51 protein-coding genes and 1 pseudogene (2 of these 52 cut by a window edge) are annotated in these 57326 nt (G+C 68.0%); 28 read left to right on the plus strand and 24 right to left on the minus strand.

Translation table 11 applies throughout. From position 1 onward, the window contains the following. From metE to AC1RIF_RS09865, 4 genes are all read right to left on the minus strand, one after another. Positions 1-1266, minus strand: the 5' portion of a protein-coding gene (gene metE, locus AC1RIF_RS09850) for a 5-methyltetrahydropteroyltriglutamate--homocysteine S-methyltransferase (RefSeq protein ID WP_492601166.1). 1023 nt of this gene lie to the left of the window's left edge; the window shows 1266 of its 2289 coding nt (coding positions 1-1266); its start codon is at positions 1264-1266; the stop codon falls past the left edge of the window. A 115-nt stretch (positions 1267-1381) separates the two neighbouring features. Beyond that, positions 1382-2278 (minus strand): 3-hydroxybutyryl-CoA dehydrogenase, encoded by an 897-nt coding sequence (locus AC1RIF_RS09855; RefSeq protein ID WP_492601167.1) that lies wholly within the window; start codon positions 2276-2278, stop codon positions 1382-1384. Positions 2279-2369: 91 nt separating this feature from the next. After that, positions 2370-3659 carry an isocitrate lyase gene (aceA, locus tag AC1RIF_RS09860; protein ID WP_225018995.1) on the minus strand — a complete coding sequence of 430 codons (1290 nt, stop codon included), beginning with the start codon at positions 3657-3659 and terminating at the stop codon, positions 2370-2372. Between the two features lie 439 nt (positions 3660-4098). After that, a complete protein-coding gene (locus AC1RIF_RS09865) occupies positions 4099-4944 on the minus strand; it encodes a hypothetical protein (protein WP_492601168.1) in 846 nt (281 codons plus the stop codon). A 611-nt stretch (positions 4945-5555) separates the two neighbouring features. Between AC1RIF_RS09865 and ramB the strand changes: the two genes are divergently transcribed. From ramB to uca, 7 genes are all read left to right on the plus strand, one after another. Continuing rightward, positions 5556-6965: an acetate metabolism transcriptional regulator RamB gene (gene ramB, locus AC1RIF_RS09870; protein WP_492601169.1), complete on the plus strand. Its 1410-nt coding sequence runs from the start codon at positions 5556-5558 to the stop codon at positions 6963-6965. Positions 6966-7175: 210 nt separating this feature from the next. Next, positions 7176-8444, plus strand: coding sequence for an urea ABC transporter substrate-binding protein (gene urtA / locus AC1RIF_RS09875; protein ID WP_492601170.1), 1269 nt, complete (start codon positions 7176-7178; stop codon positions 8442-8444). A 39-nt stretch (positions 8445-8483) separates the two neighbouring features. Further along, positions 8484-9368: an urea ABC transporter permease subunit UrtB gene (gene urtB, locus AC1RIF_RS09880; protein ID WP_492601171.1), complete on the plus strand. Its 885-nt coding sequence runs from the start codon at positions 8484-8486 to the stop codon at positions 9366-9368. Next, positions 9365-10462: an urea ABC transporter permease subunit UrtC gene (gene urtC, locus AC1RIF_RS09885; protein ID WP_492601172.1), complete on the plus strand. Its 1098-nt coding sequence runs from the start codon at positions 9365-9367 to the stop codon at positions 10460-10462. Before urtB ends, urtC begins: the two co-directional genes overlap by 4 nt. Next, complete coding sequence (urtD, locus tag AC1RIF_RS09890; protein WP_492601173.1) at positions 10459-11262, plus strand: urea ABC transporter ATP-binding protein UrtD; 804 nt, start codon at positions 10459-10461, stop codon at positions 11260-11262. Before urtC ends, urtD begins: the two co-directional genes overlap by 4 nt. A 2-nt stretch (positions 11263-11264) precedes the next feature. Then, positions 11265-11957 carry an urea ABC transporter ATP-binding subunit UrtE gene (urtE, locus tag AC1RIF_RS09895; protein ID WP_492601174.1) on the plus strand — a complete coding sequence of 231 codons (693 nt, stop codon included), beginning with the start codon at positions 11265-11267 and terminating at the stop codon, positions 11955-11957. Positions 11958-12016: 59 nt separating this feature from the next. Next, positions 12017-15604 (plus strand): urea carboxylase, encoded by a 3588-nt coding sequence (gene uca, locus AC1RIF_RS09900; RefSeq protein WP_492601175.1) that lies wholly within the window; start codon positions 12017-12019, stop codon positions 15602-15604. On the opposite strand, the gene AC1RIF_RS09905 is transcribed toward uca, so the two are convergent. The 7 genes from AC1RIF_RS09905 to AC1RIF_RS09935 all read right to left on the minus strand — a co-directional run bounded on the left by AC1RIF_RS09905 (position 15594) and on the right by AC1RIF_RS09935 (position 22800). Beyond that, a complete protein-coding gene (locus AC1RIF_RS09905) occupies positions 15594-17240 on the minus strand; it encodes a class I adenylate-forming enzyme family protein (protein WP_492601176.1) in 1647 nt (548 codons plus the stop codon). The genes uca and AC1RIF_RS09905 overlap by 11 nt on opposite strands. 5 nt (positions 17241-17245) lie before the next feature. Then, positions 17246-17959, minus strand: a complete 714-nt coding sequence (locus tag AC1RIF_RS09910) for an ABC transporter ATP-binding protein (protein WP_492601177.1) — start codon at positions 17957-17959, stop codon at positions 17246-17248. Then, positions 17956-18732 carry an ABC transporter ATP-binding protein gene (locus AC1RIF_RS09915; protein ID WP_492601178.1) on the minus strand — a complete coding sequence of 259 codons (777 nt, stop codon included), beginning with the start codon at positions 18730-18732 and terminating at the stop codon, positions 17956-17958. Before AC1RIF_RS09915 ends, AC1RIF_RS09910 begins: the two co-directional genes overlap by 4 nt. Further along, positions 18729-19724 carry a branched-chain amino acid ABC transporter permease gene (locus AC1RIF_RS09920; RefSeq protein ID WP_492601179.1) on the minus strand — a complete coding sequence of 332 codons (996 nt, stop codon included), beginning with the start codon at positions 19722-19724 and terminating at the stop codon, positions 18729-18731. The genes AC1RIF_RS09915 and AC1RIF_RS09920 overlap by 4 nt, the downstream gene beginning before the upstream one ends. A 50-nt stretch (positions 19725-19774) precedes the next feature. Then, positions 19775-20650, minus strand: a complete 876-nt coding sequence (locus tag AC1RIF_RS09925) for a branched-chain amino acid ABC transporter permease (protein WP_492601180.1) — start codon at positions 20648-20650, stop codon at positions 19775-19777. A gap of 16 nt (positions 20651-20666) precedes the next feature. Beyond that, positions 20667-21860 carry an ABC transporter substrate-binding protein gene (locus AC1RIF_RS09930; RefSeq protein ID WP_492601181.1) on the minus strand — a complete coding sequence of 398 codons (1194 nt, stop codon included), beginning with the start codon at positions 21858-21860 and terminating at the stop codon, positions 20667-20669. A gap of 139 nt (positions 21861-21999) precedes the next feature. Further along, positions 22000-22800: a TetR/AcrR family transcriptional regulator gene (locus AC1RIF_RS09935; RefSeq protein WP_492601182.1), complete on the minus strand. Its 801-nt coding sequence runs from the start codon at positions 22798-22800 to the stop codon at positions 22000-22002. Between the two features lie 172 nt (positions 22801-22972). On the opposite strand from AC1RIF_RS09935, the gene AC1RIF_RS09940 reads away from it, so the two are divergent. Genes AC1RIF_RS09940 through AC1RIF_RS09950 form a run of 3 tightly spaced genes read left to right on the plus strand, consistent with a single transcriptional unit; the run spans position 22973 to position 25160 of the window. Further along, positions 22973-23854, plus strand: a complete 882-nt coding sequence (locus tag AC1RIF_RS09940; protein WP_492601355.1) for an SDR family NAD(P)-dependent oxidoreductase — start codon at positions 22973-22975, stop codon at positions 23852-23854. After that, on the plus strand, positions 23851-24420 hold the full coding sequence (locus AC1RIF_RS09945) for a carboxymuconolactone decarboxylase family protein (protein WP_492601183.1): 570 nt from the start codon (positions 23851-23853) through the stop codon (positions 24418-24420). The genes AC1RIF_RS09940 and AC1RIF_RS09945 overlap by 4 nt, the downstream gene beginning before the upstream one ends. Before the next feature lie 38 nt (positions 24421-24458). Next, a complete protein-coding gene (locus tag AC1RIF_RS09950; RefSeq protein WP_492601184.1) occupies positions 24459-25160 on the plus strand; it encodes a GTP pyrophosphokinase in 702 nt (233 codons plus the stop codon). Between the two features lie 83 nt (positions 25161-25243). Here AC1RIF_RS09950 and AC1RIF_RS09955 read toward each other — a convergent pair whose 3' ends face one another. Then, on the minus strand, positions 25244-26362 hold the full coding sequence (locus tag AC1RIF_RS09955; RefSeq protein ID WP_492601185.1) for an Ig-like domain-containing protein: 1119 nt from the start codon (positions 26360-26362) through the stop codon (positions 25244-25246). Positions 26363-26390: 28 nt separating this feature from the next. After that, on the minus strand, positions 26391-27584 hold the full coding sequence (locus AC1RIF_RS09960) for an Ig-like domain-containing protein (RefSeq protein ID WP_492601186.1): 1194 nt from the start codon (positions 27582-27584) through the stop codon (positions 26391-26393). Positions 27585-28104: 520 nt separating this feature from the next. Between AC1RIF_RS09960 and AC1RIF_RS09965 the strand changes: the two genes are divergently transcribed. Beyond that, positions 28105-29712, plus strand: a complete 1608-nt coding sequence (locus AC1RIF_RS09965; RefSeq protein ID WP_492601187.1) for an MFS transporter — start codon at positions 28105-28107, stop codon at positions 29710-29712. Between the two features lie 87 nt (positions 29713-29799). Here AC1RIF_RS09965 and AC1RIF_RS09970 read toward each other — a convergent pair whose 3' ends face one another. Continuing rightward, positions 29800-30657, minus strand: a complete 858-nt coding sequence (locus AC1RIF_RS09970; RefSeq protein WP_492601188.1) for an SDR family oxidoreductase — start codon at positions 30655-30657, stop codon at positions 29800-29802. 119 nt (positions 30658-30776) lie between these two features. Here AC1RIF_RS09970 and AC1RIF_RS09975 point away from each other — a divergent pair, with 119 nt between their 5' ends. Together AC1RIF_RS09975 and AC1RIF_RS09980 are read left to right on the plus strand one after the other, a co-directional pair. Next, on the plus strand, positions 30777-31166 hold the full coding sequence (locus AC1RIF_RS09975) for a winged helix-turn-helix transcriptional regulator (RefSeq protein WP_492601189.1): 390 nt from the start codon (positions 30777-30779) through the stop codon (positions 31164-31166). A 23-nt stretch (positions 31167-31189) separates the two neighbouring features. Continuing rightward, complete coding sequence (locus AC1RIF_RS09980) at positions 31190-32074, plus strand: alpha/beta hydrolase fold domain-containing protein (RefSeq protein ID WP_492601190.1); 885 nt, start codon at positions 31190-31192, stop codon at positions 32072-32074. Positions 32075-32094: 20 nt separating this feature from the next. On the opposite strand, the gene lpdA is transcribed toward AC1RIF_RS09980, so the two are convergent. Beyond that, positions 32095-33501, minus strand: a complete 1407-nt coding sequence (lpdA, locus tag AC1RIF_RS09985) for a dihydrolipoyl dehydrogenase (RefSeq protein ID WP_492601191.1) — start codon at positions 33499-33501, stop codon at positions 32095-32097. Between the two features lie 140 nt (positions 33502-33641). Beyond that, the gene (locus AC1RIF_RS09990; RefSeq protein WP_492601192.1) at positions 33642-33794 is read right to left on the minus strand and encodes a hypothetical protein; all 153 of its coding nucleotides are present in this window, start codon (positions 33792-33794) and stop codon (positions 33642-33644) included. A 761-nt stretch (positions 33795-34555) separates the two neighbouring features. Between AC1RIF_RS09990 and AC1RIF_RS09995 the strand changes: the two genes are divergently transcribed. Both AC1RIF_RS09995 and AC1RIF_RS10000 read left to right on the plus strand, forming a co-directional pair. After that, positions 34556-36601, plus strand: a complete 2046-nt coding sequence (locus AC1RIF_RS09995) for a prolyl oligopeptidase family serine peptidase (protein WP_492601193.1) — start codon at positions 34556-34558, stop codon at positions 36599-36601. Positions 36602-36668: 67 nt separating this feature from the next. Continuing rightward, on the plus strand, positions 36669-37721 hold the full coding sequence (locus AC1RIF_RS10000) for an alpha/beta hydrolase (RefSeq protein ID WP_492601194.1): 1053 nt from the start codon (positions 36669-36671) through the stop codon (positions 37719-37721). Positions 37722-37803: 82 nt separating this feature from the next. Here the strand turns inward: AC1RIF_RS10000 and AC1RIF_RS10005 are convergent, their stop codons facing one another. The 4 genes from AC1RIF_RS10005 to AC1RIF_RS10020 form a co-directional block, all read right to left on the minus strand. Continuing rightward, positions 37804-37947, minus strand: coding sequence for a hypothetical protein (locus tag AC1RIF_RS10005; RefSeq protein WP_174912773.1), 144 nt, complete (start codon positions 37945-37947; stop codon positions 37804-37806). Positions 37948-38072: 125 nt separating this feature from the next. Next, on the minus strand, positions 38073-38906 hold the full coding sequence (locus AC1RIF_RS10010) for an alpha/beta hydrolase family protein (RefSeq protein ID WP_492601356.1): 834 nt from the start codon (positions 38904-38906) through the stop codon (positions 38073-38075). A gap of 145 nt (positions 38907-39051) precedes the next feature. Further along, on the minus strand, positions 39052-39900 hold the full coding sequence (locus tag AC1RIF_RS10015; protein WP_492601195.1) for a trypsin-like peptidase domain-containing protein: 849 nt from the start codon (positions 39898-39900) through the stop codon (positions 39052-39054). 55 nt (positions 39901-39955) lie between these two features. Continuing rightward, complete coding sequence (locus tag AC1RIF_RS10020) at positions 39956-40354, minus strand: alpha/beta hydrolase (RefSeq protein WP_492601196.1); 399 nt, start codon at positions 40352-40354, stop codon at positions 39956-39958. A 17-nt stretch (positions 40355-40371) separates the two neighbouring features. Here AC1RIF_RS10020 and AC1RIF_RS10025 point away from each other — a divergent pair. The 3 genes and pseudogenes from AC1RIF_RS10025 to AC1RIF_RS10035 form a co-directional block, all read left to right on the plus strand. Beyond that, positions 40372-40899, plus strand: a pseudogene (locus AC1RIF_RS10025) (LLM class flavin-dependent oxidoreductase); the annotation flags it as partial. A 157-nt stretch (positions 40900-41056) separates the two neighbouring features. Next, a complete protein-coding gene (locus AC1RIF_RS10030; protein WP_492601360.1) occupies positions 41057-41233 on the plus strand; it encodes a hypothetical protein in 177 nt (58 codons plus the stop codon). Positions 41234-41312: 79 nt separating this feature from the next. Then, a complete protein-coding gene (locus AC1RIF_RS10035; RefSeq protein ID WP_492601197.1) occupies positions 41313-41513 on the plus strand; it encodes a PspC domain-containing protein in 201 nt (66 codons plus the stop codon). 111 nt (positions 41514-41624) lie between these two features. Here AC1RIF_RS10035 and groL read toward each other — a convergent pair whose 3' ends face one another. The 3 genes from groL to AC1RIF_RS10050 form a co-directional block, all read right to left on the minus strand. Continuing rightward, the gene (gene groL, locus AC1RIF_RS10040) at positions 41625-43250 is read right to left on the minus strand and encodes a chaperonin GroEL (RefSeq protein WP_492601198.1); all 1626 of its coding nucleotides are present in this window, start codon (positions 43248-43250) and stop codon (positions 41625-41627) included. Between the two features lie 245 nt (positions 43251-43495). After that, complete coding sequence (locus AC1RIF_RS10045; protein ID WP_492601199.1) at positions 43496-44017, minus strand: DUF6764 family protein; 522 nt, start codon at positions 44015-44017, stop codon at positions 43496-43498. Between the two features lie 133 nt (positions 44018-44150). After that, a complete protein-coding gene (locus AC1RIF_RS10050; protein ID WP_492601200.1) occupies positions 44151-44930 on the minus strand; it encodes an HAD-IIA family hydrolase in 780 nt (259 codons plus the stop codon). A gap of 155 nt (positions 44931-45085) precedes the next feature. Between AC1RIF_RS10050 and AC1RIF_RS10055 the strand changes: the two genes are divergently transcribed. The 5 genes from AC1RIF_RS10055 to AC1RIF_RS10075 all read left to right on the plus strand — a co-directional run bounded on the left by AC1RIF_RS10055 (position 45086) and on the right by AC1RIF_RS10075 (position 50823). Continuing rightward, complete coding sequence (locus AC1RIF_RS10055; RefSeq protein ID WP_492601201.1) at positions 45086-45553, plus strand: SRPBCC family protein; 468 nt, start codon at positions 45086-45088, stop codon at positions 45551-45553. 91 nt (positions 45554-45644) lie between these two features. After that, positions 45645-46358 carry a phosphatidylserine decarboxylase gene (locus AC1RIF_RS10060; protein WP_492601202.1) on the plus strand — a complete coding sequence of 238 codons (714 nt, stop codon included), beginning with the start codon at positions 45645-45647 and terminating at the stop codon, positions 46356-46358. Positions 46359-46405: 47 nt separating this feature from the next. Continuing rightward, positions 46406-47194, plus strand: a complete 789-nt coding sequence (locus AC1RIF_RS10065) for a CDP-alcohol phosphatidyltransferase family protein (RefSeq protein WP_492601203.1) — start codon at positions 46406-46408, stop codon at positions 47192-47194. 111 nt (positions 47195-47305) lie between these two features. Beyond that, on the plus strand, positions 47306-49480 hold the full coding sequence (locus AC1RIF_RS10070; protein ID WP_492601204.1) for an AAA family ATPase: 2175 nt from the start codon (positions 47306-47308) through the stop codon (positions 49478-49480). Beyond that, complete coding sequence (locus AC1RIF_RS10075) at positions 49477-50823, plus strand: hypothetical protein (RefSeq protein ID WP_492601205.1); 1347 nt, start codon at positions 49477-49479, stop codon at positions 50821-50823. Before AC1RIF_RS10070 ends, AC1RIF_RS10075 begins: the two co-directional genes overlap by 4 nt. Before the next feature lie 69 nt (positions 50824-50892). Here the strand turns inward: AC1RIF_RS10075 and AC1RIF_RS10080 are convergent, their stop codons facing one another. Then, on the minus strand, positions 50893-51315 hold the full coding sequence (locus AC1RIF_RS10080; RefSeq protein ID WP_492601206.1) for an NUDIX hydrolase: 423 nt from the start codon (positions 51313-51315) through the stop codon (positions 50893-50895). A gap of 197 nt (positions 51316-51512) precedes the next feature. On the opposite strand from AC1RIF_RS10080, the gene AC1RIF_RS10085 reads away from it, so the two are divergent. The 5 genes in view from AC1RIF_RS10085 to AC1RIF_RS10105 are tightly spaced (each overlapping or abutting the next) and all read left to right on the plus strand, a layout consistent with a single transcriptional unit that may run on beyond the window. Then, positions 51513-54350, plus strand: a complete 2838-nt coding sequence (locus AC1RIF_RS10085) for a Na+/H+ antiporter subunit A (RefSeq protein WP_492601207.1) — start codon at positions 51513-51515, stop codon at positions 54348-54350. Further along, a complete protein-coding gene (locus AC1RIF_RS10090; protein ID WP_492601208.1) occupies positions 54347-54913 on the plus strand; it encodes a Na(+)/H(+) antiporter subunit C in 567 nt (188 codons plus the stop codon). Before AC1RIF_RS10085 ends, AC1RIF_RS10090 begins: the two co-directional genes overlap by 4 nt. Next, positions 54910-56511, plus strand: coding sequence for a Na+/H+ antiporter subunit D (locus AC1RIF_RS10095; protein WP_492601209.1), 1602 nt, complete (start codon positions 54910-54912; stop codon positions 56509-56511). Before AC1RIF_RS10090 ends, AC1RIF_RS10095 begins: the two co-directional genes overlap by 4 nt. Further along, the gene (locus AC1RIF_RS10100) at positions 56508-57080 is read left to right on the plus strand and encodes a Na+/H+ antiporter subunit E (RefSeq protein WP_492601210.1); all 573 of its coding nucleotides are present in this window, start codon (positions 56508-56510) and stop codon (positions 57078-57080) included. The genes AC1RIF_RS10095 and AC1RIF_RS10100 overlap by 4 nt, the downstream gene beginning before the upstream one ends. Then, positions 57077-57326, plus strand: partial view of a monovalent cation/H+ antiporter complex subunit F gene (locus AC1RIF_RS10105; RefSeq protein ID WP_492601211.1) — the 5' portion only. 11 nt of this gene lie beyond the right edge of the window; only the first 250 of its 261 coding nucleotides appear in the window; its start codon is at positions 57077-57079; its stop codon lies off the right edge, out of view. Before AC1RIF_RS10100 ends, AC1RIF_RS10105 begins: the two co-directional genes overlap by 4 nt.

The following is a 57326-nucleotide window of genomic DNA, read 5'->3' on the forward strand; positions in this document are numbered from 1 at the left end:
CTGCGCGACGCGGCGCTCCTCGTACGGTGCGCGGACCCGGTGCGCCGGTGTGATCGCATTGACCCGCGCGCGGACCTCGTGCTTCTGCTTGAAGTGCACCGACGTCGGCTTCTTGCGCCAGCGGTCCGACGGCCCCTCGGTGAGCGCCTTGGCGAGCGAAACCACCTCGCCGACCTTCTGCTTCGCGAACGCGAGGCGGTCGGCGACGTCACCGGGCATGTCGTACTCCATGAGCACGTCGTACGGGACGTGCAACAGCGAGCAAGACGTCGACACGACGAGATCCGGGACGATGTCCTTGATCTGATTCAGGTAGGTCAGGGTGTTGAACCGGTCGACACGCCACACGTTGCGGCCGTCGACGATGCCGGCGTAGATCCGCTTGCGCCTGATTCCGGGAATCTTCGCGAGTTCCTCGGCGGTGATGCGGCCGTTGATCAGGTCCAGACCCAGTGCCTCGACGGGAGTGGCGGCCAGGATCGGCAGCGCGTCGCCGAGGTGTCCGTACGGTCCGGTGACGAGGATGCGGGGACGCAGCGGGGCGTGCGCGAGACTCTCGTAGGCGCGGCCGAGCGCCGCCAGCTCCTCGGGGCTGCGGTCCTCGGTGAAGCACGGCTCGTCCAACTGGACGCACGTCGCGCCGGCCTTGGCCAACTGAGCGAACAGCTTCTCGTATTCCGGGAGCAGCTTGTCGAGTAGATCGAGGGTGGTGAACCCGTCCTCGGTGGATCCGGGCGCGATCTTCGACAGCAGCAGCAGCGAAACGGGCCCGAGCACCACAGGTCGCAGCTCGATACCGAGCGCCTTGGCCCGCTCGAACTCGTCGAGCAGTGTCTCCGAATGCAATTCGAACGTGGTGCGCTCGTCCAGCTCGGGCTGGCGGTAGTGGTAGTTGGTGCCGAAGAACCGGACCAGCTCGAGCGGCGGGAAGTCGGGCCGGCCGCGAGCCATCGTGAAGTAGAAGTCGAGTGGGTCGAGCTCACCCTGCAGCGGGGTGAAACGCTCGGGGACCGCGCCGAACAGCAGCGCGTTGTCGAGCACGTGGTCGTAGTACGAGAACGTGTTGCCGGGGACCTGTGTGAGTCCGGTGGCGGCCAGCTCGCTCCAGGTCTGCTCCTGCAGTTCCCGTGCGACGGAGACGAGTTCGTCCTTGGTTCCGGTGCCGTGCCAGTAGGCCTCGAGGGCCCGCTTGAGTTCGCGACGGGGCCCGATGCGGGGGTATCCGAGGACGCTGGATCCGTACCCGGCGGTGTTTGCGGCGGACATGCGGATCGACCTTTCCCTTCAAGCGCCTCGAGCCCGTGCGCCTTGTCCGTTACCGAGAGTGCGGACAAGGCGCACGGGCGCCGAGGAGCGGGCTGGTGTTGCCGTAAAGTGCTGTCTAGCTTGCCTTTTTGGTGACACGGCCGTTGTCGGCGTATTCGTAGAAGCCGGCACCCGACTTCTTGCCGACGAGCCCTGCCTCGACCATCCGCAGCAGCAGTGGCGGGGCCGAGTACAGCGGCTCCTTGAACTCCTCGTACATCGAGTCGGCGATCGACTTGACGGTGTCAAGTCCCACCAGATCGGTCAGCGCGAGCGGACCCATCGGGTGCGCACATCCGAGCACCATCGCCTTGTCGACGTCTTCCTTGGTGGCGAAGCCCGACTCCACCATGCGGATCGCGGAGAGCAGGTACGGCACCAGCAGGGCGTTGACGACGAAACCGGAACGATCCGCCGAACGCACGACCTGCTTGCCGAGCACCTCGCTCGCGAAGGCCTCCGCCCGCTCCGACACCGCGGGGCTGGTCTTGAGCGTGGTGACCAGTTCGACGAGCGGAAGGACAGGCACCGGGTTGAAGAAGTGCATGCCGATGACACGCTCCGGCGCCTTGGTGGCGATGCCCAGCTTCATGATCGGGATGGACGAGGTGTTCGACGCGAGCACCGCGTCCGGGTCCGTCACGATCGAGTCGAGTTCGGTGAAGATCTCGCTCTTGATCTTCTCGTCCTCGACGACGGCCTCCACTACGAGCTGCCGGTCGGCGAAGTCGCCGAGGTCGGACGTGAAGCGCAGCCGCCACGCGGCCTGCTCCCGCTCCCGCTCGGTGATCTTGCCACTGCTCACTCCGCGATCGAGCGAGCGCAGGATGCGCGAGCGTCCTGCCGCCGCGAGTTCGCGGGTCTGCTCGAACACCAGCACGTCGACGTGTGCACGGGCGCACACCTCGGCGATTCCGGAACCCATGATGCCGGCGCCGATCACGCCGACGCGCTGAATCTTTTCGCTGGTCACGTCAGCTCCTTTTCGGATAGTGGAGGTCGGGTCCCTCGGGAGGGATCGGCGTGGAGGACACCCCACCGATCCCTCCCTCGGGGTGAGGGGCCTAGTGGAACTGGCCCTCTTCGGTGGAGCCCTTCAGGGCAGCCGTGGAGGTGTTCGGGTCGACCGTGGTGGCGATGCTGTCGAAGTAGCCGGCGCCGACCTCACGCTGGTGCTTGATGGCGGTGAAGCCGCGCTCCTCGGCAGCCTTGAACTCGCGCTCCTGCAGGTCGACGAAGGCGGTCATGCCCTCGCGGGCGTAGCCGTGCGCCAGGTCGAACATGCCGTAGTTGAGCGAGTGGAAGCCGGCGAGGGTGATGAACTGGAACTTGAAGCCCATCGCGCCGAGCTCCTTCTGGAACTTCGCGATGGTCGCGTCGTCCAGGTGCGCCTTCCAGTTGAAGGACGGGGAGCAGTTGTAGGCCAGCAGCTGGTCCGGGAACTCGCTGCGGACGGCCTCGGCGAACTTCTTGGCGACCTCGAGGTCCGGCACACCGGTCTCCATCCAGATGAGGTCGGAGTACGGGGCGTAGGCCTTGGCGCGGGCGATGCAGGGCTCGATGCCGTTCTTGACGCCGTAGAAGCCCTCGGCGGTGCGGGTGCCGTCCAGGAACTCACGGTCGCGCTCGTCGACATCGGAGGTCAGCAGCGTGGCGGCCTCGGCGTCGGTGCGGGCGATGACGACCGTCGGGACGTCGGCGACGTCGGCCGCGAGGCGAGCCGAGGTCAGGGTGCGGATGTGCTGCTGGGTCGGGATGAGCACCTTGCCACCGAGGTGGCCGCACTTCTTCTCCGACGCGAGCTGGTCCTCCCAGTGCGAACCGGCGACACCGGCCGCGATCATGGCCTTCTGCAGCTCGTAGACGTTGAGCGCGCCACCGAATCCGGCCTCGCCGTCCGCGACGATCGGGGCGAGCCAGTTGTCGACCGAGGTGTCACCCTCGACCTTGGCGATCTCGTCGGCGCGCAGCAGCGCGTTGTTGATGCGACGGACGACCTGCGGCACCGAGTTGGCCGGGTACAGGCTCTGGTCCGGGTAGGTGTGGCCGGAGAGGTTGGCGTCACCGGCGACCTGCCAGCCGGAGAGGTAGATGGCCTTGAGGCCGGCGCGGACCTGCTGGACGGCCTGGTTGCCGGTGAGGGCGCCCAGCGAGTTGATGTAGTCCTCGTTGTTGACGAGATCCCAGAGGATCTCCGAGCCGCGGCGAGCGAGCGTGGCCTCCTCGACCACGGTGCCCTGGAGCTTGACGACCTGCTCCGCGGTGTAGTTGCGCGTGACGCCCTTCCAGCGGGGGTTGGTGTCCCAGTCCTGCTGGATCTGCTCTGCGGTCCTCGGGGTGCCGGTGGTCGACATCGAAAGCTCCACTTCTTCTCTGCTGCTTCGACCGGTACGGATGTACTGCTTCACATCGTTGCCAGGTCGTTCGGATGTACAAACCGACAATGGCACAGACGAAAACCGCCGTCTACCTGTTGCTAATGCCAATCTTCGCTAGCTTTTCAATTCAATCTGCAAAGCTTGCTAATTTTTACGGCGCCAAGCACTTGCTTGGGTTACCGCCGAGTAGGTCGTCGAAGTTACCCGCAAGTAGGCATCTACCTCGGGCTTCGCCGCCGGATCCGGGCAACTGGGGAGACGTGAAATCGGACACGTGAAGGTCGGCCCCGCCGAGTGACCCTCACCGCGATGGCGCGAATCCTGTGAGGGCAATCACAGGATTGCGAAGGTGTTCCGTACGACGGAACGAACGGATCGGAGGGTTACAGACACTTCCGAAGGGGTCGGGCGGTCGCTACCGACCCGGTTCACCGACCACGATCGAAACTCTTGCGAAGCCGTAGCGGGCGTCCAGCGGCCTGGCCGACGGCGTCATCTCGTAGGCGTGGGGGCCGAACTCGGCGCATTCGACGACGGCCGACCCCGACACGATCGGTGACAGCCGGGTCACCTTCCACCGGGTATGCACGAGGCCGCCGGAATCAGCGGAACCCGCGTCGGGGCCGGCGTCCGCGCCGTTCCGCAGAATCAACTGTTCGTTCCAGCTCTGGTGGGCGAGCCAGTCGGGCGTCAACTGCGTCCGCTGCGATCCACAGTCGGCGAGGTCGACGGTGCCGACGATTCCTCGACCGGCGCCGTCCGCCGGGGCGATCGCGAAGCTCATGCCGCCCACACCGTTGACGAGTTCGAGCTGTGCCTGCGGAATGGACGGCAGCCGGAAGATGTCCTGGCCCGCCTGATCCTCGATCGGTGTACCGACCAGGATGTCGGACGTGTAGGCGCTCTCCAGCCCGCTCCCGGGGTGCAGACAGCTGCACGACAGCCCGGCGAACAGACGACCGAACGGGTCCTCGACCTCGTTCGAATCCGTGGACAGCGGATCGACGATCCACACTGCGATCCGAGGTTGCTCGGGAACCGCCAACGACTCGGGCAGCAGCGCCCGCGCAAACCGTGGGTGGACGTCGGTGGTGAGAACGAGCCAGCGGGCCGTCACCGACGCCGCGCTCAGCTCCGCCGCGTCGTCGCCCGCTCCCGCCGCGGCGTCGGTCGACGGAATGCCGTCCTCGGAGAACTGCGGGGAGAGCAGCGACGGCTGCGCGAGCCCGCTCGGCGAGCGGCGCTTCGACGTAAAGATCATCGTGACCTCAGACGAACCTGGTCGAGTGGCGGCCCCGCACCCGCGGAACCTCGGCCTCCGGACAGGGAGCAGCACACGCCCTGTTCAACGGGGGCGGACGTGAGCCGTCGACGCCCATCGTGCGGCAGGCGTCCACATCGTTCCGCTCAGGACGTGCAGGCCCTCGCCGCCCGACCCAAACTGCCTCGCAACCAATGCTTTACGAAAACGTGCATTTGGCTGCCGCCCAGCATTTTCCAGGATCACCGAGATGTCAAGACTTGTTCCTGAAACGTCATGTTCGGTCGGTATACCGCCTGGTCGGAAGTTCGTCGCGTATGTACCAAACCACCCACGTCACCGGGAACAGCACGCCGGCGACCGCGGCTGGAACGCGCCCCTGTCCACGGCGGCGGGCGCCCACAGACGTCAGACCCGCGAACACCGACCACACCGCAAACCCGACGCCGACACCCAGCACCGCTGCTCCCACCCCACTCATGACGTCAGCCTCCCCCGATTACGCCTGCCGGCCAACCACCGGCCGAACCCGCGCCGTGTCCGCAACGAAATCCCATCGATTGCTAACTCGACCCTTTGCACGGTTAGCATCTCGCTCGTACCCTGGCCACATGTCCAAGACCTTCGTCGGCGCCCGTCTGCGACAGCTCCGTACCGAGCGCGGCCTCAGCCAGGCCGCGCTCGCGAAGACGCTGGACATCTCGGCGAGCTACCTCAACCAGATCGAGCACGACGTCCGCCCGCTCACGGTGCCGGTGCTGTTGCGGATCAGCGAGGTGTTCGGTGTCGACACCACGTTCTTCTCGTCGCAGGACGACACCCGGCTGATCGCCGAGCTGCGGGAGGTGGCTCTCGACGACGACATGGGCATCGACGCGGACGCCCAGGAGATCGCAGAGATGGTGTCGTCGCATCCCGGGCTGGCGAAGGCGATGGTGAACATGCATCGCCGGTACCGCAACACCACCGCGCAGCTGGCCGCCGCCACCGAGGACCGCTACAGCGACGGCAGCGGCAGCGGCTCGATCACGATGCCGCACGAGGAGGTACGCGACTACTTCTATCAGCGGCAGAACTACATCCACGACCTCGACACCGCGGCCGAGGACCTGACCGCACGCATGCGGTTCCACCGCGGCGACATCGCCGAGGGCATCGCCCGCCGGCTCGAGAACATGCACGACGTCCAGATCGTGCGCCGCATCGATCTCGGCGAGAACGTGCTGCACCGGTACGACCCCGAGACGAGGCTGCTCGAGATCTCCCCCGCGCTGTCGGGCGGCCAGCAGGTGTTCAAGTTCGCGACCGAACTGGCGTATCTCGAGTGCGGAGACCTGCTGCGCAAGCTGGTGGACGAGGGGAACTTCACCTCCGACGAGGCTCGCTCGCTCGCGATGCTGGGTCTGGCCAACTACTTCGCGGCCGCGACGGTACTGCCGTACGGCCAGTTCCACGAGATCGCGGAGGACTTCCGCTACGACATCGAGCGGCTGTCCGCGTTCTACGCGATCAGCTACGAGACGATCTGCCACCGGCTGTCGACGCTGCAGCGCCCCAAGCAACGCGGGGTACCGTGGTCGTTCGTCCGGGTGGATCGCGCCGGGAACATGTCGAAGCGGCAGTCCGCCACCGGTTTCCACTTCTCGTCCAGCGGTGGCACGTGTCCGCTGTGGAACGTGTACGAGACCTTCGCGTATCCCGGCAAGATCATGACGCAGATCGCGCAGATGCCCGACGGCCGAAACTACCTCTGGGTGGCCCGCACGGTCGAGCGTCGCGCGTCGCGCTACGGCCAGCCGGGCAAGACGTTCGCGATCGGCCTCGGCTGCGAGCTACGGCACGCGCCGCGCGTCGTCTACGCGGACGGCCTCGATCTCGGTGGCGACACCGCGACACCGATCGGCGCGGGCTGCCGCGTGTGCGAGCGGATGAACTGCCCACAGCGTGCGTTCCCCCCGCTCGGCAAGGAACTCGACATCAACGAGCACCGCAGCTCGGTGTCTCCGTACACGATTCGCTGATCTACCAGCGCACTTCCCACTCGCACGGCCGTTTCCGTCAGGCCGTGTGAGCAGCTGTTCATGCGGGCGTAACACCCGACACGAACTCGTCACCGACAGACATTCCGGCGCAACAACTTCCGCCTACCGTGTGCGATCACGGATACCGCGCGGTATTCGCACCTCTTCGGGACAGCTCGGCGTCACCTCTTTCGACGGAAAGGCTCGTTCATGCCTACGTTCTCCAAGCGCACCCTCGCCGCCCCCGCTGCGCTCGCGGCGTTCGGTCTGGTTCTGACCGGCTGCGGCAGCAAGGCGTCGGACACGTCCGCCGGCGGCAGCACCTCCGCGGCCTCCTGTGTCGACACCTCCGGTGACACGGTCAAGGTCGGTTCACTCAATTCGCTGTCCGGCACGATGGCGATCAGCGAGGTCACCGTCCGCGATTCGATCGCACTCGCGGTCGAGGAGATCAACAACGCCGGCGGCGTACTGGGCAAGAAGATCCAGATCGTCGCCGAGGACGGTGCGTCGGAGCCGACCGTGTTCGCGGAGAAGGCCGAGAAGCTCATCAGCAGTGACTGTGTCGCAGCCGTTTTCGGCGGCTGGACGTCGTCGAGCCGCAAGGCGATGCTGCCGGTGTTCGAGGACAACAACTCCCTGCTCTACTACCCCGTCCAGTACGAGGGCCTCGAGGATTCGCCCAACATCTTCTACACGGGCGCGACCACGAACCAGCAGATCGTGCCGGCGCTGGACTATCTGAAGGAGAAGGGCGTCACGTCGCTCTACCTGGTGGGCAGCGACTATGTGTTCCCGCAGACCGCGAACCGCATCATCAAGGCGTACGCCGCGGCCAACGGTATCGAGATCAAGGGCGAGGACTACACGCCGCTCGGGTCCACCGACTTCTCCACCATCGTCAACAAGGTCCGCACCGCCGACGCCGACGCGGTGTTCAACACCCTCAACGGCGACTCCAACGTCGCCTTCTTCCGCGAGTACTCCAACGTCGGGCTCGAAGCCGCTGACATGCCGGTGATCTCGGTCTCGATCGCCGAGGAGGAGGTAGGCGGCATCGGCGCCCAGAACATCGCCGGCCAGCTCACTGCCTGGAACTACTACCAGACCGTCGACACCCCGGAGAACAAGAAGTTCGTCGACGCCTACAAGGCGAAGTACGGAGCGAACAAGCCGACGTCCGACCCGATGGAGGCCACCTACACGTCGGTGTACCTGTGGAAGAACACTGTGGAGAAGGCGAATTCGTTCGCGGTGGCCGACATCCAGTCCGCCGCCGACGGCGTCACCTTCGCGGCCCCCGAGGGGCCGGTCACCATCGACGGCGACAACCACCACATCACCAAGACCGCCCGCATCGGCGAGATCCGCGACGACGGCCTGATCTACACCGTCTGGGAGTCCGACGGCCCGATCCAGCCGGACCCCTACCTCGAGAGCTACGACTGGGCGAAGGGTCTGTCCGGCTCCGGTAGCTAGCTCGCGAATCACAACGACGACGAGGGAGGGCGAGCACCGATGGATGTCGTGATCGGGCAGCTGTTCACAGGCCTGAGTATCGGGTCGATCCTGCTGTTGGCGGCACTGGGGCTGTCGCTGACGTTCGGACAGATGGGCGTGATCAACATGGCCCACGGCGAGTTCATCATGGCCGGTTCCTACACGGCATACGTGGTGCAGCAGGTCATTTCGAGCGCCGGAGCCTCACTGCTGATCTCACTGGTGGTCGGCTTCGTGGTGGGCGGCCTGATGGGTGTGGTGCTCGAGGCCACCCTGATCAGGCGGATGTACCACCGACCGCTGGACACACTGCTCGTGACGTTCGGCGTCGGCCTGGTGCTGCAGCAGCTCGCGCGCGACATCTTCGGTGCCCCCGCCGTCAACGTCGTCGCACCGTCGTGGCTCTCGGGCGGCATCGAGATCCTCGGGGCGGTGGTACCCAAGACCCGCATCTTCATACTGGTGCTCGCGATCGTCGCGGTCGCGGTGCTGTCGTTCGCGTTGGCGAAGACGTCGACGGGGCGTCGGATCCGCGCGGTGGTCCAGAACCGCGACCTCGCGGAGACCAGTGGAATCTCTTCGCGCCGTACCGATGTCACGACATTCTTCATCGGATCCGGACTGGCCGGCGTCGCCGGGGTGGCATTGACGCTGATCGGATCCACCAGCCCGACGATCGGGCAATCGTATCTGATCGATGCGTTCCTCGTCGTCGTGATCGGCGGTCTGGGCCGCCTGTCCGGCGCGGTGGTCGCGGCCTTCGCACTGGGGATCCTCAACTCGTTCATCGAGTACTCCACCACCGCGTCGATCGCGAAGGTGATCGTGTTCGTGCTCATCGTCGTCTTCCTGCAGATTCGCCCGCAGGGGCTGTTCGTCGCCAGGACAAGGAGCCTCGTATGACCGTGCTCAGTCGCTACCGGGCCTGGGTAGGATTCGCCGTCGCGGCGGTCACGCTGTTCGCCGGCGCGCCGGCGCTGCTCTCCGATTTCCGCCTCAACCTGCTGGCCAAGTTCCTGTGCTTCGCGATCGTCGCGGTCGGCATCGGATTGGCCTGGGGCCGTGGCGGAATGCTCACGCTGGGGCAGGGTGTGTTCTTCGGTCTCGGCGCGTACATCATGGCGATGCACCTCGAGATCGCCGACGCCGAACTGCGCGGTGATGCGGTGCCGGACTTCATGCAGATCGCCGGTATCGGTGAACTGCCCGGCTACTGGTTGCCCTTCACCTCGCCGTTCACCACCATTGCCGCGATCCTCGTCGTGCCGGCCCTGGTCGCGTTCCTGCTGGGGATCGGGGTGTTCAAGCGGCGGGTCAAGGGCGCGTACTTCGCGATCCTGTCGCAGGCCCTCGCGGCGGCATTCGCGATCCTGCTGATCGGCCAGCTGTCGATCGGAGGATCGAACGGACTCAACCGCTTCCGCACCTTCTTCGGCTTCAACCTGTCCGATCCGGCGAACAAGCGGATGCTGTTCTTCATCGCGGCCGCGGTGCTGCTGGTGGTGGTCGCCCTCACCCGGCAGCTGATGAACTCGCGCTACGGCGAATTGCTGGTCGCGGTCCGCGACCAGGAGGAGCGGGTCCGGTTCCTCGGCTACGACCCCGCGAACATCAAGGTTGTCGCCTACACGGTCGCCGCGTCCTTCGCGGGCATCGCGGGCGCGCTGTTCGTGCCGATCGTCGGCATCATCTCACCCGCCGACGTCGGCATCGTTCCCTCGATCGCGTTCCTGATCGGTGTCGCGATCGGCGGCCGCACCACGCTGTTGGGCCCGGTGCTCGGCGCGATCGGTGTCGCGTGGGCGCAGACCACCCTGTCCGAGAACTTCCCGTCCGCCTGGACGTACGCGCAGGGCCTGCTGTTCATCGTCGTGATCGGCTTCTTCCCCGCCGGTATCGCCGGTGTCGCGACGTTGCTGCGGCGTCGCACCCTCGTCACCACGCCCCCGCCGGATCCCGAATCCGAACCCGCCCGCGAGATGGAGGCCGCGCGATGAACCTCACCCGTCACCAACCGGAACTCGGCGGCAACGCCGGGATGTCCAGCCAGTACCTCGAGATCCGAGACCTGCAGGTCACGTTCGACGGGTTCACCGCCGTCGACGGCGTGGATCTCACCCTCATGCAGGGGGATCTGCGGTTCCTCATCGGCCCCAACGGCGCCGGCAAGACCACCCTCGTCGACGCCGTCACCGGCCTGGTTCCGGCCACCGGTTCGGTCGTCAAGTCCGGCGTCGAGTTGCTCGGACAGAAGGTGCACAGGATCGCCCGGCTGGGCGTGGGCCGCACCTTCCAGACGGCGTCGGTGTTCGAGGAGCTCACGGTGCTGCAGAACCTCGACATCGCGGCGGGAGCAGGACGATCGGCGCTGACGCTGCTGCGTCGCCGCAGGGCTGTCCTGCCGCAGATCGAGGAGGCCCTCGAGACGATCGGCCTGACCCACCTGCGGGACCGCAAGGCCGGGATCCTCGCACACGGCCAGAAGCAGTGGCTCGAGATAGGCATGCTGCTGGTGCAGGACGCCGACGTGCTGCTGCTCGACGAGCCGGTGGCCGGGATGAGCCACGACGAGCGCGAGGAGACCGGAAACCTGCTGCGCCGCATCGGCGGTGAACGCACCGTCGTCGTGGTCGAGCACGACATGGACTTCATGCGGGCGTTCGCGACATCGGTGACGGTGCTGGCCCGCGGAAAGGTGATCGCCGACGGCAGCGTCGAGGAGATCCAGGCCGATCCGATGGTGCAGCAGGTGTACCTGGGTACCACCGCGGCCGTCGACGTTCTCGAGGAGGCCTGATCATGCTGGAGCTCATCGACATCCGGACCGGATACGGCCGCACCGAGATCATTCACGGCGCGTCGGTGTCCGTGCCCGCCGACGGGGTCGCGGCCGTGATGGGCCACAACGGCGCCGGCAAGACGACGTTGTTGCGAGCCGCCGTCGGGCTCGCGAAGACCACGTCGGGCAAGGTCCTGCTGGACGGCGAGGACATCACGCGGCTGCGTCCCAGCGCCCGGGTCGCCCGCGGACTCGCCTACGTCCCGCAGGGGCAGCAGTCGTTCGGGCAGCTCACGTGCGCCGAGAACCTGCAGGTGGTGGCCGACGGGCGCAAGCGCGGCAAGGCCCTGATCGAGCAGCAGCTCGCCCTGTTCCCCGCGCTCGAATCGCTGCTGGGCCGCCGGGCCGGGTTGCTGTCCGGCGGCCAGCGGCAGCAGCTCGCGATCGCCCGGGCCCTCATCACCGAGCCACGCGTACTGGTGCTCGACGAGCCCACCGAAGGTATCCAGCCGTCGGTGGTCGCCGAGATCGAGGCCGCGATCGTCGAACTCACCCGACGGGGCGATCTCGGAGTCCTGCTGGTGGAGCAGCACATCGGTTTCGCACTGCAGTCGGCCGAGCGCTACTACATTCTCGAGTCCGGTCGCGTCACCTCCACCGGGGCGGGTGGCGCCGGCGCCGAATCCGTCGTGCGCACCGCGATGGCCATCTGACCGGCCGTCCGACGACCCGCCCGAGCCACTTCCCCGAACCCGATCGAAGGAGCCCTCCCGTGTCACACGGCTTCGACACCCTCCTCGTCGCCAACCGCGGCGAGATCGCCTGCCGCATCATGCGATCCGCACGCACGCTCGGACTCAAGACCGTCGCCGTGTACTCCGACGCCGACGCGTCCGCGAGGCACGTCGAGATGGCCGACGCCGCCGTCCGGCTCGGCCCGGCACCCGCCGCCGAGTCGTACCTGCGCACCGATCTGGTGATCGCCGCAGCCCTGGCGAGCGGCGCGGGCGCCATCCATCCCGGCTACGGGTTCCTCTCGGAGGACGCCGAATTCGCGGCTGCAGCCGAGCAGGCCGGTGTCGTGTTCGTGGGCCCCACCCCGGACCAGCTGCGGGTGTTCGGCAACAAGCACACCGCCCGGGAGGCAGCACGGGCCGTCGGAGTGCCCCTCGTTCGGGGCAGCGGGCTGCTCGCGACGATGGACGACGCGCTGGCCGAGGCCGAGCGCATCGGCTACCCGGTGATGCTCAAGGCAGTCGGCGGGGGCGGCGGCATCGGCATGCAGGCGTGCTTCACCCCGGCTGCGCTTCGCGGGGCCTACGAGACGGTGCAACGCGTCGCGGCAGCGAACTTCTCGTCGTCGGGCGTGTTCCTGGAGCGTTTCGTCGCCCGCGCCCGGCACATCGAGGTCCAGGTGTTCGGTGACGGCAGCGGCCGGACACTGAGCCTCGGCACCCGCGACTGCTCGCTCCAGCGACGCAACCAGAAGGTGATCGAGGAGGCGCCGGCATCGGGCCTTCCCGACCACGTGGTGGACCGCCTGCTGCGGTCGTCGCGCGAACTCGCGTCGTCGGTGCGCTACCGCTCCGCAGGCACCGTCGAGTTCGTGTACGACGTGGACCTCGGCGAGGCCTCGTTCCTGGAGATGAACACCCGCCTGCAGGTGGAACATCCGGTCACCGAGGAGGTCACCGGCGTCGACCTGGTGGAGTGGATGCTGCGGCTGGCAGCCGGCGACACGCAGATGCTCGACGGGCTGCCCGACTCGGGCCCGGCGATCAGCGGGCACGCCGTCGAGGCCCGCGTGTACGCCGAGGATCCCGGCCACGACTACCGCCCGAGCGCCGGCACTCTCACCGCGGTCGAGTTCCCCGGCGCCGCCAGGATCGAGACGTGGGTCGACACCGGCAGCGAAGTGAGCACCCACTACGACCCGATGCTCGCGAAGATCGTCACCCGGGGCACCACGCGCGAGGACGCGTTCGAGTCGCTCGGCGCGGCCCTCGCCGCGACACACCTGTACGGCGTGCAGACCAATCTGCCGCAGCTGCGCCACGTCTGCGCCGCGCCGATCACCGAGTACACCACCGCGTCCCTCGCGGACGTGCCTTCGACCGGGCCCCGCATCGACGTGCAGCGCGCCGGGACGATGACCACGGTGCAGGACCTCCCGGGCCGGATCGGGCTGTGGGAGGTGGGTATTCCGCCGTCGGGACCGATGGACGACCTGTCCTTCGCGCTCGCCAACACCGCGGTCGGCAATCCGGTCGGCGCGCCCGGACTCGAGTGCACGCTGCAGGGCCCGCGGCTCGTGTTCTCCGTGCCGGCGACCGTGTGCATCACCGGCGCCGACGTTCCGGTGACCGTCGATGGGCTTGCCGTGCCGATGTGGGAACCCGTGACGATCACAGCGGGCGCGACCCTCGACATCGGCTCGCCCGCCGACACCGGCCTGCGCACGTACCTCGCGGTGCGCGGTGGACTGGACGCCCCGCTGTTCCACTGCAGCGCGTCGACGTTCACGCTCGGCGGCTTCGGCGGCGTCACAGGCAAGGCCGTCGCGGCCGGGGACGTGCTGGGCATCCTGGACGCCAACGATGCCCACACCGACCCGGCGCCCGTACCGCCGGGATCCCGCCCCGAGTTCACCCACACCTGGCATCTCGCGGTCACCGAGGGGCCGCAGCCCTCACCGTCGTACTTCACCGACGCGGACATGACGGAGTTCTACGGCACCGCCTGGACCGTTGCGAGTCACGCGAACCGCACCGGCATCCGACTCGACGGGCCCAAGCCCACGTGGTCACGCCCCGACGGCGGCGAGGCCGGGTTGCATCCGTCGAATCTGCACGACAACCCGTACAGCGTAGGTGCCCTCAACGTCTCCGGCGACACCCCGATCCTGCTGGGTCCGGACGGGCCCAGCCTCGGCGGGTTCGCGTGTCCGCTCACGGTGGTGAGCGCGCACCGGTGGAAGATGGGGCAGGTCCGGCCCGGCGACGCGGTGCGCTTCGTGCCGGTTCCGGACGCGGATGCCGACACGCTGCGACGGTCGGATGCGGAGCGGTCGAAGGATGTTCCGGCCGTCCGGATCTCGCGTGGCGACGGCGGCGTCCTGGCCCGCGCCGGTGAGGGCGACGACCGTCCGGCCGTGGCGTATCTGCGCGGTGGCGACGACAACATCCTCGTCGAGTACGGCCCGATGGCGCTCGACCTGGGCCTGCGGATGCGGGTGCATGCGCTGTCGGAGGCGCTGGCGCAACTGCACGTGGCGGGCCTGATCGACGTCACCCCGGGCGTGCGGTCGCTGCACCTGCACTTCGACCCCGAGGTGTTGCCGCAGTACCGGATCCTCGGGCTGCTCCGGGAGCTCGAGGAGCAGCTACCCGCGACCCACGACCTGGTGGTCCCGAGCCGAACCGTGCGACTTCCGCTTTCGTTCGACGATCCCTCCATCGCCGAGGCCCTCGACCGCTACCGCAGCGGGGTGCGTGAGAGCGCACCGTGGCTGCCGTCGAACACCGAGTTCATCCGTCGCATCAACGGACTCGACAGCGTCGACGACGTTCGCGACGCCGTGTTCGACGCCGAGTACCTGGTACTCGGCCTCGGCGACGTGTATCTCGGTGCCCCGCTGGCGGTCCCGCTCGATCCGCGGCACCGCCTGGTGACCACCAAGTACAACCCGGCCCGCACGTGGACGCCGTCGGACGCAGTGGGCATCGGCGGCAAGTACCTGTGCGTGTACGGCATGGAGTCGCCCGGCGGCTACCAGTTGATCGGCCGGACGGTGCCGATCTGGTCGGGCTACCGGCAGCGTGCACCGTTCGAGCCCGGCACGCCGTGGCTGTTCCGGTTCTTCGACCGGATCGTGTGGGAGCCGGCGACCCCCGAGCAGCTCACGGAGGCCCGGGCCGAGTCACGGGCGGGCCGGTTCGACGCCGACATCAGCGAGGGCACGTTCGCGTTGGCCGACCATCTGCGATTCCTGGAGGCGAACGCCGACTCGATCGCACGGTTCGAGGCGCGCCAGAACGCTGCCTTCGAGACGGAGAAGCAGGTGTGGCACGCGGCCGGTGAGTTCGACCGGACCGAGACCCCGCCGGCGCCCGAACCGGCACCGACCACCCTCGACCTCCCGCCGGGAGCGGTCGTGGTGGAGGCGCCGATGGTGGGCAACGTGTGGCGAGTGGAACTGTCACCGGGACAGGAGGTCTCGGCCGGTCAGCCGGCGGTGATCCTCGAGGCGATGAAGCTGGAGATGCCTGTGCCCTGCCCCGGGGCGGGCACCGTCCTGCAGGTGCTCGCGGAGCCGGGCGACAAGGTGGCGCCCGGCACTCCGCTGGCCGTCATCGGCTGAGCTGCTCCTCGGCGAGGACCTTGACCGCTCCCTTGGCGACCTTCCCACCGGGTGCCAGGGGGAGCTGGTCGACGGTGACGACGTGCTCGGGGATGTACTCGCGGGTCACGCCCTGGCCGGCGAGCCACGCCGACAGCTCGGCCGCGGTGAGCTCGGCACCGTCGGCGGTGACCACCACCGCACACACCTTCTCGCCGAACAGCGCGTCGTGCACACCGACCACGGCCACCATCGCGATCGCCGGGTGGGCGCGCACGAACTCCTCGACCTCGACCGCCGAGATGTTCTTGCCGCCGCGGATGATGATGTCCGCCTTGCGGCCGACGACCCGGACGCGTCCCGCGGCATCGATCTCGACGATGTCGCCCAGCAGCATCCAGCCGTCGTCGGTGTAGAGCTCGGCGTTGGCCGCGTCGTCGTCCCAGTAGCCGTGGCACATGAGCGGGCCGTTCACCCCGGGCTGGCCGCGGCGCTCGTGGCCGAGCACCTCGATGCCCGCGTCGTCGAACACCCGCACCCGCATGTCGTCGAGCACGTACCCACAGGTGCGCAGGCGGGTGTCGGCGTCGTCGTCGACGGTGGTGACGCTCACCGCGCCCGTCTCGTTGGAGCCGTAGAACTGCAGCACCGCCGCCCCGGTGCGCTCCTCGAACGCAAGGGCCTCCGAGTACGGCACCGCCTCACCACCGGTGAACATCGCCCGCAGCGTACCCAGGTCCGCCTCGCGACCGCGGTCGGAGCGCAGCAGCATCTTGAACTGCGTACTGACACAGTTCAAGACGGTCACCCGTTCCCGCTCGAGCAGGTCGATCATCGTGTCCGCACTGAATCGCTCGAGCACCACATTGGGTGCGCCGAGCAGCGCCGGCAGGAAGTGCGACGTCCACAGGCCGAACCCGAACGGTGCCGGGACCGCGCCGAAGAAGACGTCGTCGCCGGTGATCTTGCCCGCGCGCCGCGCCACCTCCGAGAAGGCGATCCAGCGGTGCTCGGTCTGGGTCACCAGCTTCGGCAGCCCGGTGGTGCCGGACGTGGAGTTGAGCATCGACACGTCCCGGATACCGAAACGCGGACTGGTCGCATCGAACCGCCGGTCGGTCACCGCGATCGGCGTCCCGGTGGCGTCCTCGACCTCGACGGACCCCAGGTCGTCGACGTAGACCACGTACTCGGGGCCGCCGGTGCGCGCACGCAGTTCGGCGACCAGCGGGGCGGTGTCCTGGCCGCGCATCGTGCGCGCGGTGATCAGGACCCGGCAGTCGGCACGCGTCGTCAGGTGCGCCACCTCCTTGATCCCCGAACGCGATCCGATGCCGACGGCGATTCGGCCGGTCCGGGATGCGGCGCACAGTGCGGCGTGGAAGACCATGGTGTCGGGCAGGTACAGCGCGACCGCGCCGGGTTCGCCCTCGCCGTCGCGCTCGGCCAGCGCCGACAACGCGGACGCGATCCGGTCGGCGGTCGCGTCGTAAACGGCCCACGAGACGCGGGCGTCGGGTGTGATGAACGCGAGGTGGTCCGGGATGGTGAGCGCCCAGTGCCGCACGAGCTCACTGATGCCGAGGTCGGCGAACTTCTCGGGCGCGGTGGCGAAGTCGCCGACCGCGATGTCGAGTGTCGTGGTGCTGTTCCCCATCGAGCTCACTTTCCCACCGTCGTTTCCAGGACGCCCATCGACTGCTTGTAGGCGGCGTCGAGCGAGCCGGCATCGGACCGGGTGTCGATGATCCGGCCGCGCTGCATGACGTAGCCGCGCTGCACCACCGACTCGAGCGCCGCGAGCGCGGGCTCGGCCACCAGCACCGTGACGCCCGCCGCGGCGAGATCACCCACGAGCGCACGCAGTTCGGCGACGATCTTCGGAGCGAGACCGGTCATCATCTCGTCGAGCAGCAGGACCTTCGGCGTCGACAGCAGTGCCCGGCCGAGCACCAGCATCTGCTGCTCGCCGCCGCTCAGCACACCCGCGTAGCTGCGCGCACGTTCACGCAAGACCGGGAACCGCTCGAACGCCGACTCGATCGCATCCTTCTTCAGGCCCTGCAGATCGGCGCCCACCTGAAGGTTCTCCAGCACCGACATCTTCATGAACAGCTGCCGGCCCTGCGGGACGTAGGCGAAACCCTCCCGCACCCGCTGCAGCGCCGACATCGAGTCGACACGACGACCGTCCACCGACACCTCGCCGGTCCCCCGCACCGAGCCGTAGACGGCCCCGAACAGACTGGACTTGCCCGCACCGTTGGGGCCGACGATCGCGGTCACCGTGCCCGGAGGGGCCGTGAACGAGACGCCGTCGACCGCGACGGCCGAGCCGTACCGGACCCGCAGGTCCTTCACGTCGAGCGTGGTCATGAGTTTTCCTCTCCTGCCCCGAAGTACACCTCACGCATCGCGTCGCTCGCGAGACATTCGGCGGGTGCGCCGTGGAAGGCGACCGCGCCGAAGTCCAGCAGCACGACGGTCGTCGCGAGCTCGGCGATGAGGTCGACGTTGTGGTCGACCAGCACCACGCCGCGACCCTGCGCCTGGATCTTGCGCACCGCGCCGGCGATCGCCGCGATGCCGGTGTGGTCCGCACCCGCGAACGGCTCGTCCAGCAGCAGCACCTGCGGGTCGGTCGCCATCGCGCGCGCCACCTCGACCAGACGTTGCCCACCCAGGCTCAGTTCGCCGCACTCGCTGGTGGTGTCGTCGATCGCGTACTCGTGCGCAACCGCCCGGGCCCGGTCGGCGGTGGCGTCCCAGTTCTCGAACGGCCCCTTGAGCGCCCACCACAGCGAGTGCAGCGGCGAGCTCATCCGCCGTCCGTACAGCGCGGGGACGATGTTCTCGACCGCACTGAGCTCCAGTGCCAGCTGCGGGTGCTGGAAGGTGCGTGACAGCCCCTGCCGCGCCCGCTTCTCACTGGCGCCGGTCAGCGTCCGACCGGCCAGCGTGACCGTGCCGGCGTCGGCCCTCTGCGTGCCGAAGATGCAGTCCACCAGCGTGGTCTTCCCGGCACCGTTGGGGCCGACGAGCCCGACGACCTCGCCGGGCGCGACGGTGAACGAGACGTTGTCGACGGCGCGGACGCCACCGTAGTTCTTGGTGAGCCCGGAGACCTCGAGCAACGTGCTGCCGGTCATGAACGATCACTTCCTTCCCCGACCGAGCCGGACTTCGTCGAACCGGTGAGCCGACCGAATGCGGCAGAGATCCAACCGATCACACCACCCGGGGCGATGACCAGGATCAGCAGCACCGCGATCGCCAGCAGCAACTCACCGCTGCCCTGGTAGCCGGGCATGTTGAGGGTCACGATCACCACGATCAGTGCACCGAGCGGAGCGCCCCACGCGCTGTTGCGACCACCGATGATCGGCATGAAGATCGCCAGGAACACGATGCTCAGCGTGAAGGTCTCGGGCGTGACGGCCTGCACCGAGACGGTGAACAGCGAACCACCGGTAGACGCGATCGCAGCACCGATGGCCAGCGCGACCACCGTCAGGTGTGCGGGGTTCACCCCGGACGACCGGGCGGCGTTCTTGTTGTCGCGGGCCGCGCGCAGCGTCAGACCCCACACCGACTTGCGGAGCCGGTCGACGATCACCGCGATCGCGCAGACGAACAGGATCGCGAGCACGACGAGCGTGTACCGCGGCGGCTGCCGGCCGAACAGGGTGAGTGCCTCGACGCCCGAGATGCCTGCCGAACCGCCGGTGAACGTGGGACCGTCGATCAGCCAGTGCTCGAACGCGATTCCGAACAGCAGCGTCACCGCGGCAAGGTAGAAGCCGGACAGCTTCTGCGTCGCGAGCGCCAGGATCACCGCGACCACCGCGGCCACGAGGGAGCCGATCACCCAGCCCCACCACATCGACAACCCGGTCTCGACCGAGATCAGGGCGACTGCGTACGCGCCGATCGCGGCGTACGCGCTGTAGGCCATCGACAGCGACCCGGCCATCACGAACGGGATGTACATGCCGAGCGCGATCAGGGAGTACGTGGCCGCGAGGAACACCAGGTCCTGTCGGTACAGGCTCGGGCCCATCCACAGCAGCACCCCGGCGACCACCGCGATGGTGATCCCCACCTCGACGGCGATGTTCTTCAGTGAGCGGTTGGTCCGCACGGATCGAGCCGGTGCGCTCGATTCCGATTTCTGTGACGTGGCGGTCGACATCAGACGCGCACCTTCCTCGAGAGCATGCCCTCCGGCCGGAAGGCGAAGAACACCAACGCGATCAGCAGGATCGCGGTCTGCGCGGCGCTGGCACCGAAGTAGTACGGCGCGAACACCTGGACGAAGCCCAGCAACAGGCCGCCGATCAGCGGCGCCCAGCTGCGTCCCGTGCCGCCGATGACGAGGGCGATGAACGCCGTCAGCGTCCACGACAGACCGCTGGTGAACTGCACACCGGACTTCGACGCGAACAGCAGACCGGCGATCGCCGCGATCAGACCCGCGAGGGTGAACGCCACGAGGCGTACCCGGTTCACCGGGAGACCCAGAACGCGGGCAGCCTCGGGGTTGTCGCCCACCGCGCGCAGCAGCCGTCCGGTCTGCGAGACCTGCAGCCACACACCGACCGCGACGAACACGATCGCGGTGCCGGCGATCAAGACGATCGACGAGCTGTCGACCGTGGCACCGGCGACGGTGACGGGCCGGAAGTCGAAGAGCTTCTGCCCCGGCAGCGGGGTGCGGCCGAAGATGGTGCCGGCCAGCTGCTGTACCGCGAACAGCACCGCGGTGACCGCGACCAGCGCGGGCAGTTCGCCTCGGCCGGAACGCTTCTGGACCTGCTGTACCACGAGCTTCTCGGTGATCACCGACAACGCCATGCCGACCGCGAGGCCGAGCAGCAACGCGAGCCACAGCGGGACACCGTAGTCGACCACGACGAAGCTGCATGCCATGGCGGCGGCCATCGCGTACGGTCCCATCGCGAAGTTGAAGAAGTCCGCTCCCACCACGACGAGGTACATGCCCAGTGCGATGAGGGAGAAGAAGGCGCCGATCTCGAGAGCGGCAAGCCAGAGTTGTGCGTCGGTCATGCTTGTGTCTCCTTCGTCAGCCGCACGGAGGCTGGTAGGACGCCCACGGCCCGTCGGGCTTGTTGTCGGGCCCGAACTCGACGAGCACCAGGCCGCACAGGCTGTCGGGCGCGAGGTGGTCGCCGGGGCCGTACGACAGCGTCAGGCCCTCCTGCCCGAACGTCGCGGGGATCCCGGACACCTGCTGCAGCGCGTCGCGCACCTTGTTGCGGTCGGTGTGGTCGCCGGCGATCTCGAACGCGCGCTCGAGCATCATCACGGCGTCGTAGGCCTGCGCGTCGTAGGCGGTGAGCTGGTAGTCGGCACCCTTGACCTTGCGCACCTTCTCGATGAACGCGGCTGTGCGCGTGTTGTTCTCACTGAGGCTGCCCATGTAGACCATGCCGGTGAGTGCACCTGGGTCGGCCAGCGCCCACGACTTGGGCTGGTTGCCGATCGACGCGAGCGAGAAGCGTTGCGCCTCCGGGTAGATCTTCGCGAGCGTGTTGTGCGCGAGGATCTCGAAGTGCCCGCCGATGCTGGCGACGAGGATTGCGTCGGGCTTGGTTCCGGTCACTCGCGAGGCCTGCGCGGTGAGGTCGGCGGCGTCGACGGGCGCCTTCTCGACGGCGGTGACGTCGGCACACTCCTCCAGCGCAGGCCGGAGCGTCTTGATGATGCCGTCGATCGAGGCGCTGGCATCGCCCAGGATGCCGAGCGTCTTGTATCCCATCTTCTCGAACGCGCCGCAGTACACCTCGGCGTACTGCTTGAGAGAGTTCGGGATCATGAACGCGTAGCCGTTGTCCGGCGGGTTCGCGAACGCGTCGGACAGCACGACGGGCGCGATCGCGGGGATCTCGGACTGCTGCAGCACCGACTTCGCCTGGATCACCGAGCCGGAGCCGGTGGCGAGGAGCACGGCACTCGAGCCGTGGTCGACCAGCTTGCGGATGATCGACGGCGTCTTGGTGGGGCTGGACTCGTCGTTCTCGACCACCAGCCGCACCGGCTTGCCGTTGATGCCGCCGTCGGCGTTGATGAGGTCGACGGTGAGCCGGACCGTGCTGCCGGCGATGGTGCTGTACGACGCACCCGGTCCCGTCGAATCCTCGTCGAGGCCGATCACGATCTCGTCGGGTGACATCTCACCCGCGGACGCGCACCCCGCCACGCCCAGCGTTCCCACTGCGGCGGCCACCGCCAACGCAGCGGCCCTCCCGATTCTCACAACAGACTCCCGTCTCCACGCCGGACTCTCAAGCGTTTGGTCAATCAAGCAATTGCTTGATTGACGATTCGGGGCAGAAGTATGCCCCGGGTCACATTCGGAAGTCAATGCGGGGCGCCGACCCCGACGGGGACCGAGGTCAGTTGTCCCGGAGCAGACGCAGTTCGCGGATCGCTTCCTTGAGTTCGCGCACGTCGCGCTGCAGGTCGGCAAGCTCCACCGCGTCCACCGTGTCGGCGGCTCCGGCGGTCTCGACGGTTACCGCGTCGCCGACCCGTCCCGCAGACACCATCGCGGCCCGCTCGGCCACCTCCGACGACCGCACCGGCCCCGGAGCAGCCTTGGCCGACGCCGAACCGGCCGGCCCGCCGGCGGCGAAGCCGTCGAGGAACACCGCGATGAGGTCGTGGCGCAACCGCTCGGCATCCTGCGCGAGCGAGGCGCGGTTGAACCGCACCGTGGACCACACGGATTCACGGAGCATGCGATGAAAATGCCGAGGGTCGATGTCGGTGCGGAACTCCCCCGCCTCCACGCCGAGCGCAATGGCCCCAGCCCAGTAGTGGTGGGCACGGCGCACCGCGGCGGAGATGGGGCTGTCCGCCGGCTGCGAGGACAGCGCGCTCTCGTTCTGGTAGATCTCCGTCGCGAACGGGTGGTCGGCGGCGGCCTCGAACGAGACCGCGACCATGTGATCGAGCCGCTCACGCCCGGTTTCGCCGGGAACCATCGCGGCCTCGTAACGCTCGTTGAGGTCGTCGACGAAGGCGATCACGATCTCGAAGACGATCGCGTCCTTGGAGCCGAAGTAGTGATAGAGGCTGCCGGAGAGGATGCCGACCTCGTCGGCGATGTCCCGTACGGTGGTACCCGCGACGCCACGCTCGCTGAACAACTTCGCCGCGTGGAACAGAATTTCTTCCCGCCGGGTCGATGCCACCTGACGCCTCCCCTCTTCGCGGTGCAGATGCGGTCTACATCCGCCACCGATCGAACGCTTGCTTGACGCCGGTATGCTACACGGCCGGTCGTATTGCCCGACAGATCCGACCGGCGGTGTTAGCTTTTCCCTACCGAGCGGTAACCGAGGGTGGGGTTGGGCAGTCACGATGATGAGTGCAGGTGAGCGGCGGGGTCTCGAGGAGCAGTTGACGGGTCGCCGCGTGCTCGTCACCGGCGCGGCCCGGGGCATCGGGGCGTCCCTGGCACGGCGATTGCACGGGCGCGGTGCCCGCGTCGCCCTCCTGGGCCTCGAACCCGAACTCCTCGAACAGGTCGCGACCATGTGCGGCGGGGCGCCGTGGCGGGTGTGCGACGTGCGCGATCGCGAGCAGACGGCGGTGTCCGTCGCCGCGCTCGTCGACGAACTGGGCGGGTTGGACGTCGTCGTGGTCAATGCCGGTGTCGCGGCGCAACTCCCCCTGCTCGGCGGCGATCCCACCGTCATGGACCGGACCGTCGAGGTAAATCTGATCGGCGCCTACAACACGGTGCGCGCGGCCGGCCCGCACGTCGCGCATCCGGGCGGGTACACCCTGCTGGTGGCGTCCGCGGCCGCCGGCGTGCAACTGCCGATGATGGGCGCGTACGCGGCCTCGAAAGCGGCGGTGGAGGCGATCGGCAACACTCTGCGGATCGAGACACGCCACCTCGGGATGCACGTCGGCGTCGCGTATCTCGCCGAGATCGACACCGACATGACGGCGATCGGGTTCGGCACCGAGGCCGCCCGCAGCGTCCGGCAACTGGGCCCGTTCACCCGGTTGGCGCCGCTGTCGGTGGCGGTCGACGCGCTCGAGCACGGCATCGCCCGACGCCGCCGCCGCGTCTACGCGCCGCGTTGGGTCGCAACGACGATGCGACTTCGTATGCTCGTCCAGAGACTGATCGAACTGCGCCCGCAGCCGCGGCTCGCACAGGCCCTGGACGTGGCCCGCGCCGAGCACGCCCGGCTGACCACCGAACTGCCGGACCGAGCCGGGGAGGCCGAGTGACCGCATACGACGAGAAGACGGGCAACCACACCACACCACGAGTCCCGCCCGGACGGTTCCGGGAACTCGGGCCGGTCAACTGGGCGACATGGCGGGTCCTGTCGCTCGGCTCCGGAACCAAGGACGCGAAGCTGTTCAGCACCCTCGGCCGGACCGGCGGGCTGTTCCGCGGCTGGCTGCACTACTCGGGTGTCCTGATGCTGCTGCCCGGCACCAAGCTGTCGCGCTTCGAGATCGAATTGGTGGTGCTGCGCGTCGCACACCTACGGAAGTCCCGCTACGAGATGGATCACCACATCCGGCTCGGCCGCAAGGCCGGGATCACCCCGCAGATCCTCGACCGCATCCTGGTCGGCCCCACCGACCCCGACTGGTCTCCGCGGGTCCGCGCGATGCTCGCCGCCACAGATCAGCTACTGACCAGCAAGAATCTGGACGAGCCGACCTGGTCGGCGCTGGCCGCGCACCTCGACGACCGGCGGCTGGTCGAGTTCTGTCTCCTCGTGACGCAATACGACGGTCTGGCTACCACGATCGACGCCCTGCGGATCCAACCGGACTTCTGACCTCTACCGACTCCTCGACCGGTGGCACACTGGTCTCCGTGGACCCTGAGCAACTACGGACCGATTTCTCCCGCTTCATGATGTCGTACCGGTTCGGTATCGCTCAGCTGATGACGAGGGTCAAGGTCCTCGAGGACGAGTTCACCCACATCAATCGGTACAACCCCATCGAACACGTGACCTCCCGCGTCAAGACGCCGGAGAGCATCATCCGCAAGGCGCAGCGCATCGACTGCCCACTCACCCTCGACGACGTCCGCGCGAACATCCTCGACATCGCGGGGGTGCGGATCACGTGCAGCTTCATCTCCGACACCTACCGCATCGCCGACATGATCACGAGTCAGCCGGACATCGAGGTGCGCGAGGTCGAGGACTACATCGCGAACCCCAAGCCCAACGGCTACAAGAGCCTGCATCTGATCGTCGAGGTGCCGGTGTATCTGAGCGATCGGGTGCAGACGGTCCCGATCGAGCTCCAGATCCGCACCATCGCGATGGACTTCTGGGCCAGCCTCGAGCACAAGATCTACTACAAGTTCAACCGCGAGGTACCGCCCGAACTGCTGGCCGAGCTCACCGAGGCCGCCGAGACCGCGCATCGGCTCGACGTGAAGATGGAACGCCTCAACGACGAGTTCGCCAACCTCCGAGCCCAGCAGGGCGTCACCGACGAGCCGCCGGAGCTGACCGTGCCGCCGCAGTTGCTCGACGCGTTGCAGACCCGCCTGCATCCCTAGCCGCCCGACTGGCACCGACAGGAACGCGACGGCCACGGCCGGGCGGGCGGATCCCGAGGATCACGCCCGCCCGGCCGCCCCGGTCACCGGCCTCCGGCGGAACCGCTCATGAGGCCGGGCAGCAGGGTCGCGAGCGATCCGGCTCCGCCCGGGTCGGTGGGCCCCGTCGGCTCGGTGGGCTCGACCACGACCACACCGGGCACGGTGACGGTGACGGTCTTGTCGTCCGACGTGGACGACCCGAACCGCGAGGTGCCGACGAAGCGTGCGGTGATCGCATGCTCACCCGGATCCCGGAACGGCCACACCATTTCGGCGTGCCCGTCGGCGTTCACCGGAACACTCCCGATCAGGTCGGCACCGTCGTAGAACTCGACGACACCCTCACCCGGGTTGGGCGTGACGTCGGCCGCGATCTTCACGTCCTCACCGGTGAGCGCCTCGAGCGCCACGGCGACCGCGGTCTGCGTCTGGTTCACCGAGAACACCTCGGTGGTGGACAGCGCCGCGCGGCCGGGCCCGGATGCGACGCAGTAGCCGGCGGCGTTGATCCAGCGGGACTCACCGAAGCTCATGCTGGTGTCCTTGATCTTGACGACCGGGGTGGCCGCGCCCGCGCGGACGGCGGTTGTCACCGAGGTGTTCTCGGCACCGGCCCGCAGCGTGAGTTCGACTGCCGGGAGACGGAAGTCGGTGTTCGCCTTGACCTGTAGCCCTTCCTTCGGCTTGTTGTCGCTGGCGCTCGGACCGTCGGAGACCGTCTTGTTGCTCGCCCCGGTGATCCGCAGAAACTCGCCCGCCGGATCGGCGTTGCCGTCGACCCCGACGCGCAGCAGCGCCGCCGTCTCGCCCGTCAGGTTGCTCGACGTCCCGTCCACGAGGGAGTACCTGAGCAGTTCGGCACCCTGAGGTACGGCGAAGTCGTACTTGAGCCGCCCGGTGTCGGAGTCGGACGTGCGCATGGTGCCGGGATGCAGCGTCACCGTGAACTCGGCGCCGGGACGGACCGCCCGAGGCGCGGTCACTTCGAGGTTGTCCGAGAACGAGAAGTCCCAGTCGGATGCGCCGTCGACGCGGCACTTGTGTTCGAACGAAACGGTTTCGGTGACGGTGTCGGCCGACGCGGTGGGCGCACCCACGGTGAGCAGTCCGGCCGCCATCGCCGAGGTGGCCACGACTGTGGCCACGTTGGAGATCTTCATCGAGCGCCTTTCAGAGCAGGGAGGGTGGTCAGCGTCCGCCGAGCGAGCCGAGGTCGAACCCGGGCAGGACGGTCGCGAGGCTGCCGAGGCCCGGGTTCCCCGGCTCGGGATCGACCGGTCCGGTATCGCTCCCGGTGACGGTGAGCATGTGTGCCATCGCGGTGTGCGATGCGCCGTCGGCATCGGTGAACACGGCGGTGATCGTTTTGGTGCCCGCCTTCCCGAACGTCAGATCCAGCCGTGCGACACCGCGAACCACCGGCCGCGGATCTCCCACCGGCTTACCGTCGACCAGGAACTGCACTGCGCCGGAGGCACTTTCCGGAGCGATCGTGGCCGCGAACGACGCCTTGTCGCCGGTGTTCACGGCGGCGGGCCCGTCGATGGTGGCGGAGATCTGCTCTCCAGGACCGGGATCGACCGGGTCGCCCTCGATGGCGATGGTCGCGAGTGCGCCGGCGCCGGCGTTGAGGACGCCGTCCGCAGCGTCACGCGGCGAGCAGTACGTGGGCGCCCAGATGGTGCCCGCCAGCCAGTGACTCACCTGGGGCAGGAAGGTGAGGAACGACTCCGGGGTACCGAACGTCCCGGCTGCACCGGCTGTGCGTACCGACGGCTCGATGGTGCCGGACGGCCCCGCCTTCAGGGTCATCCGGATCTTCGGGAAGGAGAGATCGGTGGTGGCGCCCGACTGCGCGTTGACCGAGAGGCCGCCGTGCGACGAAGTCGACGACGACGGCCCGTTGCCGATGGTCACGTTGTTGCCGGACAGTCGCAGCAGGGACCCGGTCGCCGACGGGTTGCCCGCCTCGTCGACTCGGATCACCGACGCCGGGACGCCCGCGGTGAGGTTTCCGGGATCGGCCACGCCCGCACCGACCAGTTCGGCATTGGCCGGAATCGGGAGGTCGATCTTGGCGCGCGAGATCTTCTGCACGTTGGCGCCACTGACGCTGTTGGGGATCTGGACGGTGCCGGGATCGATCTCGATGTCGAAGGTCTCGCCCGGCGCCACCGTCGCGGGCGCCGTCACCTTCACGGTCGCGGGCTTGCCATCCGAGGTGGGGCCACTGAAGGCACTGGGTACGGCATTGCACGTCACCTGGAAGGTGGACGAGGTGGTCACGGCCGCGGGTGCGGCGGAGGCAGTGGGAAGCCCCACCACCGCGACGCCGGCCATCAGGCCGGCAATCGTGCTGAGTCGGGTCACGCGGGAACTCATGGTTTCCTCTCATTGGGGGGCAACCTATTCGGTGCGATCGCGCTGAACGTACATCACGTTTACGAATTCCGGGTAGACGCAAAAACAAATCTTCGATCGAGGCTGCGACTACGTAACCGTAGGTTTCTCGAACTCGAGAACTGTTGTTGCACAACTCAATTAACGTGCGTCAACCAGTGGAAGCGAAATCGCCCACCCGAACCCGACGGCGCCGCTGATCAGCAATTCCATGGAAACTCGAAACGGGAGCCGACGCGAATGACGGGGAGCCGTCATCCCGACTTCCGGCCGTTGAACGACCGGTCGAGTCTTCGTCGGCACGAGCGCGGGGCACGGGGGAACCGATGCCCCTCGAACGCTGCGATTGCTCACAGTTCCGCGTCCGGCGCAAGACCTGACGTGCGCGTGTGATGATTCCGACGGATGCCCCGAACTCGATTGCTGCGGGAGCGCGTTCGCCGGTAGCGTCTCCACGTTCGGCCGCGACAGTCGTCCGTGCCACCGATCCGGTAGGAACTGCATGTCCCAAGACGTCCAGGCGACCTCGCGTCCCGACGCACCCGTAAACGACAATCCCAACCACGAACGCCGCTGGCTCGTCCTGTGCATCGTCGCACTGGCGCAGCTGACCGTCGTCCTCGACGGCACGATCGTGAGCATCGCGCTGCCCGATGCCCAGAAGGAACTGGGCATCAGCAACCTGGACCGCCAGTGGGTGGTGACCGCCTACGCACTCGCGTTCGGCGCGCTGCTGCTGCTCGGTGGTCGAATCGCCGACTTCTGGGGCCGCAAGCGCTCCTTCATGGTCGGCATGGCGGGCTTCGCGGTCGCGTCGGCCGTCGGCGGGTTCGCGCAGACCGGGATGCAACTGTTCGTCGCCCGCGCCGGGCAGGGCGTGTTCGCGGCCCTACTCGCTCCCGCCGCCCTCGCGATCCTCACGACGACGTTCGTCGGGGAGAAGGAGCGCGCCAAGGCGTTCGCGGTGTTCGGTGCGATCTCCGGCGGCGGCGCCGCCATCGGCCTGCTGCTCGGCGGCGTGCTGACGCAGTACGTCGACTGGCGCTGGTGCTTGCTGGTGAACATCCCTGTCGCGCTGTTCGCGATCGCCGTGACACTCCCGATCGTCAAGGAGACCAAGGCGCACGGCGACACCAGCTACGACCTACCCGGCACCGTCCTCGTCGCGATCGGCCTGGGTTCACTGGTCTACGGCTTCACCAAGGCCGAGCACGGCTGGCTCGAGACGCAGACGCTGCTGTTCATCGGCATCGGTCTGGCCGCCCTGATCGCGTTCGTGCTCGTGGAGAAGCGCAGCGCCAATCCGCTTCTGCCGCTCAGCGTTCCGTGGCACCGCGACCGCGGCGCCGCATTCATCGGATCGGCACTGGTGGGTTCGGCGCTGCTCGGCGGCACGCTGTATCTCACGTTCTACCTGCAGATCGTCATGGGACTGAGCCCGGTGATGGCCGGTGTCGGCTCGCTGCCGATGGCGGGCTTCATCGTCATCGCATCCACCATCGCGGCGCAGCTCACCACCCGCATCGGCCCCAAGCCGCTGATGACCGTCGGCCCGCTGGTCGCGGCCGCCGGGCTGCTCATGCTCACTCGGATCGAGGTGGACAGCTCCTACTGGACGCACGTGTTCCCCGGTCTGGCGATCTTCGGCTTCGGCCTGGGCCTGCTGATGGTGCCGATGCAGAACCTGGCGCTGCTGGGCGTCCCCAACCACGACGCCGGCGCCGCCAGTGCCCTCGCCAACGCGACGCTGCAGGTCGGTGGCGCGCTGGGCACGGCCCTGTTCACCACGGTGTACGCGTCGGCGAAGAGCGCGTTCCAGGCCGACAACCCGGCGCCAACTCCCCCGCCCGGTTTCCCCGCCGACGCGATCCCGACCGACCTCTCGAACGCGACCCCTCTCACGCCCGAGCAGATCGCGGCCCTGCCGCAGCCCGCGCAGGACTTCGTCGGCAAGGTCATGGACTGGGTGTTCGGCACCGAGGTGTCCGGCTACGCGCACGCCTTCGGCTGGGCGGGCGTGCTGATCGCGATCATCAGCCCGATCGTCGTCGTGCTGGTGCGAGCCGAGAAGGGCGATCTGCCCACCGAGGGCGCCGTCGGTATGCACTGACGTCCTTGCCGAGCCCCTCCCCTAGCTGAAGGGTCCCTTCGTGCGCTGCCAGCGCACGAAGGGACCCTTCAGCTGCTCGGGGGAACGTCAGAGCGCCGCGCGCAGCACCGTCTCGAGGGGGGTGGACGGGCGGCCGATGAGCCGCTGCAGGTCGCCGCTGGTGATGTCGAGGACACCGGTCGCGACGCCGGCGTCGGCATCGGCGAGGACCTCCGCGATCGGGGTGGGCAGCCCGACCGACTCGAGAATGCCCCGGTACTCCGCGACCGGCAGGTTCCGGTACTCGACCGGCTTCCCGGTGACGTTCGCGATGGCCTGGGCCAGTTCGGGGTACGACACGTGCTCGTCACCGCCGAGCTCGTACACCCGACCGGCCTGGTTCTCGTCGGACGTGAGGACGGCGGCAGCCGCCTCGGCGTAGTCGGCCCGCGCCGCGCCCGACACCCGGCCGTCCCCCGCGCTACCGGCCAGGACGCCGCGCTCGGCGGTGCCCGCGAGGTCGTTGGTGTAGTTCTCCCAGTACCAGCCGTTGCGGAGCAACGCGTGGTCGATGCCGGATTCGGCGAGCAGACGCTCGGTGGCCTGGTGCTCCCGAGCGAGCAGCAGGGTGTTGTTCGGCGCGTCCGGGATGGACGTGTACGCGATGAAGCCGACGCGCGCAGCCTTCGCCGCGTCGATGATGTTGGTGTGCTGTGGCAGCCTGCCGCCCACCTCGCTGCCCGAGATCAGCAGAACCTTGTCGACGCCGGTGAGCGCGGACTCGAGCGCGGCGCTGTCGGCATAGTCGGCGGTGCGGACCTGCACGCCCCGCGCCGCGAGGTCGGCGGCCTTCTCCGGGTTACGGACCACGGCGACAACGTCGGATGCGGGGACACCGCGGCGCAGCAGGGCGTCGACGGCGAGGCGGCCGAGGTGTCCGGTGGCGCCGGTGACGGCAATGGTCATGAAAACTCCCTGAGGTTGAACCTTCAATGTTTCGTCCGCCCTCCATAATGCACTTATTTTTCGTAAGTGCAACCGTTTTAGTCAGCACTGATCGTTCAGACGGTAGTAATCTCGATGTCGTGAGCACCGCCGACCAGCCCTTCGACGACCCGACCCTCGAGGCCGACGTCTTCGCGCGCAACTGCCATTCGCGCGGCGCCCTGCTCAACATCACCGGACGGTGGGGGACGCTCGCGCTGGCCGCACTCATGGAGGGGCCGTACCGGTTCGGCGCACTGCGCCGGCGGGTGGACGGGGTGAGCGAACGGATGCTGGCGCAGACGCTGCAGCAACTCGAACGGGACGGGCTGGTGCATCGGGAGGTCCGCGAGACGATCCCACCGAACGTCGAGTACAGCCTCACCCCACTGGGCGAGGAGATCGCCGAACGTCTCACCGGGCTCATCGATCTGCTCGAATCGCACATGCCGGACATCACCGCGGCCCAGAATCGGTACGACGCGCGCTGACCGGACAACGACAGGGGTGGCTGATGCCGAGCCTGACCAGCAGGGCCATGCCACTGGCGATCGCGCTACTGGGCCGGCGCCGACCGAGCGCCGACGACGTCCGCCGGGAGATCAGGGCACTACAGGCCGAGCCCGGGCCGTTCGTCCCGCCGTCGTCGCTGGGACGCAGGCTGGACGTGACGTCCTCGACGTCGGCGGCGGGCTGGCCCGTGTTCACGGTGGCCCCACGTGGGGTGACGCCATCGTCGCGGGTGCTGTATCTGCACGGCGGCGCGTACATCCGGGAGATCACCCGGCACCACTGGAAGCTGATCGGGCAGTTCGCGTCGACCGGGGCCGCCGTGACGGTGCCGATCTATCCGCTCGCGCCACGCGGGACCGCGGAACGCGTGGTGACGGCGTCGGCCGATCTGGCGCAGAAGCTTGCCTCCGACGGGATCCCGGTGATCGTCGCGGGCGACTCGGCGGGTGGCGGACTCGCGCTGGCGGTAGCCCTCGCCCTGCGCGACCGCGGTGCGGACGCTCCCGCGCGCACGGCCTTGATCTCTCCGTGGCTCGACGCGACCGGCTCCCACCCCGACATCGCGGCGGTGGCGCCCCGCGACCCGTGGCTGCATCCGGGCGGACTCACCGTGGCCGCCGACGCGTACCGGGGCCGTCTGGACCGGGAGCATCCGTGGGTGAGCCCGCTGAACGGTGACCTCACCGGGCTCGGGCCGATCACACTGTTCACCGGCACCCGCGACATCCTCAACGTCGACGCACGTCGATTCGCTCCACTCGCGGCGGCCGCTGGTCTGTCACTCGACTTCCACGAGGAGCCGGAGATGATCCACGTCTACCCGCTGCTCCCGATCCCGGAAGGCAAGAAAGCCCGCACAATCCTGTGCGGGCTTCTCGCGAACTAGCTGTTCCGGCGGGTGATCCGTCAGAAGTTGATCATGTGGCCGGCGAGGCCGTGGATGGCCTCCTGCAGCGCCTCGCTGAGCGTGGGGTGCGTATGGACGTTGCGGGCCAGCTCGTTGACCGTGAGGTCCCACTTCTGGGCCAGGGTCAGCTCGGGCAGCAGTTCGGAGACATCGGGGCCGATGAGGTGGCCGCCGAGCAGCTCGCCGTACTTCTTGTCGGCGATCAGCTTGACGAAGCCGTTGGGGTCGGCCAGGCCGTGTGCCTTGCCGTTCGCGGTGAACGGGAAGGTCGCGACCTTGACGTCGTAGCCCTCGGCCTTGGCCTGCTCCTCGGTGAGACCGAAGCTGGCGACCTGAGGCTGGCAGAACGTGGCGCGCGGCATCATCCGGTAGTCGCCCAGTTCCATGGTCTCGGCGTTGCCGATGGTCTCGGCTGCGACGACGCCCTGCGCCTCGGCGACGTGCGCGAGCTGCAGCTTGGCGGTGACGTCACCGATGGCGTAGACGCCGGGGACGTTGGTACGCATGCGCTCGTCGATCGAGATGGCGCCGCGCTCGGTGAGCTGGACGCCGGTGTTCTCGAGGCCGAAGCCCTCGATCTGCGGGGCGAAGCCGATGGCCTGCAGGACCTTGTCGACGACCACGGTCTCGACCTGGTCGCTGCCGTTCTTGGCCATGGTGACCGTGACGCCGGCGGCGCCGTTGTCGGTGATCGTCTGGACCCCGGTGGACGTCTTGATGTCGATCCCGTACTTCTTGTAGCGCTTGGCGATCTCCTTGGAGACGTCCGCGTCCTCGTTGGGCAGGGCCCGGTCGAGGAACTCGACGATGGTCACCTTGACGCCGTAGTTGTGCAGGACGTAGGCGAACTCCATGCCGATGGCGCCTGCACCGACGATGAGGATCGAGCCTGGCAGGTCCTTGGTGAGGATCTGCTCTTCGTAGGTGACGACGTTCTCGCTGAGCGAGGTGCCCGGCAGCAGCCGGGTCTTGGTGCCGGTGGCGATGATGACGTTGTCGAAGGTGACGGTCTCGCTGGACCCGTCGGCCTTGCTCACCACGATGGTCTTGGCATCGGTGAAGCTGCCGCGACCCTCGTACTCGGTGATCTTGTTCTTCTTCATCAGGAAGTGAACGCCCTTGACGCGGCCGTCCGCGACCTGGCGGCTGCGGTCGAACGCAGCGCCGAAGTCGAAGGTCACATCTCCCGAGATGCCGAAGGTCTTGGCATCGTTATGGAAGATGTGGGCCAGCTCCGCGTTGCGGAGGAGCGCCTTGGAGGGGATGCAGCCCACGTTCAGGCAGACACCGCCCCAGTACTTCTCTTCGATGATGGCGGTTTTCAGGCCCAGCTGTGCCGCGCGGATAGCAGCGACGTACCCACCGGGACCGGCTCCGAGGACAACGACGTCATAGTGTGAGGTCACGAGGCCATAGCCTAGTCCCGCCCCGAATCCGTGTCCCGGAATGGTGCTTACTCCGAAGTAAGTTCACGTGCCGCGGAATGACCCCGAACACACCTGCGACCCCAGCCGCCGGTGGCGACTGGGGTCGGAGGTGCGAATGCTCAGCTGAACGAGATGGAGCTCCCGAGGTCCCCAACCGTGCTTCCGCCGAAGACACTGCCCCGGCTGAGGCTGAGGAGGATGTCGAGCAGGCCCGACATGGAGCCCGATGCCACCCCGGCAAGCGAGCCGAGGTCGATTGCGTCCAGATTCATTGCAGTCGCCTTTCCTACTACTTCGGGTTGCGGATCAGGAGAGCTCGGTGACCGAACCGAAGTTGACGACGTTGCCGATGACACCGATCAGAGCGGCGATGATTGCATCGAGGTTCATTGTGTTTCCTTACTTTCGTGGTGGATTTGTGACAGGTGGGGCGAACTAGCTGATCTCGGTGACGCTACCGAAGTTGATCAGGTTTCCGATCACGCCGATGAGAGCGGCGATGATGGCGTCAGCGTTCATGTTCACTGCCTTTCGAGGGAGATAGTGCCGTGTGGCGTTATTGCCACGTGATCTTGTTCAGCCCGGGCTGGGACTTCGCCGGCGCCGGGGGACCCCGCTACCCCGGACGATCGAACTCCCAAGACAACCCGTCCATTGCGACTCCGCTGGAAGCGCGACCGTGGTGTGCCGCCCCTCCTGGCGTCTGGCCGGGAAGACGATCGCTTTTATTCGACCGTGATCGAAAGATAAACTAGGTAGCATCGTTCTGTACACGTTTTCGTTACCCCAACTGGTCACCCGTCCAGGATGTCCGGAAATTCACCCCCTCGATCACCCCAGGCACACGGGCCCGGGACGACCGCAGACCACGGCCGCAGACCGCAGCCTCAGCGCCACCCGAACCCCCTCCAGCCCACCGTCCACCCCAGCTTCCAACCCGTCCCCAGGAGGGACGTCGCAGGTGGTGGACACATTCGGGATCCACAGGTCGTCGCCGCGCGAACCACGGCGCCCGACCGACCACAATGGACCCATGACGCACTCCGCTTCCACATCCGCGCCGTCCGACGACCCCCACCTGTGGCTCGAGGACGTCACCGGAGACGACGCCCTCTCGTGGGTTCGTGAGCACAATGGCAAGACCGTCGCCGAATTCGCCGGAACCACCGAATTCGAGCAACTTGAATCAAACATTCGTTCAATTCTCGACACCGACTCACGCATTCCCTATTCCCGTCGACGTGGTGAATACCTCTACAATTTCTGGCGCGACGCCGAGCACGTCCGCGGCTTGTGGCGCCGCACGACGATGGACCAGTTCCGCAGCGACACAACGGAATGGGAGATTCTCGTCGACGTCGACGAACTCGCCGAGCGCGAGGGCGAGAACTGGGTGTGGTCCGGTGCACAGGTGCTGCGGCCCGCGCAGAACCTGGCCCTGATCAGCCTTTCCCGCGGCGGCGCCGACGCCGTCGTCGTCCGCGAATTCGATCTCAGCACGCTCACCTTCGACGACTCGGACGACGGATTCCGGGTGGAGGAGGCCAAGACCGACATCGGCTGGATCGACACCGAAAATGTATACATCGGAACGGATTTCGGCGACGGAACGCTCACCGATTCCGGCTACCCCCGACTCGCGAAGCGGTGGCACCGCGGCACCCCGCTGACCGAGGCTGTCACGGTCTTCGAGGGCGAGGAGTCCGACGTCGCGATCTCCGCGTGGCACGACAGCACACCGGGATTCGAACGCAGCTTCGTCGAGCGGGCGATCGACTTCTACACGTCACAGCGCTTCCAGTTGCTGGACGACGACACCCTCGTCCGCATCGACACCCCCGAGGACGCGCGGATCTCGGTGTACCGGGAGTGGTTGCTGATTCGCACCCGCTCCGAGTGGACCGTCGGCGACACCACGTACCCGGCGGGCACGCTGCTGGCCGCGAAGTACGACGACTACGTCGCCGGCTCGCGCGAGCTCACCACCTTGTTCGTGCCCGACGCCCATACGTCGCTCGAGCAGTACTCGTGGACTCGCCACCACCTGCTGATGGTGACGCTCTCCGATGTCCAGTCGCACGTCTACGTGCTCACGCCGGTCGAGAACGGCTGGGAGACAGTCTCACTCGAAGGACTGCCGGACCTGACGTCCACCGAGATCATCGACACCGATCCGCGGGAGAGCGACGACTTCTTCCTCAACTCGAGCGGCTATCTCACACCCGCCACACTGTTCTCCGGCACCGTCGGCGGGCCGCTCGAGGCCCTCAAGTCGGCGCCCTCGTTCTTCGACCCCACCGGACTGGTCGTCGCGCAGCACTTCGCCGTATCCACGGACGGCACCCGCATCCCCTACTTCGTGGTGCGGCGCGAGGGCGCACCCGCCGGGCCGACGCTGCTGTACGGCTACGGCGGATTCGAGAACTCGATGACACCCGGATACAGCGGCATCAACGGCACCGCGTGGCTCCAGCGCGGTGGCACGTACGTGGTCGCGAACATCCGCGGCGGCGGTGAGTACGGACCACAGTGGCACACCCAGGCCGTGCGCGACGGCCGGCACAAGGTGTACGAGGACTTCGCCGCGGTGGCCCGCGACCTCGTCGCCCGCGGCATCACCACCGCCGACCAGCTCGGTGCGCAGGGCGGCAGCAACGGTGGGCTGCTGATGGGCGTCATGCTCACCCGGTACCCGGAACTGTTCGGCGCCATCGTCTGCCAGGTGCCGCTGCTGGACATGAAGCGCTACCACCTGCTGCTCGCGGGCGCGTCGTGGATGGCCGAGTACGGCGACCCCGACGACCTCGACGACTGGGCCTTCATCTCCGAGTACTCGCCGTACCAGAACACCGACCCCGAGCGGTCGTACCCGCCGATCCTCATCGCGACCTCCACCCGCGACGACCGCGTCCACCCCGGACACGCCCGGAAGATGACGGCTCTCCTCGAACTGGAGGGCCACGACGTCCACTACTACGAGAACATCGAGGGCGGACACGGCGGCGCCGCCGACAACGCGCAGGCCGCGTTCAAGTCGGCCCTCACGTACACGTTCCTGTGGGACAAGCTCGCTCGATGACCTCCGACCGTTCCCTTCCTCGGCTACCATGCGCCCGGAATCGAGCAACCGGAAAGCGAGCTGCCACATGAGATCCGACGCGATCACCCGCCCGTCGTCGCGGCAACTGGGCTCGGGCGCCCTCGTCGCCGCCACCGTCGTGGGCGCGCTGCTGGGCGTCGTGCCGGCCGCAGCGGCCGGCGGTGTTCCGAATGCGGCCGCGGTGGAGGCCGATACGACCTCCGCTGCACGGTCCGCAGGCGCCCACATCACGGGCGTCGAGAACATCACCGACCGCTGGGTGCGGGTGTTCGTGTACTCCCCCGCCATGCAGTCCGAGCAGGAAGTGCAGGTGCTGCTGCCCCGCGACACCTCCGGGCCCCGGCCCACGCTGTACATGCTCGACGGACGGTCCGCGGTCCCCGGCACGAGCAACTGGACCACGCAGGGCAATGCGGTCGAGTTCTTCGCGGACAAGCCGGTGAACGTCGTCCTGACCACGGGCGGGCGCGCCAGCTACTACACCGACTGGGACCGACCCGAGCCCACCCTCGGAAACTACAAGTGGGAGACCTTCCTGACCGAGGAACTGCCCCAGCTGATCGACGACCGGTTCGACGGCAACGGCGTCCAGTCCATCGCCGGACTGTCGATGGGTGCGCAGTCCGCAATGATGCTCGCGATGCGCTCCCCCGGGCTGTACCGCGGTGTCGCCGCCTACAGCGGCTGCTACACGACCACCGGTGACCTCGGACAGACCCAGATGCAGCTCGTCGTCGCCAGCTACGGCGGCGAGATCGGGAACATGTGGGGCCCGTTCACCGATCCGAAGTGGGCCGAGCACGACGTCCTCGTCAATGCCGAGAAGCTGCGTGGCACCACGATGTACATCTCGACGGCCACCGGGCTGCCCGGCCCCAACGAGAACGTCGGCAACCCCGATCTGATTCCGCTCGTCACGCAGGGCGGACCGATCGAGGCGGTCACCAACTTCTGCACCCACCAGCTCGACGACCGACTGCGATCCCTCGGAATCCCGGCCACCTTCGTCTACAACCCGGTGGGGGTCCACACCTGGGCGTACTGGCGCGACGAACTACCGAAGTCGTGGCCGACGCTGGCGGCCTCGCTCGGGGTCTGAGTGCCGCGACACTCCGAACAGGAAGAAGGCGGCGACGGTGCGTATGCACCGTCGCCGCCTTCTCGACGTTCCAGAGCGAAACTCAGGCGCTGAGCGAGCTGAGCGAAGCGGTGTCGAGCGAGCCGGAGGCACCGGTGCCGGAGGAGCTGGCCGTGCCGAGCGAGTTCAGAGCCTTCACGATCGACGTGACGGCGTTGAGGACGGTGAGGATCTCAGTCGAGCCCATGAAAACTCCCAGTGTTGCGTGTGTGGTGTGGCGCCCCGAATCAAAGCGCTGTGGTCAATATAACGGTCGGGACACAGCAACAGCACCACATTGACACATACCCGGGATGAAATGTGAGGGTGAAATCAAGAGTGATCCCGAATCCACTCCGCAATGTGATCAGTGGTGCTCTCAGGTGTACGAATCCACCCGTTATGCCCCAGTTCATCCGGTTGGTGCCACGAGGTCACGTCGGATCCGGACATTTTCTCAAGGAGATTCTTCGACGAACTGCGCGGCGCCAAGTCGTCGCCCTCGATCGAAATGGACAACACGGGCAGCTTCAGTCGTCCGATACGTTCCTCGTAGTCGATGTCCGCCCCCGACGGTTCGATCCGTCCGGTGCGCGCAAAGCGTGACCAGTCCGAGATCAACACCCTCGACTGCCGTCCGAACCCGCCGACATCCAGGCGGTCGCCGGGCCAGAACCCGGCCACGCTCGCGGTGATGGACATGGCCGCGGACCCCAGCAGCACACCCGGTGACCGGGTCCCGGGGAAACCCCGGTAGTACGGCGAACCGGACGCCACCAGGATCAACCCGCCGAGCCGTCCCCGGATCCGCGCCGCATACATCACCCCGAGTTGCCCGCCCATACTGTGCCCCAACAGGAACGGCGTGCTCGCGTCGAACCGTTCGCGCACAACCTCGAACATCGCCGGCAGGTCGACCGCCACCAACTCCTGGTAGCCGAACGTGCTCGATGCGCCGGGGCGGGGCCGACTGTCACCCTGGCCCCGCAGCTCGCACGTCGCGGCGCAGAACCCGCGGTCCACCAGAGAACTCGCGAAGCGGTCGTAGAACGCACCGGGGATGCCGAGACCCGGCACGATCACCACCACCGGCGCGCCCTCCGGTCCGGGAAACAGCCGCACCGGCGTCGTCGTCCCGTCAGGCATCTGGATCGGCACGGTCTCCACCACGACACGAGCCTATGCCCACACCGCCCGCGGGGCCCGACATTCGGCACACGGACTCCTCCCAGTACCTCGGCAGAATTGCACCGACCCACGTCGGACGGACAGAAGCAGTTCCCGGGCAAGGCACGCACCATCCACGTTTCGATCAGCGGGTAGGTAACAGGCAACCTTCAGCGGCGAGATCGAGGGTCCCGTGTGGACCGGTACACGTGGTGATCCAGTACGTCGGGGTGCCATAGCCGGTGCCTTCGTGCGCCGTGATCGCACCGTTGCGGTCCATCTCGCAAGGCTCGTCCTCGAGACACTGCCCCCCTGAGGAATTGTGCGTGTTGTTGATCCCGACGATCAAGCCGCTGCTGGTATCGACGACCGGGGAACCCGAAGTCCCCGGCCCGATCTGGCACTCGGGGCTGTACGCGATGACATCCTCGGTCATGTAGCCCATCTCGAGGACTCGATAGGCGAGACGATCGATCTTGCAGGCGTAGATCTCCTTCAATCCCCCTGACACCACCTGAATCTCGGCACCAGGGGTCGACCGCTGCCCGGACAGTCGAAATGCGCGAACGCCGTACTCCTGCTCGATCTTCTCGTAGCTCCAATCCAGCTGATACAGCGTGAGATCAGTGCCTGTCATCGTGGAGTAGAGGACGTCGGTGGCCTGCAGGAAACCCAGCTCGTCGCCATCGGAATCCAGGACGACAACGCTGAGATCTGTCGGTTGGCCGAGCAACACCTCACCAGGCACCGGCCTGGCGTCACCGTTGCAGTGGCCGTTCGTCATCGCCAACGCGTTGTCTGCCGGCGAGGAGGTCGACAGTGCCACCACAGCGCCCGAGCAGCCGTCAACTGCGATCGTTCCCGACAGATCCACTGCACTCCGCTCCGGGAGCATCACCTGCTCCCGGTCATTCGAAGTCGCACAAGCGCTGATGACCAACATCGATACTGCGATAGCGGCGATCCGCATTCGTTGGTACACAATACTCTTCATTCTTCTGTCCTGTTTCCCTGTCGCTCGGTGTACTTCTCTTGCCGCGCAAGAGGGATCACGATGTCGGTGTCGAGCAGGATCCGTCGGCAGCCGGCGCGCCGCGAAAGAAATCCACCGCTTTGGATGCGCAGGGGAGTCGTTTCAACGAGCCGTGTGCGCCGTCGTCGATCGTCAACAACGAGCCGCCGATTGCTTTCTGCATCCGCTGCGCCCACACGTACGGTGTCGTGGTTTCGTACGCATGTCCTGACAACTGCAACTCACTCTCACCCGGGGTGAGATTCCAGGCATTCGCCTCCGACGGCCAAGCACTGCACGTCGCTCTCGTCACGCCGCCTACGCCACCGGCGGTGAATGTTCGGCGCGCTTGCTGCACTCCCGCCCAGTACTCCTCGAAGCTCCGTCCACCTGTGCCGTCGTTGCACAACACCGCTGTGTTCTGCGAGTCGCTCATGAACTCGATACGCCGAGATGTGCGGCTACGACGCGGTGTACGCCGCCGACCACCTCGGCGCCCCGTCTCCGTTCCCGCTGCTGGTCGCAGCCGCCGAAGCGACCGAACGTCTGCGCGTCGGCACCCTCGTGCTCAATGTCGGCTTCTGGAATCCCACGCTGCTCGCACGCGAGATCGCGACCACCGACATCCTCACCGGCGGCCGACTCGAGGTGGGGCTCGGGGCCGGGCACATGAAATGGGAGTTCGACGAGGCCGGCATCGCGTGGGAGCCGTTCGGAGTCCGGACCGAAAGGTTGGCCGGCACGGTCGAGGAACTGCGTCGACGGTTCCGGTCCGACGGCTTCGAGCAGCAGGCCGCGATGCGGGCGCACTTCGACATGCCCGTGCTGCGGCCCGTGCAGCGCCGCGGATTCGACGGCTCCGGGCCACCACTGATCGTCGGAGGTACCGGCAATCGTGTCCTGCGCCTGGCAGCGCAGCAGGCCGACGTCGTCGGGGTCGCCGGGGCCTTCCAGATCGTCGGGCAGCCACCCGGAACGTTCCGGATCGCGACCGCCGCCGAGACCGACGAGCGGATCCGCTACGCGCGTGGATGCGCGGGCGGCCCGGATCGAATGGCAGATCCTGGTGCAGGCGGTGATCGAGACCGACGACCGGGCCGAGGCTGCAGCCGAACTCGCCCGGAGGTTCGGGGACGTCATGGCCGTGGAGGACATCCTCGAGACGCCGTTCGTCCTGCTGGGGACCGTCGACGAGATGGCCAGGCAGATCGCGGCGAACCGCGACCGCTACGGCTTCACCCACTTCACCGTCCACGAACCCCACGCCGACACGTTCGCACCGGTCATCGACGCGGTTCGGGCCCACCGGGGGTGACCCCGAGAGCAAAGATCAGGGTGCAGATCCGGGGGAATCCCGATGGTTTCCGGCGGGTGCACGAACCAGACTCGATGTCATGACCTACAGCGAATCGCCCCGCCCGTTCGTCCGATCCAGTAGCCAGCGCATGCTCTCCGGTGTGTGCGGCGGCATCGCCGAGTACTTCGGCATCGACGCCAACCTCGTCCGCGTCGCCGCCGTCCTCGGTGCGTTCGTCTCGTTCGGCACCGTCGCGCTGGTCTACCTCGCGGCTTGGATGCTCATGCCCAGCGAGTGACCCGCCGCTCCGAGGACGCAGCAACGCGAGAAGCCCGGGACACCTTCGAAGGTGTCCCGGGCTTCTGTGTCTATCCGAGCCTATCTGAGCTCAGGCTTTCCGATCGTCAGATCAGAAGTCCATGCCGCCCATGCCACCGGTCGGGTCGCCCATCGGAGCAGCGGACTTCTCCGGCTTGTCGGCGACGACAGCCTCGGTGGTCAGGAACAGAGCCGCGATGGACGCAGCGTTCTGCAGCGCCGAGCGGGTGACCTTGACCGGGTCGTTGATGCCCGCAGCGAGCAGGTCCTCGTACTCACCGGTGGCGGCGTTCAGGCCGCTGCCGGCGGGCAGGTTGCGAACCTTCTCCGCGACGACGCCGGGCTCGAGGCCGGCGTTGAACGCGATCTGCTTGAGCGGAGCCTCGAGGGCAACCTTGACGATGTTGGCACCGGTGGCCTCGTCGCCCTCGAGCTTCAGGTCGTCCAGGACCGGAGCGGACTGCAGCAGAGCCACGCCACCACCGGCGACGATGCCCTCCTCGACGGCAGCCTTCGCGTTGCGGACGGCGTCCTCGATGCGGTGCTTGCGCTCCTTGAGCTCCACCTCGGTGGCAGCGCCGGCCTTGATGACTGCGACGCCACCGGCCAGCTTGGCCAGGCGCTCCTGCAGCTTCTCGCGGTCGTAGTCCGAATCCGACGCCTCGATCTCGGCGCGGATCTGGTTGACGCGACCGGCGATGGCGTCGGCGTCGCCGGCACCCTCGACGATGGTGGTCTCGTCCTTGGTGACGACGACCTTGCGGGCGCGGCCCAGCAGCTCGATGCCGGCGGTCTCCAGGGACAGGCCGACCTCTTCGCTGACGACCTCGCCACCGGTGAGGATGGCGATGTCGGCGAGCTGCGCCTTGCGGCGGTCACCGAAGCCCGGAGCCTTGACGGCGACGGACTTGAAGGTGCCACGGATCTTGTTGACGACCAGGGTCGACAGGGCCTCGCCCTCGACGTCCTCGGCGATGATCAGCAGCGGCTTGCCGGCCTGGATGACCTTCTCCAGCAGCGGCAGCAGGTCCTTGACCGTCGAGATCTTGGAGCTGACGAGCAGGATGTACGGATCCTCGAGGACCGCTTCCTGACGCTCGGCGTCGGTCGCGAAGTACAGCGAGATGTAGCCCTTGTCGAAGCGCATACCCTCGGTGAGCTCGAGCTGCAGGCCGAAGGAGTTGGACTCCTCGACGGTGATGACGCCTTCCTTGCCGACCTTGTCCATCGCCTCGGCGATCAGCTCACCGATGGTGGAGTCGCCGGCCGAGATACCAGCGGTGGCAGCGATCTGCTCCTTGGTCTCGACCTCCTTGGCGGTGTCGAGCAGCTTGGCGGTGACGGCCTCGACGGCCTTCTCGATGCCGCGCTTCAGACCCAGCGGGTTGGCGCCGGCAGCGACGTTGCGCAGGCCCTCGCGGACGAGCGCCTGAGCCAGGACCGTAGCCGTCGTGGTGCCGTCACCAGCGACGTCGTCGGTCTTCTTGGCGACCTCCTTGACCAGCTCGGCGCCGATCTTCTCGTAGGGGTCCTCGAGCTCGATCTCCTTGGCGATGGAAACACCGTCGTTGGTGATCGTGGGGGCGCCCCACTTCTTCTCGAGCACGACGTTGCGACCCTTGGGTCCCAGCGTCACCTTGACGGCGTCAGCGAGGCTGTTCAGGCCACGCTCGAGGCCGCGACGTGCCTCTTCGTCGAACGCGATGATCTTGGCCATTGCGAAGTGATCCTCCGGATTGGGGGTGACACACAGGACGATCGCTCGTCGGATCGCCCTATTTACGCTTCCGGCCAGGCTCGGTGCCCGCGACGGACGACCAGGGGTGTCTAGGTTCCCGGTCTCACCGTCCCGACCTGGCACTCACGAGTCGCGAGTGCCAAGTGCATTCTTAGCACTCGAGAAGGGCGAGTGCAACGTTGCGGAGAGGTCTCCGCCGAGGGCGAACAGGTGCCGTTCGACTCCTAGCCGAGGCAGGTCTGCCCGGTCTTCAGATTCCACGCGAACGACAGCGGCCCGACACAGTTGACGCCGCCCTGTTCGGCCGTCGCACCCGAGCCCCAACCCGCGATCGCGAAGGTCGCGTAGCCGTCGTCGGCCCACGAGTGCGCGATGCCGCCGCCGATCGCCAGCGCGAGCGACTGACCGTTGCCCCGCGACGCGCTCAGCGCGGTGCCGAAACCGGTCGCGAGACTGTTCGACGAGCCGAAGCCCTGCGCGACGGAGACCGCCGTACCGCTGTCCATCGCGGCAGAGCGGGCCACACCCTGCTCGAACGCCTGCGCACCACAGCTCGCGTAGTCCGAGACCTGGATGTCGTTGGGCGAAGCCGGAGACAGGCATGCCACGGGCGCCGCGGCGGCCGTACCCGCACCGATCATCGAAACACCCACTGCCACACCGATTCCCGCTGCCGCAATCACCGCGGTCCGCGTCATCCGTCGACCGAGATCGGAAATTGCGCGCAGACGGGAAACGGTCGACATTCGGAACTCCTTCACGAACGGAAAAGGGAGCGCCGGGCAGGCTCCGCGAGCGCCACCGGGCGTGCCCGAAACAGTACCCGTTCACGCGGCCGATACCCGGGATTTCGATAGCAGACCGAAGAAGGTCGGCGCGTCACCCGAACCGGGTCAGCAATGCCGGCAGATCGGCCACCGAATCGACCAGATGGTCGGGCCGATCCACCGCCAGATCGAGAACCGGCTGCCGAAACTTCCCCGTCCGCACCAGTACCCCCGTCATCCCCACCCGCTGCGCCGGCAGCACGTCACCACGGAAGTCGTCACCCACCATCACCGTCGCCGCCGGGTCGGCGCCCATCAGTTCCGCCGCCGTGAGAAAGCCCGCGAGCGACGGCTTGCCCACGGCCACGATCCGCGAGCCCGACGCCTCCTCCAGCCCCGGCAGATATGCCCCGGTGTCGAGTCGCAGTCCGTCCGACTCCGACCACATCAGCGCGCGGTGCATCGCAACGACCGGCACTCCGGCGACCATGAAGTCGAGCACCCGACTGAGGGCCTCGTGCGTGAACTCGGGCCCCGCCCCACCGATGACGATGACCTCGGGGTCGACGTCGTCGAACTCGACGCCCTCCATGTCGGCGCGGATGTCGCCGTGATTGAGCAGCATCACGCGGGCACCCGGATACGTCGACCGCAGGTACTCCGTGGTGAGCCGGACCGCGGTCACGATCTCGTCGGGCCGCACGTCGAACCCCGCACCCGCGAGCTCGGACGCGATCTCGTCGCACGTCCTCGACGTGGTGTTCGTGAGAAACGCACGAACTCCCCCGCGGCGGCGCAGCTCGTCGAGCGCCTCGACGGCACCGGGTACCGGTCGCCACGAGGTGACGAGCACACCGTCGATGTCGAACAGGACGCCCTCGACACGGCTCATGGATTCGAGGGTATCGGCCGGACACCGGGCCGCGCGGGGGATGTGGAATCCGGACCGAGTAGTGACCTGACGCACACGGTGTCGATGCCAGCGCATAGGATCCACGGGTACGCGTGACCTCCTGTACCACCTAATTCGAACTGGAGAGCCGGACCGTGACGAACACCCTCGAAGCAACCATCGAGATCGCTGCCACCCCGCAGGACGTGTGGACGATCGTCTCCGACCTGAAGCGGATGGGCGAGTGGAGCCCGCAGTGCCGCAAGATGCGCGTCTCCGGCGAGGTCCGCGAGGGCACCAAGACGGTGAACCTCAACCGCAAGGGCTTCCTGGTGTGGCCCACGACCTCCAAGGTCATCCGCTTCGAGCCGAACAAGACCATCGCGTTCCGCATCAACGAGAACCGCACGATCTGGTCGTACACGCTCGAGGCCACCGAGACCGGGACCCGCGTCGTCGAGCGCCGCGAAGCCCCCACCGGCACCAGCCGGCTCTCGCAGTTCCTGATCAAGACCGTCCTCGGCGGCGCGGACGCGTTCGAGGCCGAGATGATCGCCGGCATGAATGCCACGCTCGCGCGCATCAAGAGCGAGGCCGAGACACTCGCCGTCGGGAGCCGCTAGCACATCGCGACTCACCGGTTCGCCGCACTCACGTAACCTGTACTGGCTCGTGCGGCTCACCGCCGCATCACCCGAAGAGGTAAGAGGACACGTGGCACGTCGACCGACCCCCCCTGGTAGTCCCCAGCCCACCGGCGTCGGCCACGTCATCGGCCTCGTCAAGGCTGCCGTCCCGCCGATGCACCCAGCCGGGCTGCCGTTCGTGCTGACACCGCTCGCGGTCGCCGCGGTGGGACGGAACCGCAAGTGGGTGCGTCGCGCCGGCCTCGCCTCCGCGGCAGCGTGCGCCACGTTCTTCCGGCACCCGCACCGCGTGCCGCCCAACCGGGCCGGTGTCGTCGTCGCCCCCGCCGACGGTGAGGTCGCGCTCGTCGACAGTGCCGTCCCGCCCGCCGAACTCGGCATGGGCGACCAGCCGCTGCCCCGCGTCAGCATCTTCCTGTCGGTGCTCGACGTCCACGTCCAGCGCACGCCCGTCGCCGGGCTCGTGAAAAAGGTCGTCCACCAGCCCGGACAGTTCCTGTCCGCGGACCTGGCCGACGCCAGCGAGGTCAACGAGCGCAACAGCATGCTCCTCGAGACGGCCGACGGTCACGACGTCGCCGTCGTGCAGATCGCCGGCCTGCTCGCCCGCCGCATCGTGTGCGACGCCAAGGAAGGCGACAAGCTCACCATCGGTGACACGTACGGGCTGATCCGCTTCGGATCGCGCGTCGACACTTACTTCCCGGTCGGCACCGCTCTGCTCGTCGAGCGCGGCCAGCGCACCGTGGGTGCCGAGACCGTCCTCGCGCAACTACCGTGAGACCGCCCCGCGCCAGCGGACGGAACGCGGTCCGATTACTGCCGAGCATGATCACGATCCTCGCGCTCTGCAGCGGACTGTCCGCGGTCAAGTTCGCGCTCGACGGCGAACTCGGGACCGCCCTCGCCATGATCGGGGCGGCCGCCGTCCTCGACTCGCTCGACGGACGCATCGCGCGGATGCTCGACGCCACCAGCAAGATCGGTGCCGAGCTGGACTCGCTGGCCGACGCCATCTCCTTCGGCGTCGCCCCCGCCCTGGTGTTGTACGTGACGCTGCTCGACGGCAACAACTTCGGCTGGATCATCGCGCTGCTGTACGCGGTGAGCATCGTGCTGCGCCTGGCCCGGTTCAACACCCTGCTCGACGACGACACCGTGCCCGCGTACACGAAGGACTTCTTCGTCGGCGTCCCCGCACCGGCCGGCGCGCTGATCGCGCTCACGCCGCTCGCCGCCTACATCCAGTGGGGCGACGGCTGGTGGTCGTCGATCGGTGTCGTCACGGTGTGGACGCTGTTGTCGGCGGCCCTGATCGTCAGCCGCATCCCCACCCTCGCGATGAAGTCCGTGTCCGTGCCGGGCCGCATGGCCGCCGGACTGCTCGCGCTCGTCGCCCTAGCCGCCGCCGCCCTGGTCACCTATCCGTACGTGCTGCTGATGGTCCTCGTCGCCGTCTATCTCGTGCACATTCCGTTCGCGGTCCGATCCAAGCGCTGGGTCGCCGCCCGCCCCGAAACCTGGGACATCAAGCCGTCCGAGCGCCGCGCCATCCGCCGCGCCCCGGGTGGCAACCGCCGCTCCGCCGCCCGCCTGGGCCTGCGCCGCCCCCGGTAGTCGCCTCCGCGTTGTGCGCACTTATCGGTCTCGGGCGGGCCCCGGGAAGACCGATGAGTGCGCACAACGCGGGGACGGAGGGGCGCGTCGGGCCGCACTAGGCTGGACCGCGTGACCTCACCCGAACTGACGCTCACGGTCCGACTCAACACGTCCGCCGCGGACGCCCGACGCGGTGTGGTGCGCCTGCACCCCGAGGCCCTCGCCGCGCTGGGGTTGCGCGAGTGGGACGCGATCGCACTCGTCGGGGCCCGGCGCACCGCCGCGGTCGCGGGACGCGCACCGGCCGGAACACCCACCGGCACCGCACTGCTCGACGACGTCACGCTCTCCAACGTCGGACTGCGCGAGAACGCGACGGTGGTGGTCACCCCGGTGACCGTCTACGGGGCCCGCACGGTCACCGTCAGCGGTTCGGCGATGGCGCAGCACTCCGTCTCCGACACCACCCTGCGACAGGCGCTGCTCGGCAAGGTCCTCACCGTGGGTGACGCCGTGTCGCTGCTGCCGCGCGATCTGGGCCCCGGCACCAGCACCGCGTCGGCGACACAGGCCCTGTCCCGCACGTTCGCGGTGACGTGGACGTCCGAGCTCCTCACGGTCACCGGCGTCGACCCGTCGGGCGGTCCGGTGAGCGTGCAACCGAACTCGGCAGTGAGCTGGGGGTCCGGGGTGCCGGACGCGACGCCCGCGCCGACAGCGGCCGCTCCGGCGGTGACCGAGCCCCACACCACCGACGTCGTCCCGGTCGAGGACCTCGTCGGCGCCCACGCGCAGGCCGCGAAGCTCTCCGAGTGGCTGACGCTGGCCCTCGACGAACCCGAGCTGCTGCAGAAGCTCGGCGCCTCACCGCACCTCGGGGTCCTGGTGACCGGCCCGGCCGGGGTCGGCAAGTCGATGCTGGCCCGATCGGTCCTCGCGAATCGCCGGGTCGTCGAACTCGACGGTCCGGGTGTCGGTGCGACCGAGGCACAGTCGCGGCTCGAGCGGGTCACCGCTGCCGTCGACGCCGTCCGCTCCGGCGGCGTGCTGCTCATCACCGACATCGACGCACTGCTGCCCGCGGTACGGGAACCGGTCTCGACGATGATCGTCGACCAGCTGCGCCGCGCCGTCGACACCGAGTCGGTCGCGTTCGTCGCCACCACCGCGCACCCCGAAAGTCTCGACGACCGGTTGCGCGGACCGGACCTGTGCGACCGTGAGCTGTCGCTGTCCCTGCCCGACGGGGCCGGACGCCGGCAGCTGCTGGAACTACTGCTTCGCAAGGTCCCGACCGCCGACCTCGATCTCACCGAGATCGCATCACGCACTCCGGGTTTCGTCGTCGCGGACCTGGCGGCCCTGTGCCGGGAGGCGGCGCTGCGCGCGGCGTCGCGGGCGAGCAGCGCCAAGACCGAACCCCGACTGACCCAGGACGACCTGGCGGGCGCGCTCGAGGTGATCCGGCCGCTGTCACGTTCGGGCACCGAGGAACTCGCGATCGGCAGCGTCACCCTCGACGACGTCGGTGACATGGTCGAAACCAAGCAGGCCCTCACCGAGGCCGTGCTGTGGCCGCTGCAGCACCCGGATTCGTTCGCGCGCCTGGGCGTCGACCCGCCCCGCGGCGTCCTGCTGTACGGGCCACCCGGCTGCGGTAAGACATATCTCGTTCGCGCCCTGGCCAGTTCGGGCCAGCTCAGCGTGCACGCCGTCAAGGGTGCTGAACTGATGGACAAGTGGGTGGGGTCGTCGGAGAAGGCGGTGCGCGAATTGTTCCAGCGCGCCCGCGATTCGGCGCCGTCACTGATCTTCCTCGACGAAGTGGACGCGCTCGCCCCGCGCCGCGGGCAGAGCGCGGACTCCGGCGTCTCCGACCGGGTCGTGGCCGCGCTGCTCACCGAACTCGACGGCGTCGAACCGCTCCGCGACGTCGTGGTGCTCGGCGCCACCAACCGCCCCGACCTCATCGATCCCGCGCTGCTGCGCCCCGGACGGCTCGAGCGCCTGGTGTTCGTGCCGCCACCGGACGCGGACGCGCGCAAGGAGATCCTGCGGACGTCGGGCAAGTCGGTGCCGCTCGCGTCCGATGTCGACCTGGACTTGCTGGCGCAGGATCTCGACGGCTACTCCGCCGCCGACTGTGCCGCACTGCTGCGCGAGGCCGCGCTCGCGGCGATGCGACGCAGCGTCGACGCCGCGGATGTCACGGCAGCCGACGTCGCGGCAGCGCGGGACAATGTGCGACCGTCCCTGGATCCCGACCAGGTGGCGCATCTGAAGGCCTACGCGGAGAACCGGTGACGGCCGCCGTCCGTGCGGCCCCGACCGCCGTGGCAGCGGTGGCCGCACTGTTCGCGGGAGTCCTGGGCACGTTCGCCCTCATCAGCCCGCGCACCTGGCGCGGCGAGTTCAGCGCATCCGCCCGCCAGCTGGAGTCGTGGCTGGGTGCGCTTCCCACCGCCGTCGCGATCGGCACCGTCGTCGCGGTCCTCGCGTATGCGGCGCTGCAGCGCGCAGGTTCGGTGCGGTCGGCCTGGATTTCGGCGGTCGTCGCGTCCGGCGTGCTCATCGCGATCCGCATCGCGGTGTCCGGCGCCGGGGGCGTCGACCAACTGACGCTGCTGCACTACACCAAGTGCGTGGCCGCCGGAGTTCTGTTGGGTGCGGGCGTCGCCGCGGCATGGACGCGCGCCCTACCCCGGCTCGCCCTCGTCGCCGGCGTCGCGTCGACGTTCGTGGTCGCGCACACCGCGCACGCAGACTGGACACCGAGCACCTCGGCACTCGGCGAACCGTTCTGGTGGATGCTGGTACCCGCGCTCGTGCTCGCGGCGCTGTGCGCGGTGATCGACACCGACGCTCCGGCCCCGGCGGATCGCGAGACCGTGCTCCAGGTCGCCGTCGCCGTCGCGACCCTCGCGTTCGCGCATCGACTGCTCGGCGCGTGGATCGACGGACAGACCACCGACTCGCAGCTGCAGCTGTGGACGATCATCGCGGTCAGTCTCGTGCTCGTGGTGGCGCTCACCGAATTCTGGGCCCGCCGTCTCGACAGCCCGTTCCTGCTCGCTGCCACGGCCGTGGCAGCGGCCGCACCGATCGTCACGACGCTGATCTCCCGGACGCTCACCCAGGATTACCTGCGGCAGGAGTCGTGGGTGCTGGTCGCCGTGGGTATCGCGGCGGTGTCGGCCGGTACCGCGGTCGCCCGGTGGCGGCCGGCGCCAGTGATCGGCCTCGCCGTCCTCGCACTGATCCCGCTGTCGACGGCGATCGAGCCGACTCCAGGGAACGGTCGACTGTGGGTCCTCGTCCCGCTCGCGGTTCTCGGTGTGGGCATCGGACTGGCCCTGGGGTCGACCCTGCCCGACAGCGGAGCCCTCGCAACGCTGGGACTCGTGGTGCCGCTGCTGTCGTTGGTGTTTATCGAGGTCGTCGGCGTCACCAGCACGTTCGTGGTCTACCGCGGGGCGTACGAGCCGCTGCTCGATGTGCCCACGTCCGAGGGCTGGACCGCGACCTCGTTCGACACCCCCGTCACCTTCGACCGCGCCGCCGGCGTCGCGATGCTGCTCGTCGTCGTGTTCTGCGCGCTGGCGATCCGGGGACTGCGCGCCCAACAGTCCGCCCCGCGCCCGGATTGACCTCCCGCCCACGCGATCGCGTCCGCGGGAGGTCAGTTCGGGAGCAGCGTCAGGCATCAGGTACCAACGTCAGTCGACGAGGTCGAGCTCCCGCAGCCGCGCGAAGACGAGCCGCGAGCCGGGCGCGGTCTCGGGCATGGCGGCGTACTCGGCCTCGGTGAACCAGCGGATCTCGGCGACCTCGCTGGTGGCCTGCGGCTCGTCGGTGAGGTCCGCGAGGAAGCACGTCATGTGCAGGCGGGTGCCGGGGCGGTGTCCGAAGGCCTCGGCCTCGAACACACCCAGCTCGACGAGTGTCCCGTCCACGATCCCCGCGTCGAGTTCCTCGCGGACCTCCCGACGGAGGGCCTGTTCCGGCGTCTCGCCCGGGTCGATCTTGCCGCCCGCCATGTAGAAGGCGGTCTTGCCGGCGGACCGGGCCTGCAGCATGCGGCGGTCCCGGATGTGGGCGAGGGCGGCGGTACGGATCAGAGTGGGGTTCTCGTCGGACACCTGTCGCAACGTACCCGCCGCGCGGCCCGGTCGCCCGTCTACCACGGATTGTCCGCTTCGTACCGATTGAATCGCCGATTTGGACACTTAGTAAGATGGATCCCGCAGTCCACTTCGCTAGCTAAGCGAAGGGCCTGCCCGACTCTCGGTATTACCGATTCGTCACCCCGCCGCCCGACCACCCGACGGAGTGCCATTTGCTTGTCATATTGATCGCCCACGCGATAGCCGCCGTTCTGGCTCCGCTCGTCGTGCGATCAATAGGACGCAACGCGTTCTACCCGCTCGCACTGGTACCACTCGCGAGCCTCGGCTGGGTGATCGCGAACTGGGGCACCGAACAGAGCCTGCACATCCAGTGGGTGCCCGGCCTGTCCATGGACATCGACATGCGGTTCGATTCGCTCGCCGCGATCATGTCGGTGCTGATCCTGGGCATCGGCGCGTTGATCCTGGTCTACTGCGCGCGGTACTTCAAGGACGACGAACCCCGACTCGGCATCTTCGCCGCCGAGATGGTCGCCTTCGCGGGCGCGATGTTCGGCCTCGTGACCAGCGACAACATGCTGATCCTCTACACCTTCTGGGAACTGACGACGGTCCTGTCGTTCCTACTCGTGGGCCACTACGCCGAGCGCGCCACCAGTCGCCGCGCCGCCACCCAGGCGCTGTTGGTGACCACGGCCGGCGGCCTGGCGATGCTGGTCGGCATCATCATGCTCGGCCAGCAGGTGGGCAGCTACAACCTGTCCGACGTGATCGCGAGCCCGGCGAGTGGGTGGCTCGCGAACATCGCGATCGTGCTGATACTGATCGGCGCGCTGTCGAAGTCGGCGATCGTCCCGCTGCACTTCTGGCTGCCCGGCGCGATGGCCGCGCCCACCCCGGTCAGCGGATACCTGCACGCGGCCGCGATGGTCAAGGCCGGCATCTACCTGGTCGCCCGCCTGGCCCCGGGCTACGCGGACTCACCACCTTGGCGAGTCACGATCATCACGCTCGGACTGGCGACGATGCTGCTCGCCGGCTGGCGCGCGCTCCGCTCGTTCGACCTCAAACTCGTGCTCGCGTTCGGCACCGTCAGCCAGCTCGGCTTCCTGATGGTGCTCGTCGGCGTCGGCTCCCGCGACGCGGCCCTGGCCGGCATGACGATGGTCGTCGCCCACGCGATGTTCAAGGCGGCGCTGTTCATGGTGGTCGGCATCATCGACCACTCCACCGGCACCCGCGACATCCGCAAACTCGCCCGGCTCGGGCCCAGAGCGCCTTGGCTCGCCGTCATCGCGGCGCTGGCGGCCGCATCGATGGCCGGTCTGCCACCGTTCCTCGGCTTCGTCGGCAAGGAAGCGGCCCTCGAATCGATCCTCGAATCGGGCGTGTTCGAGCCGTGGGTCGGTACCACGATCGTCGTCGCAATGGTGCTCGGCTCGATCCTCACCGTGGCGTACAGCATCCGGTTCGTGTGGGGGGCATTCGGCCGCAAGCGGCTCCGCAAGCCCAGCGCCCCGGTCGCGAACATGCACGCCCCGGGCGCCCTGTTCCTGGCGGCGCCCGCGCTGCTCGCGGTCGCCGGCCTGGCGGCCGGTCCGCTGTCGCCGCAGCTCGAGAAGCTGCTCACGCCGTACTCGACGACGCTGCCCGCCGGCCCGCATGCCGACTACCACCTCGCGCTGTGGCACGGCTTCAATCTGCCGTTGCTGCTGACGGGTGTCGTGATCACGGTCGGTGCGCTGCTGTTCGTCGCGCACCGCGGGGCCGTCGCGCGGCTGCGCTTCCAGCATCCGCCGCTCGGCAACGCCGACCGCGTGTACGACGCGACTCTGCGCGGCATGGACACCCTGTCGATGCGTCTCACCGGTTTCACGCAGCGCGGCTCGCTGCCGCTGACACAGTCGACGATCCTCGCGACGCTGGTGCTGCTCCCGGTGATCCTGCTCGCGCTGCGCACCGATGTGTGGGCGAGCCTGCGGCTGTGGGAGTCGCCGCTGCAGCTCACCGTCGGGCTGATGATGATGGCGGCGGCGCTGGCCGCGACGGTGTTGCGTAACCGCCTGGCCGCGGTGATCCTCGTCGGACTCGGCGGCTACGGCTGCGGCGTCATCTTCGCGCTGCACGGCGCCCCGGACCTCGCACTCACCCAGTTCCTCGTCGAGACCCTCACCCTGGTGATCTTCGTGCTGGTGCTGCGCAAGCTGCCTGCCGAGGTCGACGAGCGGCAGGCCATCGGCTTCAAGCTGCCGCGTGCGATCCTCGCGGTCGGTGTCGGCGCCACGGTCACCACCATCGCCGCGTACGCGATGAACGCCCGGAACTCGGTGCCGATCTACCACCAGCTGCCCGACGCCGCATACCTGCTCGGCAACGGTCGCAACGTGGTCAACGTGCTGCTGGTCGACATCCGCGCGTGGGACACGCTCGGCGAGATCTCGGTGCTGCTGGTCGCAGCCACCGGCGTCGCGAGCCTGGTGTTCCGACACCGCCGGTTCGGTGTCGCACCGCGGGTCGCCGACGCCCCGTCCATCGTGCTCGACGCCGCGTCGGCGAGCACGGAGACGACGTGGCTGCGTGGCGGCGACCTCATCGATCCGCGGCACCGTTCGCTGGTGCTCGAGGTGACCACCCGCCTGATCTTCCCGACGATCATGGTGCTGTCGGTGTACTTCTTCTTCTCCGGCCACAACGCGCCCGGCGGCGGCTTCGCGGGCGGTCTGACGGCGGGCCTGGCGCTGGTGCTGCGCTACCTCGCCGGCGGCCGCTACGAACTCGGCGAGACCGTGCCCATCGACGCCGGCAAGATCCTCGGTCTGGGCCTCGCGCTCGCCGCCGGAACCGCGCTGACGTCGCTGTTCCTGGGCGCGCCGCCGCTGTCGTCGGCGGTGTTCGAGGTGACGCTGCCGCTGCTCGGCCACATCAAACTCGTCACCGCAATCTTCTTCGACCTGGGGGTGTACCTGATCGTGGTGGGTCTCGTGCTCGACGTGCTCCGCAGTCTCGGAGCCCGACTCGACGCACAGGTCGAGGTGAACGCCCGATGAGCGCCGACCTCGCCACCCTGATCGTCATCGGCGTGCTGACCGCCGCCGGCGTGTACCTGCTGATCGAGCGCAGCATCACCCGGATGCTGCTGGGTCTGCTGCTCGTCGGCAACGCCGTCAACCTGCTGATCCTCACGGTCGGCGGCCGCTCCGGAAACCCGCCGATCGTGGGCCGGGAGTCGGTGCACGAGGAGATGGCCGACCCGCTGGCGCAGGCGATGATCCTCACCGCGATCGTCATCACGATGGGTATCGCCGCGTTCGTGCTGGCCCTCGCCTACCGCTCGTTCAAGATCAATACCGCGGACCGGGTCGAGGACGACCCCGAGGACACCAAGGTCTCCAAGCGGCGCACCCCGGCCGAGGCGCCGGACCGCGACCGCTCCGACGACCCGATCACCGGCGCGCCCAGCAAGAGCGGCGACGCCTTCGACTCGGAAGGCAACCCGATTCCCGTCGAACAGCTCGAGGATCCCGAGGACTACACCGCCTACGAGTCCTTACAAGACGGGGACAGCGACGAAGAGGCCCTGGAAGCCGAGACGCCGGGAGGTCAGCGATGACGCTCTCCCCCGAACTCATCGGCACGCTCGCCCCGCTGCCGGTCCTGATCCCGATGATCGCCGCCGCGGTCACCCTCATCATCGGCCGCCGGCCCACCGCGCAGCGTTGGGTCACGCTGGCCGCGCTCACCGCGGTCACCGCGATCTCGGCGATGCTGCTCTACCTGGCCGACCGGCACGGCACCACCGCGATCCAGGTCGGCGGGTGGGACACTCCGATCGGCATCACGCTGGTCGTGGACCGGCTGTCGGCGCTGATGCTGCTGGTGTCGTCGATCGTGCTGCTCGCCGTCATGATCTATTCGATCGGTCAGGGCATCCGGGACGGGCACGAACACCAGCCGGTGTCGATCTTCCTACCGACATATCTGGCGCTGACGGCGGGCGTGTCCAACGCCTTCCTCGCCGGCGACCTGTTCAACCTGTACGTCGGCTTCGAGGTGCTGCTGGCCGCGAGCTTCGTGCTGTTGACCCTCGGCGCCAGCGCCGACCGGGTCCGGGCGGGCGTCTCGTACGTCATGGTGTCGATGGTGTCGTCGCTGATCTTCCTGTGCGGCATCGCCTTCGCCTATGCCGCGACCGGCACCCTCAATCTGGCGCAGATGGCGGTGCGGTTCGACGACGTCCCGGTGGGCACCCGGATGGCGATCTTCGGCGTGCTGCTGGTGGCGTTCGGCATCAAGGCGGCGGTGTTCCCGCTGTCGACGTGGCTGCCCGACTCGTACCCCACCGCCCCGGCCCCGGTCACCGCGGTGTTCGCGGGCCTGCTCACCAAGGTCGGTGTGTACGCCATCATCCGCGCGCACACGCTGCTGTTCCCGCAGGGCGAACTCGACAACGTCCTGATGGTGTGCGGTCTGCTCACGATGATCGTCGGCATCCTCGGCGCCATCGCGCAGAGCGACATCAAACGTCTGCTCTCGTTCACCCTGGTCAGCCACATCGGCTACATGATCTTCGGTGTCGCGTTGTCCACCCAGTCCGGCCTGTCCGGGGCCGTGTACTACGTGGCACACCACATCATCGTGCAAACCACGCTGTTCCTGGTGGTGGGCCTGATCGAGCGGCAGGCCGGTTCGTCGTCGCTGCGCCGCCTCGGTGGCCTCGCCGCCGCCAGCCCGGTGCTGGCGATCGTGTTCCTGATTCCCGCGCTCAATCTCGGCGGCATTCCGCCGTTCTCCGGTTTCATCGGCAAGATCGCGCTGCTGCAGGCCGGTGTCGCGCATCCGAGCGTGCTGTCGTGGCTGCTCGTCGCCGGCGGTACCGTGACCAGCCTGCTGACGCTGTACGTCGTGGCCCGCGTGTGGACCAAGGCGTTCTGGCGGGCCCGCGCGGACGCCCCTGAGGGCGAACTCGCCGACGTGAGCCCGTCCGCGCTGATCGACGAGTCGGAGGAGGACATCGCGTTCGTCGACCGCGAGGACGTGGGCCGGATGCCGGTGTTCATGTTGGTTCCGACGATCGGGCTGGTCTGTGTGGGTCTGGCGCTGACGCTCTTCGCGGGCCCGATGATCGGGATCAGTGACCGCGCGGCTCAGGACCTGCAGAATCGGGATGTCTACATCACCGCCGTACTGGGCGAGGGAGGTGCCCGATGACTCGCGAACGCGTACTCCGCGTCGGCGTCCTCGCGTGGCTGACGGTGGTGTGGATCCTGCTGTGGGGCACGTTCAGCATCGCGAATCTGCTCGGTGGGATCGTGGTGGGCCTGCTGATCATGTGGCTGCTGCCACTGCCCCGGGTGCCCGTCGAGGGCCGCGTGCATCTGCTGTCCATGGTCAAGCTCGTCGGGGTGATCATCTTCCACGCCGCGCAGTCGAGTGTGCAGGTGGCCTGGTTGGCGATCCGGCCGGGTCCGCCGCCGGTCACCGGGGTGCTCCGCTGCAAGCTCGGCATCAAGTCCGACCTGGTGCTGACGCTGTGCATAGACGTCCTCAACCTGATCCCCGGCACGATGGTGCTGGAGGTGGACCAGGCGCGGCGCGCGGTGTACGTGCACGTCCTCGACGTCGGCACGACCAAGGCCGTCGACCAGTTCTACCGATCGGTGCGGCAGCTCGAGCGGCTGTTCATCGCGTCGTTCGAACGGGATTCGGAATGGCAGCCGGCGCCGTGGCACCTGCGGGACTACGAGTACCACGAAGAAGGCAGGGAGGATCGCGCATGACCGCCGTGATGATCATCGCCGGAGTGATGCTGGTGGTGGCGGCGCTGCTCACCACCTACCGACTGCTCGACGGGCCGGGCAGTCTGGACCGGCTGGTCGCGATGGACACCCTCATCGCCACCGCGATCTGCGGGCTGTCGGTGTGGGCGGCGTACAGCGGTGACACCACCATCGTGCCCGCCATCGTCGCGCTCGCCCTGGTCGGCTTCGTCGGCTCGGTGAGCGTGGCCCGGTTCCGGGTGAGTG

The sequence above is a fragment of the Prescottella sp. GW823-FHT02E09 genome, assembly GCF_058797375.1.

Excerpts from the sequence above, each read along its gene's own strand:
- AC1RIF_RS10095 (WP_492601209.1), top strand. The coding sequence starts at position 54,910 with ATGACGCTCTCCCCCGAACTCATCGGCACGCTCGCCCCGCTGCCGGTC.
- AC1RIF_RS09915 (WP_492601178.1), bottom strand. The coding sequence starts at position 18,732 with ATGACCGGCAGCACGTTGCTCGAGGTCTCCGGGCTCACCAAGAACTAC.
- AC1RIF_RS10000 (WP_492601194.1), top strand. The coding sequence starts at position 36,669 with ATGAGATCCGACGCGATCACCCGCCCGTCGTCGCGGCAACTGGGCTCG.
- urtE (WP_492601174.1), top strand. The coding sequence starts at position 11,265 with ATGCTGGAGCTCATCGACATCCGGACCGGATACGGCCGCACCGAGATC.
- AC1RIF_RS10100 (WP_492601210.1), top strand. The coding sequence starts at position 56,508 with ATGACTCGCGAACGCGTACTCCGCGTCGGCGTCCTCGCGTGGCTGACG.
- AC1RIF_RS09940 (WP_492601355.1), top strand. The coding sequence starts at position 22,973 with ATGAGTGCAGGTGAGCGGCGGGGTCTCGAGGAGCAGTTGACGGGTCGC.
- AC1RIF_RS10045 (WP_492601199.1), bottom strand. The coding sequence starts at position 44,017 with ATGTCGACCGTTTCCCGTCTGCGCGCAATTTCCGATCTCGGTCGACGG.
- ramB (WP_492601169.1), top strand. The coding sequence starts at position 5,556 with ATGTCCAAGACCTTCGTCGGCGCCCGTCTGCGACAGCTCCGTACCGAG.
- AC1RIF_RS10020 (WP_492601196.1), bottom strand. The coding sequence starts at position 40,354 with ATGAGCGACTCGCAGAACACAGCGGTGTTGTGCAACGACGGCACAGGT.
- AC1RIF_RS09960 (WP_492601186.1), bottom strand. The coding sequence starts at position 27,584 with ATGAGTTCCCGCGTGACCCGACTCAGCACGATTGCCGGCCTGATGGCC.
- AC1RIF_RS09980 (WP_492601190.1), top strand. The coding sequence starts at position 31,190 with ATGCCGAGCCTGACCAGCAGGGCCATGCCACTGGCGATCGCGCTACTG.
- AC1RIF_RS09910 (WP_492601177.1), bottom strand. The coding sequence starts at position 17,959 with ATGACCACGCTCGACGTGAAGGACCTGCGGGTCCGGTACGGCTCGGCC.
- AC1RIF_RS09925 (WP_492601180.1), bottom strand. The coding sequence starts at position 20,650 with ATGACCGACGCACAACTCTGGCTTGCCGCTCTCGAGATCGGCGCCTTC.
- urtA (WP_492601170.1), top strand. The coding sequence starts at position 7,176 with ATGCCTACGTTCTCCAAGCGCACCCTCGCCGCCCCCGCTGCGCTCGCG.
- AC1RIF_RS10090 (WP_492601208.1), top strand. The coding sequence starts at position 54,347 with ATGAGCGCCGACCTCGCCACCCTGATCGTCATCGGCGTGCTGACCGCC.
- AC1RIF_RS09905 (WP_492601176.1), bottom strand. The coding sequence starts at position 17,240 with ATGGGGAACAGCACCACGACACTCGACATCGCGGTCGGCGACTTCGCC.
- AC1RIF_RS10050 (WP_492601200.1), bottom strand. The coding sequence starts at position 44,930 with ATGAGCCGTGTCGAGGGCGTCCTGTTCGACATCGACGGTGTGCTCGTC.
- AC1RIF_RS09970 (WP_492601188.1), bottom strand. The coding sequence starts at position 30,657 with ATGACCATTGCCGTCACCGGCGCCACCGGACACCTCGGCCGCCTCGCC.
- urtB (WP_492601171.1), top strand. The coding sequence starts at position 8,484 with ATGGATGTCGTGATCGGGCAGCTGTTCACAGGCCTGAGTATCGGGTCG.
- AC1RIF_RS09990 (WP_492601192.1), bottom strand. The coding sequence starts at position 33,794 with ATGAATCTGGACGCAATCGACCTCGGCTCGCTTGCCGGGGTGGCATCG.
- AC1RIF_RS10015 (WP_492601195.1), bottom strand. The coding sequence starts at position 39,900 with ATGAAGAGTATTGTGTACCAACGAATGCGGATCGCCGCTATCGCAGTA.
- AC1RIF_RS09865 (WP_492601168.1), bottom strand. The coding sequence starts at position 4,944 with ATGATCTTTACGTCGAAGCGCCGCTCGCCGAGCGGGCTCGCGCAGCCG.
- groL (WP_492601198.1), bottom strand. The coding sequence starts at position 43,250 with ATGGCCAAGATCATCGCGTTCGACGAAGAGGCACGTCGCGGCCTCGAG.
- AC1RIF_RS10065 (WP_492601203.1), top strand. The coding sequence starts at position 46,406 with ATGATCACGATCCTCGCGCTCTGCAGCGGACTGTCCGCGGTCAAGTTC.
- aceA (WP_225018995.1), bottom strand. The coding sequence starts at position 3,659 with ATGTCGACCACCGGCACCCCGAGGACCGCAGAGCAGATCCAGCAGGAC.
- AC1RIF_RS09955 (WP_492601185.1), bottom strand. The coding sequence starts at position 26,362 with ATGAAGATCTCCAACGTGGCCACAGTCGTGGCCACCTCGGCGATGGCG.
- urtC (WP_492601172.1), top strand. The coding sequence starts at position 9,365 with ATGACCGTGCTCAGTCGCTACCGGGCCTGGGTAGGATTCGCCGTCGCG.
- AC1RIF_RS10030 (WP_492601360.1), top strand. The coding sequence starts at position 41,057 with ATGGCCGTGGAGGACATCCTCGAGACGCCGTTCGTCCTGCTGGGGACC.
- AC1RIF_RS10035 (WP_492601197.1), top strand. The coding sequence starts at position 41,313 with ATGACCTACAGCGAATCGCCCCGCCCGTTCGTCCGATCCAGTAGCCAG.
- AC1RIF_RS09995 (WP_492601193.1), top strand. The coding sequence starts at position 34,556 with ATGACGCACTCCGCTTCCACATCCGCGCCGTCCGACGACCCCCACCTG.
- urtD (WP_492601173.1), top strand. The coding sequence starts at position 10,459 with ATGAACCTCACCCGTCACCAACCGGAACTCGGCGGCAACGCCGGGATG.
- AC1RIF_RS10005 (WP_174912773.1), bottom strand. The coding sequence starts at position 37,947 with ATGGGCTCGACTGAGATCCTCACCGTCCTCAACGCCGTCACGTCGATC.
- AC1RIF_RS09965 (WP_492601187.1), top strand. The coding sequence starts at position 28,105 with ATGTCCCAAGACGTCCAGGCGACCTCGCGTCCCGACGCACCCGTAAAC.